Source organism: Xanthomonas sp. NCPPB 1068 (genome assembly GCF_041479385.2).
Taxonomy (GTDB): domain Bacteria; phylum Pseudomonadota; class Gammaproteobacteria; order Xanthomonadales; family Xanthomonadaceae; genus Xanthomonas; species Xanthomonas cannabis.
Genome location: NZ_CM192986.1, coordinates 4470218 through 4527888 on the forward strand (window position 1 = coordinate 4470218; position 57671 = coordinate 4527888).

49 protein-coding genes and 1 other RNA gene (1 of these 50 cut by a window edge) are annotated in these 57671 nt (G+C 65.4%); 16 read left to right on the forward strand and 34 right to left on the reverse strand.

Going from position 1 to position 57671, the window contains the following annotated elements; translation table 11 throughout:
- Positions 1-603, reverse strand: the 5' portion of a protein-coding gene (gene dusA / locus ACCQ12_RS19015) for a tRNA dihydrouridine(20/20a) synthase DusA (protein ID WP_372382460.1). Its footprint begins 402 nt before the window's first position; 603 of the gene's 1005 nt are visible here — the first part of the coding sequence; its start codon is at positions 601-603; its stop codon lies beyond the left edge, outside the window.
- A gap of 125 nt (positions 604-728) precedes the next feature.
- On the opposite strand from dusA, the gene ACCQ12_RS19020 reads away from it, so the two are divergent.
- Entirely contained in the window at positions 729-1034 is a 306-nt protein-coding gene (locus ACCQ12_RS19020) for an NIPSNAP family protein (protein ID WP_039406410.1), read from the forward strand.
- Positions 1035-1067: 33 nt separating this feature from the next.
- Here ACCQ12_RS19020 and ACCQ12_RS19025 read toward each other — a convergent pair whose 3' ends face one another.
- The 9 genes from ACCQ12_RS19025 to aroE all read right to left on the reverse strand — a co-directional run bounded on the left by ACCQ12_RS19025 (position 1068) and on the right by aroE (position 9536).
- Positions 1068-1292: a hypothetical protein gene (locus tag ACCQ12_RS19025; RefSeq protein ID WP_047692873.1), complete on the reverse strand. Its 225-nt coding sequence runs from the start codon at positions 1290-1292 to the stop codon at positions 1068-1070.
- 95 nt (positions 1293-1387) lie between these two features.
- A complete protein-coding gene (locus ACCQ12_RS19030; RefSeq protein WP_186005700.1) occupies positions 1388-1561 on the reverse strand; it encodes a hypothetical protein in 174 nt (57 codons plus the stop codon).
- 621 nt (positions 1562-2182) lie between these two features.
- Positions 2183-2758: an ankyrin repeat domain-containing protein gene (locus ACCQ12_RS19035; RefSeq protein WP_104581218.1), complete on the reverse strand. Its 576-nt coding sequence runs from the start codon at positions 2756-2758 to the stop codon at positions 2183-2185.
- A gap of 59 nt (positions 2759-2817) precedes the next feature.
- Positions 2818-4323, reverse strand: a complete 1506-nt coding sequence (gene katB / locus ACCQ12_RS19040) for a catalase KatB (protein WP_184390185.1) — start codon at positions 4321-4323, stop codon at positions 2818-2820.
- A gap of 587 nt (positions 4324-4910) precedes the next feature.
- Positions 4911-5501 (reverse strand): DUF6624 domain-containing protein, encoded by a 591-nt coding sequence (locus ACCQ12_RS19045; protein ID WP_104581219.1) that lies wholly within the window; start codon positions 5499-5501, stop codon positions 4911-4913.
- 255 nt (positions 5502-5756) lie between these two features.
- The gene (gene dinG, locus ACCQ12_RS19050; protein WP_372382461.1) at positions 5757-7889 is read right to left on the reverse strand and encodes an ATP-dependent DNA helicase DinG; all 2133 of its coding nucleotides are present in this window, start codon (positions 7887-7889) and stop codon (positions 5757-5759) included.
- Between the two features lie 198 nt (positions 7890-8087).
- Positions 8088-8324, reverse strand: a complete 237-nt coding sequence (locus tag ACCQ12_RS19055) for a hypothetical protein (RefSeq protein WP_039406336.1) — start codon at positions 8322-8324, stop codon at positions 8088-8090.
- The gene (locus ACCQ12_RS19060) at positions 8321-8674 is read right to left on the reverse strand and encodes a hypothetical protein (RefSeq protein ID WP_372382462.1); all 354 of its coding nucleotides are present in this window, start codon (positions 8672-8674) and stop codon (positions 8321-8323) included. The genes ACCQ12_RS19055 and ACCQ12_RS19060 overlap by 4 nt, the downstream gene beginning before the upstream one ends.
- A 10-nt stretch (positions 8675-8684) precedes the next feature.
- Positions 8685-9536: a shikimate dehydrogenase gene (gene aroE, locus ACCQ12_RS19065; RefSeq protein ID WP_039406341.1), complete on the reverse strand. Its 852-nt coding sequence runs from the start codon at positions 9534-9536 to the stop codon at positions 8685-8687.
- Positions 9537-9588: 52 nt separating this feature from the next.
- Here aroE and ACCQ12_RS19070 point away from each other — a divergent pair, with 52 nt between their 5' ends.
- Complete coding sequence (locus ACCQ12_RS19070) at positions 9589-10470, forward strand: TolB family protein (RefSeq protein ID WP_372382463.1); 882 nt, start codon at positions 9589-9591, stop codon at positions 10468-10470.
- A gap of 231 nt (positions 10471-10701) precedes the next feature.
- Here the strand turns inward: ACCQ12_RS19070 and ACCQ12_RS19075 are convergent, their stop codons facing one another.
- Complete coding sequence (locus tag ACCQ12_RS19075; protein WP_372382464.1) at positions 10702-13233, reverse strand: PepSY domain-containing protein; 2532 nt, start codon at positions 13231-13233, stop codon at positions 10702-10704.
- 144 nt (positions 13234-13377) lie between these two features.
- Here ACCQ12_RS19075 and ACCQ12_RS19080 point away from each other — a divergent pair, with 144 nt between their 5' ends.
- On the forward strand, positions 13378-13563 hold the full coding sequence (locus tag ACCQ12_RS19080; RefSeq protein ID WP_372382465.1) for a hypothetical protein: 186 nt from the start codon (positions 13378-13380) through the stop codon (positions 13561-13563).
- Between the two features lie 337 nt (positions 13564-13900).
- Here ACCQ12_RS19080 and hemB read toward each other — a convergent pair whose 3' ends face one another.
- Both hemB and ACCQ12_RS19090 read right to left on the reverse strand, forming a co-directional pair.
- The gene (gene hemB / locus ACCQ12_RS19085; RefSeq protein ID WP_166778441.1) at positions 13901-14896 is read right to left on the reverse strand and encodes a porphobilinogen synthase; all 996 of its coding nucleotides are present in this window, start codon (positions 14894-14896) and stop codon (positions 13901-13903) included.
- A gap of 89 nt (positions 14897-14985) precedes the next feature.
- The gene (locus tag ACCQ12_RS19090) at positions 14986-15228 is read right to left on the reverse strand and encodes a hypothetical protein (RefSeq protein WP_372383664.1); all 243 of its coding nucleotides are present in this window, start codon (positions 15226-15228) and stop codon (positions 14986-14988) included.
- A 250-nt stretch (positions 15229-15478) separates the two neighbouring features.
- Between ACCQ12_RS19090 and ACCQ12_RS19095 the strand changes: the two genes are divergently transcribed.
- Positions 15479-15934: a hypothetical protein gene (locus ACCQ12_RS19095; protein WP_166750739.1), complete on the forward strand. Its 456-nt coding sequence runs from the start codon at positions 15479-15481 to the stop codon at positions 15932-15934.
- A 99-nt stretch (positions 15935-16033) separates the two neighbouring features.
- Here the strand turns inward: ACCQ12_RS19095 and ACCQ12_RS19100 are convergent, their stop codons facing one another.
- The 4 genes from ACCQ12_RS19100 to ACCQ12_RS19115 form a co-directional block, all read right to left on the reverse strand.
- Entirely contained in the window at positions 16034-17824 is a 1791-nt protein-coding gene (locus ACCQ12_RS19100) for a DUF885 domain-containing protein (protein WP_372382466.1), read from the reverse strand.
- 928 nt (positions 17825-18752) lie between these two features.
- Positions 18753-20951 (reverse strand): S9 family peptidase, encoded by a 2199-nt coding sequence (locus ACCQ12_RS19105; RefSeq protein WP_372382467.1) that lies wholly within the window; start codon positions 20949-20951, stop codon positions 18753-18755.
- Between the two features lie 18 nt (positions 20952-20969).
- Positions 20970-21045, reverse strand: a non-coding RNA gene (locus ACCQ12_RS19110) — sX9 sRNA.
- 654 nt (positions 21046-21699) lie between these two features.
- Positions 21700-22389 carry a glutathione binding-like protein gene (locus tag ACCQ12_RS19115; RefSeq protein ID WP_372382468.1) on the reverse strand — a complete coding sequence of 230 codons (690 nt, stop codon included), beginning with the start codon at positions 22387-22389 and terminating at the stop codon, positions 21700-21702.
- A 438-nt stretch (positions 22390-22827) separates the two neighbouring features.
- Here ACCQ12_RS19115 and ACCQ12_RS19120 point away from each other — a divergent pair, with 438 nt between their 5' ends.
- The 5 genes from ACCQ12_RS19120 to ACCQ12_RS19140 all read left to right on the forward strand — a co-directional run bounded on the left by ACCQ12_RS19120 (position 22828) and on the right by ACCQ12_RS19140 (position 30437).
- On the forward strand, positions 22828-25842 hold the full coding sequence (locus ACCQ12_RS19120) for a TonB-dependent receptor (protein ID WP_166750742.1): 3015 nt from the start codon (positions 22828-22830) through the stop codon (positions 25840-25842).
- Positions 25843-25997: 155 nt separating this feature from the next.
- On the forward strand, positions 25998-26699 hold the full coding sequence (locus ACCQ12_RS19125) for a SapC family protein (RefSeq protein WP_039406367.1): 702 nt from the start codon (positions 25998-26000) through the stop codon (positions 26697-26699).
- Entirely contained in the window at positions 26689-27702 is a 1014-nt protein-coding gene (locus ACCQ12_RS19130) for a cupin-like domain-containing protein (RefSeq protein ID WP_372382469.1), read from the forward strand. The genes ACCQ12_RS19125 and ACCQ12_RS19130 overlap by 11 nt, the downstream gene beginning before the upstream one ends.
- Before the next feature lie 10 nt (positions 27703-27712).
- Positions 27713-29281, forward strand: a complete 1569-nt coding sequence (locus ACCQ12_RS19135; protein WP_372382470.1) for a tryptophan halogenase family protein — start codon at positions 27713-27715, stop codon at positions 29279-29281.
- Positions 29282-29420: 139 nt separating this feature from the next.
- Entirely contained in the window at positions 29421-30437 is a 1017-nt protein-coding gene (locus tag ACCQ12_RS19140) for an energy transducer TonB (RefSeq protein ID WP_104581233.1), read from the forward strand.
- 214 nt (positions 30438-30651) lie between these two features.
- Here ACCQ12_RS19140 and ACCQ12_RS19145 read toward each other — a convergent pair whose 3' ends face one another.
- The 5 genes from ACCQ12_RS19145 to ACCQ12_RS19165 all read right to left on the reverse strand — a co-directional run bounded on the left by ACCQ12_RS19145 (position 30652) and on the right by ACCQ12_RS19165 (position 35048).
- Entirely contained in the window at positions 30652-31845 is a 1194-nt protein-coding gene (locus ACCQ12_RS19145; RefSeq protein ID WP_104581234.1) for an ABC transporter permease, read from the reverse strand.
- Complete coding sequence (locus ACCQ12_RS19150; RefSeq protein WP_039406377.1) at positions 31842-32588, reverse strand: ABC transporter ATP-binding protein; 747 nt, start codon at positions 32586-32588, stop codon at positions 31842-31844. The genes ACCQ12_RS19145 and ACCQ12_RS19150 overlap by 4 nt, the downstream gene beginning before the upstream one ends.
- Positions 32589-32619: 31 nt before the next feature.
- Positions 32620-34197 carry an alpha/beta hydrolase gene (locus tag ACCQ12_RS19155; protein WP_372382471.1) on the reverse strand — a complete coding sequence of 526 codons (1578 nt, stop codon included), beginning with the start codon at positions 34195-34197 and terminating at the stop codon, positions 32620-32622.
- A gap of 66 nt (positions 34198-34263) precedes the next feature.
- Positions 34264-34464, reverse strand: a complete 201-nt coding sequence (locus ACCQ12_RS19160; protein ID WP_039406380.1) for a helix-turn-helix transcriptional regulator — start codon at positions 34462-34464, stop codon at positions 34264-34266.
- A complete protein-coding gene (locus ACCQ12_RS19165; protein ID WP_047697962.1) occupies positions 34461-35048 on the reverse strand; it encodes a hypothetical protein in 588 nt (195 codons plus the stop codon). Before ACCQ12_RS19165 ends, ACCQ12_RS19160 begins: the two co-directional genes overlap by 4 nt.
- A 321-nt stretch (positions 35049-35369) precedes the next feature.
- Here ACCQ12_RS19165 and ACCQ12_RS19170 point away from each other — a divergent pair, with 321 nt between their 5' ends.
- On the forward strand, positions 35370-36932 hold the full coding sequence (locus tag ACCQ12_RS19170; RefSeq protein ID WP_372382472.1) for a GH39 family glycosyl hydrolase: 1563 nt from the start codon (positions 35370-35372) through the stop codon (positions 36930-36932).
- A 259-nt stretch (positions 36933-37191) separates the two neighbouring features.
- On the opposite strand, the gene ACCQ12_RS19175 is transcribed toward ACCQ12_RS19170, so the two are convergent.
- Positions 37192-37464 carry a metal/formaldehyde-sensitive transcriptional repressor gene (locus ACCQ12_RS19175; protein ID WP_047697946.1) on the reverse strand — a complete coding sequence of 91 codons (273 nt, stop codon included), beginning with the start codon at positions 37462-37464 and terminating at the stop codon, positions 37192-37194.
- Positions 37465-37529: 65 nt separating this feature from the next.
- Between ACCQ12_RS19175 and dmeF the strand changes: the two genes are divergently transcribed.
- Entirely contained in the window at positions 37530-38534 is a 1005-nt protein-coding gene (gene dmeF, locus ACCQ12_RS19180) for a CDF family Co(II)/Ni(II) efflux transporter DmeF (protein WP_184441355.1), read from the forward strand.
- Between the two features lie 72 nt (positions 38535-38606).
- On the opposite strand, the gene ACCQ12_RS19185 is transcribed toward dmeF, so the two are convergent.
- The 3 genes from ACCQ12_RS19185 to ACCQ12_RS19195 all read right to left on the reverse strand — a co-directional run bounded on the left by ACCQ12_RS19185 (position 38607) and on the right by ACCQ12_RS19195 (position 42649).
- The gene (locus ACCQ12_RS19185) at positions 38607-40013 is read right to left on the reverse strand and encodes a hypothetical protein (protein ID WP_372383665.1); all 1407 of its coding nucleotides are present in this window, start codon (positions 40011-40013) and stop codon (positions 38607-38609) included.
- Positions 40014-40074: 61 nt separating this feature from the next.
- Positions 40075-42255: a TonB-dependent receptor gene (locus ACCQ12_RS19190; protein ID WP_372382473.1), complete on the reverse strand. Its 2181-nt coding sequence runs from the start codon at positions 42253-42255 to the stop codon at positions 40075-40077.
- A gap of 43 nt (positions 42256-42298) precedes the next feature.
- A complete protein-coding gene (locus tag ACCQ12_RS19195) occupies positions 42299-42649 on the reverse strand; it encodes a DUF3088 family protein (protein ID WP_372382474.1) in 351 nt (116 codons plus the stop codon).
- Between the two features lie 127 nt (positions 42650-42776).
- Here ACCQ12_RS19195 and ftrA point away from each other — a divergent pair, with 127 nt between their 5' ends.
- Positions 42777-43787: a transcriptional regulator FtrA gene (ftrA, locus tag ACCQ12_RS19200; protein WP_372382475.1), complete on the forward strand. Its 1011-nt coding sequence runs from the start codon at positions 42777-42779 to the stop codon at positions 43785-43787.
- Between the two features lie 67 nt (positions 43788-43854).
- On the opposite strand, the gene ACCQ12_RS19205 is transcribed toward ftrA, so the two are convergent.
- Positions 43855-44682: a ferredoxin--NADP reductase gene (locus tag ACCQ12_RS19205; RefSeq protein ID WP_372382476.1), complete on the reverse strand. Its 828-nt coding sequence runs from the start codon at positions 44680-44682 to the stop codon at positions 43855-43857.
- A 36-nt stretch (positions 44683-44718) separates the two neighbouring features.
- Between ACCQ12_RS19205 and ACCQ12_RS19210 the strand changes: the two genes are divergently transcribed.
- From ACCQ12_RS19210 to ACCQ12_RS19225, 4 genes are all read left to right on the forward strand, one after another.
- Positions 44719-45714 (forward strand): ABC transporter ATP-binding protein, encoded by a 996-nt coding sequence (locus tag ACCQ12_RS19210; protein ID WP_039406390.1) that lies wholly within the window; start codon positions 44719-44721, stop codon positions 45712-45714.
- The gene (locus ACCQ12_RS19215; RefSeq protein ID WP_172955879.1) at positions 45711-46523 is read left to right on the forward strand and encodes an ABC transporter permease; all 813 of its coding nucleotides are present in this window, start codon (positions 45711-45713) and stop codon (positions 46521-46523) included. Before ACCQ12_RS19210 ends, ACCQ12_RS19215 begins: the two co-directional genes overlap by 4 nt.
- A complete protein-coding gene (gene panE / locus ACCQ12_RS19220; RefSeq protein WP_372382477.1) occupies positions 46523-47467 on the forward strand; it encodes a 2-dehydropantoate 2-reductase in 945 nt (314 codons plus the stop codon). The genes ACCQ12_RS19215 and panE overlap by 1 nt, the downstream gene beginning before the upstream one ends.
- A gap of 713 nt (positions 47468-48180) precedes the next feature.
- Positions 48181-48696, forward strand: a complete 516-nt coding sequence (locus ACCQ12_RS19225; protein WP_047697941.1) for a hypothetical protein — start codon at positions 48181-48183, stop codon at positions 48694-48696.
- A 148-nt stretch (positions 48697-48844) separates the two neighbouring features.
- Here ACCQ12_RS19225 and ACCQ12_RS19230 read toward each other — a convergent pair whose 3' ends face one another.
- From ACCQ12_RS19230 to ACCQ12_RS19260, 7 genes are all read right to left on the reverse strand, one after another.
- Positions 48845-49252: an acyl-CoA thioesterase gene (locus ACCQ12_RS19230; protein ID WP_372382478.1), complete on the reverse strand. Its 408-nt coding sequence runs from the start codon at positions 49250-49252 to the stop codon at positions 48845-48847.
- A 363-nt stretch (positions 49253-49615) separates the two neighbouring features.
- On the reverse strand, positions 49616-49942 hold the full coding sequence (locus ACCQ12_RS19235; protein ID WP_372382479.1) for a thioredoxin family protein: 327 nt from the start codon (positions 49940-49942) through the stop codon (positions 49616-49618).
- Positions 49914-50396 (reverse strand): flavodoxin, encoded by a 483-nt coding sequence (locus ACCQ12_RS19240; RefSeq protein ID WP_372382480.1) that lies wholly within the window; start codon positions 50394-50396, stop codon positions 49914-49916. The genes ACCQ12_RS19235 and ACCQ12_RS19240 overlap by 29 nt, the downstream gene beginning before the upstream one ends.
- A gap of 13 nt (positions 50397-50409) precedes the next feature.
- Positions 50410-51246, reverse strand: a complete 837-nt coding sequence (locus ACCQ12_RS19245; protein WP_372382481.1) for an ImmA/IrrE family metallo-endopeptidase — start codon at positions 51244-51246, stop codon at positions 50410-50412.
- Between the two features lie 49 nt (positions 51247-51295).
- Positions 51296-52339 (reverse strand): ribonucleotide-diphosphate reductase subunit beta, encoded by a 1044-nt coding sequence (locus ACCQ12_RS19250; RefSeq protein ID WP_024712257.1) that lies wholly within the window; start codon positions 52337-52339, stop codon positions 51296-51298.
- Between the two features lie 174 nt (positions 52340-52513).
- Positions 52514-55012 (reverse strand): ribonucleoside-diphosphate reductase subunit alpha, encoded by a 2499-nt coding sequence (locus tag ACCQ12_RS19255; RefSeq protein WP_166752572.1) that lies wholly within the window; start codon positions 55010-55012, stop codon positions 52514-52516.
- A gap of 1535 nt (positions 55013-56547) precedes the next feature.
- Entirely contained in the window at positions 56548-57591 is a 1044-nt protein-coding gene (locus ACCQ12_RS19260; RefSeq protein ID WP_039415496.1) for a DUF475 domain-containing protein, read from the reverse strand.
- Positions 57592-57671: the final 80 nt, after the last annotated feature.

The window sequence follows — 57671 nt, forward strand, 5'->3', positions numbered from 1 at the left end:
CTTGAGCCGGTAGGCCCAGTCGTACCGCAGCGGCGGCACTTCGCGGTTTTCCTTTGGCGACAGGCCCTTGAGCCAGGCGTTGCGGGCATGCACCACCACCATCGCGGCGCCGGCGGCGACTACCTGGTCGACAAAGCTGGCAAACACCGCGTAGTCGTCTTCGTCGTCCACGCCCAAACGGCATTTGACGGTGATCGGCAGGTCGGTGGCGGCGCACATCGCCGCCACGCACTCCGCCACCAGCGCCGGCTCGCGCATCAGGCAGGCGCCAAAGCGCCCGGCCTGCACGCGATCGGACGGGCAGCCGCAATTGAGGTTGATTTCGTCATAGCCCCAGTCCTGGGCGATGGCCGCCGCCTGCGCCAGCAGGGCCGGCTCGCTGCCGCCTAGCTGCAGGGCCAGCGGGTGCTCCACCGGGTCGAAACCGATCAATCGCGTGCGATCGCCGTGGATCACCGCATTGGCGTGCACCATCTCGGTATACAGGCGTGCGGACGGCGCGAGCAGGCGGTGGAACACCCGGCAATGGCGGTCGGTCCAGTCCATCATCGGAGCGACGGACAGGCGCAGGGAGGCGGCGTAGCGATCGGCGGAAGCGGTCATCGACGGTTGGCCGCAGCGAGCAGCCATTGCAATACGAAGCAGGATCAGCAGCTTACACGGGCGCCGATGAATCTGCGGCAGTGCGGCATGGCATGCTGACGCTCCCCGCCTGCCGGACCCGCTCCATGATCACCTGTTCGCTGCGCTACGTGATCGACCCCTATCAACTGGCCGAATTCGAGCATTACGCGCGGCTGTGGATTCCGCTGGTGACGCGCTTTGGCGGCCAGCATCACGGCTACTTTCTTCCCTCGGAAGGGGCGAACAACATCGCGCTGGCGCTGTTTTCGTTTCCCTCGCTTGCCGAGTACGAGCGTTATCGCGAGGCATCGCTGCAGGATGCAGCATGTCTGTCGGCGTTCGCCTATGCCGAGCGAACGCGTTGCATCATCAGTTACGAACGCAGCTTCTTCCGTCCGGTGCTGGCATAGGCGCGGCGCGCACTACACAGGACACAGATGGAATTACGGGTTGCGGAAACCCACACGCTCTTCGGCGCTCAGCGGCTTGCCGAGGGCGTGGTACGAGGCCGCCAGCGTGATCAGGGCCGTGCCCATCACCGCATAGAAGCTCCATGAGGTCGCCAGAACGTGGATCTGGCCAAACACCAGGGCGACGACGGCGGTGGCGGTGCACAGCACCATGGCCAACAGCGACATCAGGAAAGGGAGGGAGGGATCGATCTTCATGGCGGGGGTTCCAAGCTGCGATGGCTGAAGCATCGGCGTTCCCGGCCCGTTCTTGAACTGTTTTCTGCGCTTTTTCCAAGCGAATCCCAAGCGGGTCAGCGCGCGCTCAGTTTTATGTCAAAGCCTTGGCGCACAAGGCTTTGCGCGTCGGAAATCTCCTGACGCCGCGCCGGTTCAACCACCACATTCGCCAGAGTTCCAACGCAGGTGTGGCGGAAAACCGACAGGGACAAAATCGCGATGCTGCGCCGCACAATCGCGATGCGCACCGACCGTTCGCGTGACGCGGCATGGGACGGCCATCCTGGTAGAGCGGAGCGTGCGGTCTGCCGATGCCCTGCCAGCGCCGCTGGTGCCCACGTGCCTGCCGGGCGCTGGGACGCTGCGGGCTGCGCTGTGCGGGGGCTCGGTGAATCCGTTGGATGCAATGCACGGCTCCAGCTCGCCGCGTCTTATTTCCCGCAAACGTCTCTTCAATACGGGCCACGTTGCCGTGCGTGCGGCGACCGCAGCAGTTGCATGCGCCCTGCCGCGCACCGGATCAGAGGCATGGCGATCGCGTCATGCGGGGCGTCCGTGATGCGCTCATTGCGCAGGTAGGCCCTGCCGGGAGCAAGACGGCTTACGGCGGTCCGCGGCGCGCCTGGCCACTGACCAGGCGGTCCAAGGATGTGCCGGTCGCTTCAGGTCGGAGCGTGGCCACCCGTTCGCGGATGCGAAGTGGCGCCGTGCATCGCTGCGCAGCAGAACCCTGCTCAAGGTTGCAGGCACCTGCTGCGCCCAGCCTGAGCGCAGCGCTAGTGGATCCATGCGCGCAGTGCGGCCGACGCCCCGGCGAGCGAGCCACTGACGAGGCACGCAGCGCGTGGTGGAACGCGCGATCGCTGCGCTCAGCGCGCCGGTGCCGTGGCGAACTCGCCGCGTTGCAGCTTGGTCACATCGTTGCCCTGGCCATCCTTGAGGCTGAGGTCGGCGCCCTTGGCGGCCAGGTCCTTGAGCACGTCGGTGCGCTGGAACAGTGCTGCGTACATCGCCGCCGTCTGGCCGGCGTTGTTGCGTTGGTCCGGCGCGCAATCGGCCTGCATCAGGCGCTTGGCGATGCCCAGTTCACCCTTGAAGATCGCGCCCATCAGCGCGGTGTTGCCACGCTTGTCCTGCGCGCAGGGGTCGGCACCAGCGCTGAGCAACTGTTCCACTGCCGGGCGTTGGCCGTGGTAGGCAGCAAGGATCAGGGCGGTATAGCCCTTTTCGTCGCGGGTGTTGAGGTCGTAATGCGAGCGGATGAACTCGGCCAGCATGTCCTGCCGGCCTTCGCGCGCGGCATCGAAGAAGTACTCGCGCAGCTGCAGCTTGACCTGTTCCGGATTGGCGGCCGCCGAGGTGGACGCGGCGGCAGGCGCCGACGGCGAGGCAGCGAGGGCCGGCGCGCACACCGCGCTCAGCAGAACCAACATCAGAGTGCGCATATCGCTCTCCTGAAAACGGGGACGGCACCGCGGCGTGGCCGCGATGCCGTCGGGGTGGATCAGTCCTGCAGGCTGGAGGCCAGCTGCTTGACGCGGGCCAGGTCGCCCTTGGCAACGCGGGCGACGCCGGTGCCGTACTCGGGGTCGGCCTTGTACAGGAACGACAGGATGATGTGCTTGCTCTCGGTGTCGGTGTTGGCCAGCGACTCGCCAAAGCTCTGCACCAGGTCCGCACGGTCCTTCTTGCTGTAGGAGCGATACAACTCGCCGGCCTGCTTGAAGTTCTGTTCGCGGGTGATCTTGGCCTGCTGGGTCGTACCCGACAGCGGCAACTCGCTGTAACGCGCGGCGGTCTCCTGCGGACGCGGCTCCAGACGGCTCGGCTCGTAGTTCACGCCGCTGGTGGTCTGACCGATATTGCCCTGGCCATCCTGGTTGCCGTTGTTGACCGCCACACGCGGACGGTTGACCGGCAGGCTCAGGCCATTGGCACCGATGCGGTACAGCTGGGTGTCGGCGTAGGAAAAGATACGGCCCTGCAGCAGACGATCTTCAGACGGCTCGATACCGGGCACCAGGTTGGCCGGCGCCATCGCCACCTGCTCGGTCTCCTGGAAGAAGTTGTCGACGTTCTTGTTCAACACCATCTGGCCGACCTTCTGCTCCGGCACGTCCGGCCAGATCTTGGTGGCATCGAGAGGGTCGAAATCGAACTTGGCCAGGTCTTCCGGCTTGAGCACCTGCACGTACAGGTCCCACTTGGGGTAATCGCCCTTCTTGATCGCACCGACCAGATCGTTGGTCAGGTGGCTGTAGTCCTTGGCCTGCACCGCAGCGACCTGCTTGGGATCGAGGTTCTTGATGCCCTGCAGCGTCTTCCAGTGGAACTTGACGTAATGCACTTCGCCCTGGGCGTTGACCAGCTTGTAGGCGTGCACACCATTGCCGTCCATGAAACGGTAGCCGGCCGGCGTCCCTTCATTGGAATACAGCAGGGTCAGGGTGCGGGTGCCTTCGGGCACGTGCGAGAAGAAATCGAAGCGACGCGAATCATCGTCCAGATTGGTGCGCGGATCCGGCTTGAACGCGTGGACCATGTCGGGGAACTTGATCGCATCGCGGATGAAGAAGGTGGGGAAGTTGTTGCCCACCAGGTCCCAGTTGCCTTCGCTGGTGTAGAACTTGGTGGCGAAGCCATGCGGGTCGCGCAGCGTTTCCGGCGAATGATTGCCGTGCACCACCGAGGAGAAGCGCACGAACACCGGCGTCTTTTCGCCGGCGCTGAACACCTTGGCCTTGGTCAGGTTGGACAGATCGGCGGTGGCGGTGAACTCACCTTTGACGCCGGTACCGCGCGCATGTACCACGCGCTCGGGGATGCGCTCGCGGTCGAAGCGCTGCAGCTTCTGGATCAGCTGCACGTCCTGCAACAGGGTCGGGCCGTTGGCACCGGCGGTCTGCGAGTTCTGGTTGTCGCCAACCTTGGCGCCGTTGTCGCGGGTCAGGACGGATTGGGCGAAGACCGGCGGTGCGATCAGCGTGGGGGCTAGCAGGGCTAGCACCATGAGGGATCCAGGGCGCATGGCGTCAGCTCGTGTTGAGGGAGCTGAATCATGGCCAGCAGACCGAAGCGTGAGAAGTCATTAGTTCTGATCGCTTCGATAGGCGAACATGATGATGACTGCGTTGCGTGATACACATCGCGTTAAAGGGTGACCGTCTGTTGCAGATCGTAGCAATATCTCGCTGAGGCGCCCTAAGCAGCAGCGTCACGCCAAATCTGCTCACACGGCAACAGCAACAAAAATAGTGCAACGCAAAAGAACAGACAATCCGTGGAGCGTTGTGGTGGCACGGCGTGCAAGTGCGTCCGCGCTATCTAACATCCAGTGGATCAGAACGCACCTGGTCTCGTTCAATCATCCTGTCGGAACGCTGCCGCACAGTACCCGCTCCGGCCGTCATGCTGCATGAGCCAAGCAGATACAGCATGCACTGCGCCGACCCTTAGTCTGGCCGATAGCGGGGGTCCACGCACTCACGCAAGGGGACAGGACACAGGCTGCCGATTCCGCACGAATGCAGGCGTACTCCCACTGCGCCACCCAGCGACCATGGCAGCGTATTCGGATCAGTGCCCCCCGGTGCCGCTCTACTCGTCAGGCAGACCCGCCTCTGTCCTGCGCTGCCGCAGCTGGGCAGGATTCTCCAACTCGAACAAGCTGCCGTCGGCCTTGCGTTGCGTACCGTAGCGCTGTGGTTTGCCCGACATGACGAGGTTCCGATCTACAAACAACGCAAGGTCGGCAGTGCTGTAGGACCCACGCTCTGATGCGGCCTGCATCTTCTGCAGGAAGGCATCGCGGAACTCGCGATCAGTGGAGTGTTGCGCAACCAAAAACCCCGCATGTGCGCCGTCCTGACCGACCGAGGCAATGTCGGGAAAGCCGAATTTGTCCATCAAGGCGGACAGCGCCACCTGGTTTTCCCGTTGCGACGCGACCAGACGCATTGCCACCTCCTTCGCCGCGCCCTGATTGGCCTGCAATTGCTGCGGCGTGACTGCGCCACGAATCTGTTCGCGGATCTTCTGATCGGCGTCGGCCAGGGCTAACAGCTGTTCACGGTAGGACGCATTCATGGACTGATGCCCTGATTGCAGCGCTTTGCTGTCTGTGGCAACACCCTGCCCCGGTAGTGCCACCTGCCACAACAGCAGCAACGCCATCACCACGGTCTTCATGAGCACGCAACCCCCGATGCTGGAACGCGTTCGATAACTGCCTCACCCTGGAGCACCACGGGTCTCTCGGATAAGCGTGGAAATTCGTGATACCTACTGGTCTGACCATAAACCAGAAAGGAACAAAATTTACTCGCGATCTCCATTCCGGAACACTTGTCGTCCAAGCAAAATGAGTGCTGTAAAGCGCACTGCGTCGCATAACGATATTCCGTCATATCGACCTATCCGCAGCAGAAAACCTGATTGGCTGGATTAGCCGATCACCCGCTTGAACGGCGGCAAGGCATCGATGATGCGTTTGCCGTAGCGACGGGTAAGCAGGCGCGAGTCGAGGATGATCACGCGGCCATGGTCGTTGGAGCTACGAATCAAGCGGCCGGCAAACTGCGTGAGCGTGCGTAAGGCATGCGGGATGGCGATCAGGTTGAAGGCGTTATGGCCGCGACTTTCCAGCCATTCGCTCAAGGTGGAGGTTTGCGGGTCGGTGGGCACGGCGAACGGCACCTGGGTGATGACCACGGTGGTGCAGGCTTCGCCGGGCAGATCCAACCCTTCGCCGAACGAGTTCAAGCCGAACAGCACCGAGCCCTCGCCTACCGCGATGCGGCGCAGGTGTTCGGTGATCAGCTGCGACTTGTTGCCCTCGCCCTGCACCAGCACGCGGTTGCGTTGCGCCAGCGGCATCAGGTCGGCGACCTTTTCCATCTTCCAGCGCGAGGTGAACAACACGATGCTGCCCTTGGCGGTCCAGTCCAGTTCGCGCACCAGATACTTGGCCACTTCCTTGGGATGGCCCTCGCGGTCGTCGGGCGTGACCGGGAAATTGGGCACGATCAACTCGGCCTGATGGGGCAGGTCGAACGGCGAGGCCAGTGAGGCCATTTCGGCGTGCTCGGGCAGGCCGTTGTCGATGGCGAAGGATTGGAAATCGCCGCCGCCGGTGAGCGTGGCCGAGGTCATCACCACCGAATCCACCTCGTTCCAGATCATCGTGCGCAGCACCTGCGCGGCCGACACCGGCGAGCAATGGCAGATCAGGTCGCCGTCGCGCGAGAGGGTGATCCAGCGCGCCATCGGTGGCTGGCCTTCCTTGTCTTCGCGTCGCCAGCCGCTCCACAGGTTGTGTTGCTGCTCGGCCATCTCCAGCGCCAGGCCCAGGTTGCGCTGCAGGCGCTCGCGCGCCGCATCGTCCTGCTTGCCCTTGGCCACCGCGCTGTGCGCAGCGTGCACCCAGTTGAACAGCGCGCGGGTGTCTTCGCCGAGTTCTTCGATGGCCGGGCCCCATTGCGGCGGCAGCTTGCCGTTGGCCGCACGCCACAACGGATCGCGCTCGCCAGGCTCGGGCTTCCACAGGCGCTCGACTTCGGCGTGGAAGGCCTTGAGCAGTTTGGAAACGCGCGCCGCCACCTCGATGGCCTCGTTGGGCAGCAGGTTGCCGATCCTGTCCTTGTCCACTGCGCGGTACGCGGCGGCGATGAGGATCTGCATGCGGCCGGTGCGCTTGGCCATCTCGTCCAGCGGCAGATTGGCTGCGCCCTGGTCGATGGCCACACCGGCGATGTGATGGCCTTCGTCGAGCACCAGCAGCATGTCCGACGGTGGCGCGATCAAGGGCTGGCCGTTTTCGGCATCGCCCAGCGACAAGGAGGACAGCAGCAAGGCGTGGTTGGTGACCACGATCTGCGCTTCGCGCACGTCGGTACGCGCCTTGAGCACCGGGCACTGCGCGGCATAACTGCAACGGCGCCCCGCGCAGCCGGAGGCCGGCGTGGTGATGCGCATGCGCAGCGGCACCGAGACCTGCTCGGGCGCGTCGTCCAGGTCGCCGTTCCAGGCGCGCGCGGCATAGGCCTTGGCCAGCCGCTTTGCCAGATCGGCATCGACCGGGCTGAGCGGGCGGTCGTAGAGCGCCTGCTCGTCTTCGAACATGGCGTTCTGGTTGGTATCGCCTTCCAGCTCGGCGGCGTTGCGGGTGCACAGGTAGCGGGTGCGGCCCTTGGCCAGCGCCACGGTGGCCTCCAGCCCGGTGGCCTTGAGGAAGGCCGGGATGTCGCGTTCCACCAGCTGCGACTGCAGCGCCACGGTGCCGGTGCTGATGACCAGCTTCTTCTTGGTGGCCAGCGCGATCGGCACGCCGGCGGTGAGATAACCCAGGCTCTTGCCCACGCCGGTGGGCGCCTCGGCGATGCCGATGCCGCCGGAGGTGGCCAGCGCCCGCGAGACCAGGCCGATCATCTGGCTCTGCGCACGCCGCGTGGCAAAGCCGGGTGTATTGGCCTGCAGCTTGGCGTAAGCGTCGCGGATGCCGGCCTTGATCGGGTCGGTCAGAACACGCTGGGTGGGAACGGGCGCGGACGGCGCAGCCGGTGGGGCAACTTCAGTCATCGCGCTATTTTCGCACGGACCGGCGCAACGCCTGCGACCGGCCGGTTGGGCAGCTGAACGTGTTTGTCCGGTGCACCAGGACAGCGGCGGCGTAGCCGGGCGGCGGCTGGGTGCGGGCAACGCAGCAAAGAACCAGTGCTGCGCCGTGCGAGCGAGATCAGCGGCCGGGCAGGCGACGGCCGAAGACCACGTGTCCGGTCAGCCGCGCGCCCTGCGGCGCGGCCAGGCGTAGCGCGCCCACACGCTACCGATCAGCAAGGTCACCACACCCATCACCAGCATGCCGACGCCCACGCCGGCCGGGCCGAAGCGTTCGTATAGCAGGCCGCCGCGGTTGACGGCGGCCAGTGCCTGCGGGTGCAGCAGTGTCCAACCGCCTTGCCCTGCGCAGAGCAGGCCAATCAGCACGAGCGCCAGCGGCTTGATCGGGATCATGCGCGCGGCCCGGCTGCCGGCGGCAGTTGTTGCAGGCTGCGCGCCAGGGTCCACACCAGCACCCCGACCCCCACGCCCTGCACGGCGGTCAGCACGAAGCGGCCGATGCCCATGACCAGGCTGATCTGGCGCACGTTGCCCTGCTGCAGCAGCAGCATCGGAATTGCCTGCAGGGCGACCTCGGCCAGCACGCAGCCCAGCAGCACCCACAGCGCGGCCAGTGCAGCGCTACGCAGGCGCCCGCGCTGCGCACGCCACAGCAGCACCAGGCCCAGCAACAGCGCGATCAGCATCGGTGCGCGCGACAGCAGGCTGGTGATCAGGCTGAGCAGGATCTCGGTGACGTTCATCGCCGCCGGCTCAGTCGGCGCTGACCAGCACCGCCTCGCGCGCGCGCAGCGCGGCGTAGACCGGGTCGGTCTGCGGGCGCACGCCATGCCACAGCGAGAAACTTTCCGCGGCCTGCTCCACCAGCATGCCCAGGCCATCGATGGCGTAGCGGCATTGCGCCGCGCGCGCCCAGGCCAGGAAGGCGATGGCGGTGGGGCCATAGTTGAGGTCAACCGCCGCGGTGAGGCTGTTGACCAGGCCCAGCGGCAGCGCGAACGCGCCGGCATCACGGTCGCGGCCCGCAGCAGTGGCGTTGACGATCAACTCGAAGTCGCCCAGATCCCGCAGGTCTTCGATGTAGCGCGACACCACGCGCCCAGGTTCGCCCAGCGCATCGCACAACGCGTCGGCACGCTCGGGCGAGCGGTTCACCACCACCATTTCAGTGATGCCGGCATCCAGCAGCGCCGGAGCCACACCGCGGGCGGCGCCACCGGCGCCCAGCAGCAGGACGCGGCGACCGCGCAGATCCAGGCCATGGCGATCGGTGAGATCGCGTACCAGGCCGACGCCGTCGGTGTTGTCGCCCTGCCACTGGCCATCGTTCCGCACCAGCGTATTGACCGCTCCGGCCAGGCGCGCGCGATCGCTCAGGCTGCCGGCCAGCGCGCATGCCGCTTCCTTCAGCGGCAGGGTGACGTTGGCGCCCTTGCCGCCTTCATCGGCAAAGCGCTCCAGCGCGGCGGTGAACTCTTCCGGCGGCGCGTCGATGGCGGTGTAGTCCAGCGCGATGCCGGTCTGCTTCCCGAAGTCGGCATGGATGGCCGGCGACAGCGAATGGGCGACGGGGTGGCCGAACACGGCATAACGGGATACGGGCATGAAACGCTCTCTGGTTGACTAGACTGTGCGCAAGATGAGGCAGGAACACCGCATGCACTATCGATGGACACTGCTCGCGCTGGCGGCGAGTTTACTCTGCGTCCCGTCTGCTTCGGGGCTTGCTGAATTCGGGATCGAAGGCATGGGCGTGGTGTCCACGGCGGCCAACGAGGCGCACGCCACGCTCAGCCCGGACGGGCAGCGCATCGTCTGGGCCAGCGACCGCGCCGGTGGCGCCGGCGGCTGGGACCTGTGGCAGGCACAGCTGCGCGGTGGGCGCTGGCAGGATGCGCAAGCGCTGCCGATCAACAGCGCCCAGGACGATACCTCGCCGCTGTTCAGTGCCGATGGACGCTGGCTGCTATTTGCCTCGGCGCGGCCTGGCGGCGCCGGCGGCAGCGATCTGTACCGGGTGCCGGTGGATGCGCAAGGCAAGCTCGGTGCGGTGCAATCGCTGGGTGCCGCGATCAACAGCCGCGGCGATGAGCATGCGCCCAGCCTGTCGCTGGATGGCACGCGCCTGCTGTTTGCCAGCGATGGCGACGGCGGCGCCGGTGGCCTGGATGTATTCGTGGCGCGCTGGGATGGGCACGCATTCTCCGCGCCGGCACCGCTGGGTGACATCAATACGCCGGCCGACGAGCTGGATGCGGCCTGGCTCGGCGACGGGCGTGGGCTGGTGTGGACGCGCGGGAAGAGTGCAGGCCCCAGCCAGCTCCTGCTGGCTGTCTGCAAGGACGGGCACTACGCTCACGGTCAGCCAGTGCCGCTGTCGTTCAATGGCCCGCAGGAGCGCACCTTTGGTGCAGTGGTGGACGCCGCCAAACCGGGCGAACTCCTGGTCACCGGCAGTGCCCGCGCGCCACGCGCAGGGCAACTGGATCTGTACCGGATGAAGGCGCCGTCGGTGGACGGCGATACCAGCTGCCGCTGAGCGCGCGCCACGGTGGCGCGCGTGGAGGCTTCATCGCCGGATCAACGCACGATCTTGTGCCGGCGCCGCGCAGGGTGGCTGAAACGTAGGACCACTCCCGGCGAGGCCGCATCATCGCGGCACACGATCTCGCACCGTCGTGCTGATCGCCGCATCGCACGATGCCGTGGCCCCATCCAGCCATCGTGCGCAGCGCGCTGCCTCACGCAGGCAGTCGGCAACCACCCTGGCTCAATACACATCGCGCCGGTAACGGCCGGCGGCGGTCAGTGATTCCACGCGTGCCTCGCCGAGGAGTTCGCGCAGCGTGGCGTCCACCGCACGCGCCATGCTGTCCAGGCTGCCGCAGACATGGATCACCGCACCGCGATCGATCCAGTGCCGTAGCGCCTCGCCGTTGTCGTGCAGCCGATGCTGCACATAGTGTTTTTGCGGCTGGTCGCGCGAGAACACCTGGTCCAGCTGCTGCAGATGCCCACTGGCCTGCCAGGCCTGCAGCTCATCGGCGAACAACTGGTCGTGCGCGGCCTGCCGCTCGCCGAACAACAGCCAGTGCCCATGCACGCCGGCCAGTTCGGCCTCGCGCAACAACGCGCGCAGCCCGGCGATGCCGGTGCCGTTGCCGATCAACACCATGGGTGCCGCCTCGACGCGATGGAAGCCCGGGTTGGTGCGCAGACGTGCACGCAGCGGCGTGCCGACGGGCGCGTGGCAGATCAGCCAGCCCGAGCCCAGGCCGGGGCTGCCGTCGCTGCGCGTGGTCAGCCGGACCACCGCGCTCGCCGCGCCATCGGCCGGCACGCTGGCCAGCGAATAGTCGCGGGTGGGCAAGCAGTCGCAGGCATCCAGCCAGGCCTGTGGATCCGGATGCTGCGCTGGCGGCGTGGCGGGCGCCTGCGGCAGCACACGCTCGGCGGCGGCCTGATGGAGCGGCAGCAACTGCGCATCGACATGCACCAGCGCCTCGGGCGGCAGGCGCCATGCGGCCAGGCAGGCCCGCACCTGCGCGTCGGCATGCGCGGGCTGCACTTCGAGAATGTCGCCGGCCTGCCAGTGCGCCTCGGGCGGTGGCTGCAGGTCGATGCGCCAGATCGGCGCGCCTTCGCTACCCGAATTGAGATGGGCGCGCGCCAGCAATGTCCAAGAACTCAGGCGTGGCCGCGCCAGGGTCGCGGCAGCCACCGGTGCGCCGGCAATCTGCTCCAGCTGCGCATGCCATTGCGCCAGCGCCTGCGGATCGGCGTTGTCCATTTCCACCGTTGCAAACAGCGCGCGTGCGCCCTGCGCGTCCAGCCACTGTTCGACACGCCGCGAGAACCCGCAAAACTGCGCGTACTGGCGGTCGCCCAGTGCCAGCACCGCGTAGGCCAGCTGCGGCAAGGCGATCTGCTGGCGCAGCAGCTCACGCTCGACCACGCGTGCTGCATCCGGCGGCTCGCCATCGCCGAAGGTGCTGATCACCAGCAGAGCGTGCCGCGTGCCCTGCAGGTGCTGCGCATCCACCTGTGCCAGCGGGCGCACCTGCACGGGCAGGCCGGCGGCCTGCAGATGCCCGGCCGCCTGCCAGGCCAGCCGCTCGGCAAAGCCGCTCTGGCTGGCGAACGCAATCAACCATGGTTCGACCTGCGACGCCGGCGGGGCGCTTTGCAGCATCACCCGGGCGGCGCGCAACGCGCGCTTCTTGCCGCGCCGGTCCAGATACAGCATCCAGCCGCTGACGAAGAACACCGACATGCCCAGGCTGGCCAGCATCACCACGATGCGCCCCGGCAAGCCGAAGAAACTGCCCGAATGCAGCGCAAACATGCTGACCATCAACTGCTGCCCGCGCGGCCTTGCCGCGTAGTCCTGCCGGCGCAGCACGGCACCGCTGGCGGCATCGAGGTCCAGGGCGTTCAAGGCGCGGTCGTGATCCGCCTGATCGGGCAGAAACCGCACATTCAAGGCCTGCCCGGCACGCGCTGGAATACGCAGATCCAGCGCGGCGTGATGCGTGGCCGGGATGCCATCCAGGGTGCGTTGCACGCGCGCAAAATCCACCGTTGCCGGACGCCGGTCGCGCCGGTCGTCGCGCGCCACGGGCTCGCCGCCGAGCACAGCCGCCATGCCGTCGCGGTACCAGGGGTAGGACCAGGTCAGGCCAGTCAACGCGATGAGCAGATACACCAGCAGGCACCAGGTGCCGAACACCGCGTGCAGGCTCCACAGAAAACTGCGGCCCTGCCGGCGCCACTCCACCACCCACCAGGTGCGCAGGCTCCACCACCGGCGTGGCCAGCGCAAATAGAGCCCCGAGGCGCAGAAAAACAGCAGGATCAGCGTGCAGGCGCCAGTCACTGCCTGGCCGCGTTTGCCAGCCGCCAGATGGCGGTGCAGATCCTCGAGGAAGGCAAACGTACTGCTCAGCCGCGGCGCCGCCACCCGCGCACCGGTATACGGGTCGAAATACACACGTGCACTGCCCTTGGCGGCGAGCCGCGCATTGGAGGGCCGCTCACCGGTGGGGTCGATCAGCATCCGGGTGACCGGCGGCGGCCCGGACGTGGTCGGTGCCAGATCCAGCCGCTGCAGCAGCACATCCACCGGCAACGCACGCTCGCCTGCCGCGTGCCGCTGGGCCAGCTGCACGAGGGGCGGATTGGCCAGCCGCACGAGTTCGTTCTCGAAGGACATCGAGGCGCCGGTCAGCCCCATCACCGACAGCACCAGACCGGCCGTGATGCCGAGCAACCAGTGCAGCTGGAACAGCAGCGTTTTGATCAAGACGGCAGAAGATCAGTGACGGCCCGGCATTGTAGATGAGAATGCGTCTCGCATGCGCCGCCGCATGGGTGACTCGGCGCCACGGCGGCGCATGTGGTCCAACCGTCATCAGCCGCACGTGGGACTGCTGGATGCGCTGGATCCATGACCGTGCAGCATGCGGCGTGCGACGCGGTGATCGATCGCAGTGGCCAAATCGGCAACACAGCGCGATCCGCATGGCGTTACCGGCGTGGCAGGAAGTGTCTGCACAGCGCCTGGAGCGATCTGGAACGGGTCGTGCTGCATCTGAACACGACGCACCGAATCGCCATGCTCCAGATGCAGTGATCGCAGTGAATCTCGTGGCACCTGGATGCTGTTTGAAACGGCATTGGCCACGCCGCAGTGCATCCCGGTGCGTGCGGGTTGGACACCGCAGGGAACCGACTCGGTCGCACCGCAAGACGTTCGGGACGTGCCGCTCATCGAATCATGATGCCGTTGCGGGTCGCGTTCACTCAACCCATCTGCGCGGCCGCTCGCCGCGGATGGGTGACTGGAACCCGAGCGCTTCAGCCTCTTCCTGCGCGGGGTTTACTCCCGCACTCGGCTCCACCCACGGCTCTGTCAGTCGCGCATTCAGCGCGTGCGGCTGCGTCGCTGTGGCGCAGCCGCGCCGTGCGGGTCAGCGTGCGTCTTCGCGCAACCAACGCGCCACTTGCGGGGCGAAATAGGTCAGCACCCCATCGGCACCGGCGCGCTTGAAGGCCATCAGCGCTTCCAGCACGCACTTGCGCTCGTCCAGCCAGCCGTTGGCCGCCGCCGCCTTGAGCATGGCGTATTCGCCGCTGACCTGATACGCGAAGGTCGGCACGCGGAATTCGTCCTTCACCCGGCGCACCACATCCAGATACGGCATGCCCGGCTTGACCATCACCATGTCCGCGCCCTCTTCCAGATCCAGCGCGATCTCGCGCAAGGCTTCGTCGCCGTTGGCGGGGTCCATCTGGTAGGTGGTCTTGTCGGCCTTGCCCAGATTGCCGGCGCTGCCCACCGCATCGCGGAACGGGCCATAGAACGCCGAGGCGTACTTGGCCGAATACGCCATGATGCGCACGTTGAGATGCGCATCGGCATCGAGCGCACGGCGGATCGCACCGATGCGGCCGTCCATCATGTCCGAAGGCGAAATGATGTCCACACCGGCCTGCGCATGCGACAGCGATTGCCTGACCAGCGCCTCCACGGTGATCTCGTTGAGCACATAGCCTTTGTGATCGATGATGCCGTCCTGCCCGTGCGTGGTGTACGGGTCCAGCGCCACGTCGGTCATGACGCCCAGCTCGGGGAAGCGCGACTTGAGCGCACGTACCGCGCGCTGCGCCAGGCCGTCCGGGTTCCAGGCTTCGGCCGCGTCCAGGCTCTTGCCGGCCGGGTCGATCACCGGAAACAGATCGATCACCGGGATGCCCAGTTCCAGGGCGTTCTCTGCCTCGCGCAGCAACTCGTCCAGCGACAGCCGCTCCACGCCCGGCATCGAGGCGATCGGCGCGCGGCCCGGCAACTCATGCACGAACACAGGCCAGATCAGGTCATCGGTGGTCAGCGTGTTTTCGCGCATCAACCGACGCGAAAACGCATCGTGGCGCATGCGGCGGGGGCGATAGTGCGGATGGGCCATGACAAGGCTCCTGGAGACAGCCCACAAGTCTACGCCCGCCGCCTTGCCGCAGACGCGCTGCGACGCACTGTCGCAGCGCTGCAACGAGCTTAGATCACCCCGCCGCCCAGGCTCAGGCGGATCACCCCGACCACGATCACCAGGCCGTTGAGCAGCAGGCCGGTCTTGGCCCGCCCACGGTTGCCTGGCGAGGTGAACAACAGCGCGATCGCCGCGATGATGGCGCCGACCGCCGCGAACGGAATCAGGAACCAGTTGCCCCACCCCAGCAGCGGGATGAAGGCCAGCACCATCCACAGCAGCGCCACAATGCCCCAGAGCAGGCTGATCAGTCCCACGTGCCACCTCGTCCGTCGAAGAAAGGCGCAGCTTAACGGTGCGCCTGCCAAGACGCCGTGGGCGGGTGGTCACCCTGACCAATGGCGGCTTGGCGGCAGCCTCACATGGGCGTGGCTAGGGTGCGTCAAACTCCGGTGCACTTCGCAACCACTCGCACCACGGCCGCCCGCGCCGTGTTGTTAGCCACTCTTCAGTTCGGCCACCGGATCATCGCTGTCACTGTCGTCAACAGGGGGCTATTGCATGAACAAGCACATCGTCATCGGCGCCACGCTGGCCCTGCTGCTGGCCGGCTGCGCCAGCAGTTCCAAGGTGATGCTGGGCCAGGCCCGCGCGCCGATCGACCCCGCGCAGGTGCAGGTGTATTCCAATGCCCCGGTCGGCTCGGTGGAGATCGCCCAGCTCGAATCCACCAGCGCCGCCGGCTTCGGCACCCAGGGCCAGACCGATGCCGCCGTGGAGCGCCTCAAGCGCGAAGCGGCCAAGCTCGGCGCCAACGGCGTGGTCATCGTCGGGGTGGGCTCGGAGCGCTCCGGCGGCGGCCTGTCGGTGGGCGGCGGCAGCTACGGCGGCCGCGTCGGTGGCGGGCTGGGTATCGGCATCCCGACCACCCAGAAGCGCGCGGCTGGCATGGCGATCTGGGTGCCTGCGGGGGCGCAGCAGCGCGCTGCGCCGGAGATGCCGCCTCCAACGCGCTGAGGCGACCCGCGGAATTCGAGAGTGTTTAATGCAACGGGGCGCGATGACTGGCTGAATCCAGCTCCATCGCGCCCCAGGTTTTTTACACAGCCCTACTGCTTAGCGCCTGCGTTGCTGCGCGGGAATGAACTGCGTCTCCACCGCCTTGGCCAGTTGGTCCGGCGGCAACAAGCCCTGGTCGAGCAGGAAATTGTTGAAGGCCAGGCGGTCGAACTTCTTGCCCAGTGCCAGTTCGGTGCGCATGCGCAGTTCGAGGATGCGGGTGTAGCCGTAGAAGTAACTGCCGGCCTGGCCGGGCGCGCGGACGGTGTAGCGGTCCAGTTCCTGCCGGGTCATGGCCGGTGAGAGGCCGACGTCGTCTTCCAGCACCTGGCGCGCGCGTTCGCGGTCGATCAGGCCCAGGTTGAGCATCGGGTCGAGCATGGCGCGGGCGGCGCGCAACAGGCGAAACTGCAGGGCGATCAGCTGGCCGTCGAGCGGTTCGTACGGCACCATTTCGGCTTCGGCATACAGCGCCCAGCCTTCGACGTTGACCGAGTTGAAGGCGAACAGGCTGCGCGCCAGCGAGATGCCGCGTTCGACCATGGCGGTGAACTGCAGCTCGTGGCCGGGGCGGCCTTCGTGGGCGCTGAGCGTCCAGGCCGCCGAGCCGAAGTTGAAGTCGTCGTACTGTTCCTTCTTGGCGCCATCGGCGGTCGGGTTGCCCAGCGGCAGCACGAACTGGCCCTGCTGGCCGGTATTGCCGATCAACGGCGCCGGCAGGAAGTGCGGGGCCGGTTGCGCCGCGCTTTCGGCGGCGCTGCCCAGGCGCATCTGCATCGGGCGGTTGGGCACATCGACGATGCGCTGCTGACGGATGATCGGGTCGATCTGATCGATCACACCGCGGTAGTGGGTCTCCAGCTGGTCGTCGGCGATCTTGTTGCCCTTGAGCGCGCGGATCACCTGCACATAATCGCCGCCCTGCACGCCCTTGGCCTTGGCCACCAGCGGCGCCAGCTGGCGCATGGCCGAGCGGGTCTCCATGAACTCCAGCTGCGCGCGCTGGATCAGCTGCTGCGGGGCGATGTCGATGCCGACCTGCTTGAGCTGAAACGCGTAGAGCGGTTCGGGCAGACGGGTGTCCTTGCGCGCCTTGGGCAGCACGGTGCTGCGCGTCCAGGCGGCGTAGTCCTTGAGCTGGGTGGACATGGCCTTGAGCGCTTCGTCGGCGCCGGCGATCTTGTACTTGGCGAACAGCTCGCCGATCCCGGCGACGTAGGTGTCCACATTGGCCAGCGCCTGCTCCACTTCACGCTGGGTGGGCTGCAGCAGTGCGGTGTTGCCCAGCTTTTCCTCGTAGCGCTGGCGCGCCAACGTGGTGGTCGGCGTGCTTCCCGGCACCAGGCCGACGTAGCGCTTGAGGCGATCCAGCGCCTTGGCGCGGCGCTCGGGCACGGTCTGGTCGGACAGCAGGCCATTGAGGCCACTGAAGACCGCCTCGGGGGCGTCGCTCCAAGGCAACAGATACCGCTCGTTGAGCTCGCTGCCTTCGATGTTCTGCGCGGCCGCGCCGATCATGATCTGCAGGTCCTGGCGCACGTTGGCATCGCGCTCGGTGGCCAGCTTGGCCTGCAGCGTGGCGCGCGCCTTTTGCATCGCATCGCGATAGCGCGCAGCGTTGTCCGGGCCCAGGTCGACGACCTGATCGTCGTAGCCAGGCACGCCGAAGAAGCTGGCGTATTCGGGCTGGAACGGCGCCTGAGCGTTGAGCAGGATCTGTGCATAGCCGTTGCTGGTCTGCACCCAGGCCGGGCTGGCGGGAGCTTTAGCAGTATTTGGGCTGGTCTGCGCCTGCAGCGGCAGACAAGTGCAGAGCGCCAGGGCGACGGCAATCACGAGAGGCTTCATCGGGAAGATTCCAACAGGGCGATGCGCGACCGTACGCGGAGAGCGCGGTGTCGACAACCTGCCGAAGGTCATCGTGCCGGCCGCCACAGCCTATTGCTGTGCGGCGGGCGAAGAATCGACGCGAAAAGGCGGACGAAGCGGTTCGTGAATTCGGGTTCGACGTAAGCTGGCCACTCACCAGTTTCCGCTCCGCCTCTGCTCGCCCGAGATTTCAGTCAACGTCGGGCGAGCTGCGCCAGCTCCAGCTTTGACTTACCATAGATGGAACGTACACTTCAAGAATCAGCACCCAAGGAATCGTCATGAAACGCTGGATAGGGATGTTTGCAGTTCTTCTATTCTCTCAGGCGGCTAGCGCAGCGGGACAAAGTGTTTATCAAGAGCTCGCATGCCGCAGCAATGATCCCTTTGTGTTTTGCACCCAGGGGTGCAAAGACGAGGACAAAAACTGGACACCGGTTGACCCGATCTCTGGCACCTGGGTCGCTGTTCCGGGCTATTGCCCATGGCCAACGAGTACGGGACCCTGTTGCGTGGGCAATGTCTGTTTCAACGTGTGGACACAGACCGCCGTCACCGCAGTGGGCCAGTACGTGAGTATTTGTCCGCATGCGAAGAAACAGGGCCAGTGGAAAGGAAAGCAACGACCTGAAAAGGTTCCGTTTGATCATTAAGCAGCGCACTCTGAGTACCGCTCGGCTTTAAAATGCGGCAATCGCGAGGCTTCTTGCGAGCGCTGCACTATCACATCCCTAAACCGTGCATTGACATGCGATCGCTTCGTCATACAAAAGCGGCCGGTTTAAAAAATACACACTGAGACGTCTGCTTTGTTATTAAAGCGAAGACTTAAAATCTCTGTATCAGGGAGTAGTCACTACTCCCTGTTTTCCTGAGCTATCGACAGTCTTCAACAAACGTATCCCACTTAGATGTCAGGGGTCGAAGTCGGCATCAAACAGCGCTGCAAAAACGCTTCGGCGGTCTTGTAACGATGCAGTGCAGTGGCACCTGAAACACTGTGCTTCGCACCGGGATAGGTCATCAGCTCGAACGCAGTGCCGCGTTGCTGCAACTCGCTCATCAGCGCGGTGGAGTTGGTGAACAACACGTTGTCGTCGGCCATGCCGTGGATCAGCAGCAGCCTGGCGCGCAGGCCGTCCAGATGGGTGGCGATGCGTGCGTCGCGATATCCGTCGGCATTACCGGCCGGCAAGTCCATGTAGCGCTCGGTGTAATGGGTGTCGTACAGGCCCCAGTCGGTGACCGGTGCGCCGGCCACGCCGCAGGCATACGCGTCGCTGTGCTTGGCCAGCAGCATCAAGGTCATGTAGCCGCCGTTGGACCAGCCCTGCACGCCGATCCGCCTGGCATCCACCCAGGGCTGGCGCTTGAGCCAGGCCACGCCTTGCAGCTGGTCGTCCACCTCCACGGTGCCCTGCCTGCCGTACAGCGCGCCACCGAAGTCGCGCCCGCGCCGTGGGGTGCCGCGGTTATCCAGCGAAAACACCACGTAACCGCGCTGGGCCAGGTATTGGTCGAACAAGGCATCGCCACGGCCGGGCCAGGCATCGAGCACGGTCTGCGCGGCCGGGCCGCCGTAGACATAGACGATGACCGGGTAGCGCTTGGCCGGATCGAAATGGTCTGGCTTGGTGAGGCGGTACTGCAAGGGCGTCTTGCCGTCGGCGGCAGTCAGCGTGCCGAACTCCACCGGGCGCTGCGCGTCGCGGTAGCGGGCATACGGATGCTGCGGATCGGCAAGATCATTGGTGAGCAAGGTGGCGATCTTTTCGCCATTGGCCCGGAACAGTTCGATCTGCGGCGGCGTGGTGGTGTTGGACCAGGTGTCGACATACACGCTGGCGTTGTTTGCAAAACTGGCCACGTGCGTGCCGCGGGTGCTGGAGCGCTTTTCGATCGCACCGCCGGCCAAGGGTACCGCGTAGATCTGGGTCTGGGTCGGCGACTCTTTGCTGGCGGAAAAGTACACCGTGCCGGCTTGCTCATCGACGGCCAGCAGTGCATCGACCACCCAGTCGCCGGACGTGAGCGGCGTCAGCGTGCGGCCGTCTTCGGAGGCAAGGTAGAGGTGCTCGTACCCGCTGCGTTCGGAGTTCCAGAGAAAGCGGCCGTCCTTGAGGAAACGCAGGTCGTTGGTCAGCGGTACCCAGGTGGGCGAGGTCTCGGTGATGAGCGTGCGCTGCGCGCCGCTGGCCAGCGTGGTTTCGATCAGCTCGAGGGTTTTCTGGTCGCGCGACTGGCGCTGGAAGGTCAGCCGCTGCGCATCGCGCCAGTCCACGCGTGCCAGGTAGATATCCGGATTCTTGCCCAGGTCGACCCAGCGCGGAGCCGCCTTGGCGCGCGGTGCGATCACGCCCAATTGCACCGCCACGTTCGGCTGGCCAGCCTGCGGATAACGCTGGCTGATGACTTCGGTGTGGTCGGCATACACTTCCGGGCGCTTTTGCACCGGCACCTGCGCTTCGTCGATACGCGCGAAGGCAATGGCCGAATCGTCCGGTGCCCACCAGTAGCCGGTATGGCGATCCATTTCTTCGTCGGCGACGAATTCGGCCACGCCATTGCCGATGGTCTCGCTGCCGTCGTGGGTGAGCTGCAATGGCTTGCCGCTGGCCAGGTCGATCACCCACAGATTGCGCTCGCGCACGAAGCTGACGAAGCCGCCCTTGGGCGAGAGCTTGGCATCGGTGGCGAAACCTTCGCCATGGGTGAGCTTGCGCACCGCGGCCGCACCGGTCTTGCGCAGGTCATACAGATACAGCTCGCCGCCGAGCGGGAACAGCAACGCCTGCGCATCCGGGGCCCATTGGTAATCGACGATGCCGGTCAATGCGGCGATGCGTTGGCGCTCGCGCCGGGCCTTTTCGGCATCGCTCAAGGTCTCGGTGCCGGGCAGCACGACCTTGGAATCGACCAGCAGGCGGGTCTGGCCGCTGGCGATGTCGTATTCCCACAGATCCAGCTGGTTGCGGTCACTGTCCTTGCCGCGCAGGAAGGTCACTCGCGAGCCGTCGGGCGCCACCTTGGGCTTCATCAGCGTCGGGCCGGACAGCGGCAACGGGCCGGTGATGGCCTCCAGGGTGAGCTTTTCGGCGTGGGCCATGGGGATGGTGATAAGAGCGGCTAACAAGACGTAACGGGCAGTCAACAGACGGGCGTGGACGGCGCGCAGGAACCGCAGTGTACGAGGAGTCCATGCCGATTCCGAGCAGCGGCCGCGTTGGTCTGATGGCGGCACAGTCGGCATGAGGGCAAGGTCGGCGGATGGGGCGCGCATTGAAGATCCTGTCTGAAGACTGCGCACAGGATGCGGGTGCGTGCGGTGTTTGAGAAGCGTGGCGGTCGTGCGCGTTCGTGGCGACGGGTCTCTACGCGGGATGGTCGGCGGTGTCGAGGCCGGGTCGCGAACAGGCCGGCGTATGTGCTTTCTGCTCGATGCCGAAGTGCGATGCGGGCGGGCTACCACGGGCCTGACGCGGCGCGGGTGACCGGTGGCTGCGACTGTGATGCGGAGCCGTACCCTCACCCCAACCCCTCTCCGGCGGGGAGAGGGGCTCTGGCTTGCTTCTCCCAGCGGGATGGAGAGAGGCGCTGGCTTGCTTCTCCCAACGGGAGAAAAGTGGCTTAGCTTCCTTCTCCCGCCGGGAGAAGGTGGCGCATAGCGCCGGATGAGGGTCGGGCGCAGCCCGGCCTTGCGCTTGGAACCGCTGTGTAGCGCGGTGTCTGACCGCGCTAGTGCGCGCGGCGATCCACTCCAGGACATCCCTATGCAAGGCAACCTCTGCGGCGCTCAGCCGCAGCAGCACGGCGCCTCAGCACCATGCTTGCGCGCTCTGCCTCAGCCCTACGCCTCAGCGCTTACCGAACAAATGCTTGCGCTCTTCCTCGCTGAGCGGCTTGCCGGCGTTGGGGTTCACCTGCTCTTTCAGCGCATAGGCGCGCTGGGTGGCCGGGCGCGCGGCGATGGCGTCATGCCAGCGCTTCAGGTGGGGGAACGCGGCGTAGTCGGGACGGATGTCCGCATAGACCTCCAGCCACGGGTAGCTGGCCATGTCGGCGATGCTGTAATCCTCGCCCGCCAGGAAGGCGTGCTCGGCCAGGCGCTTGTCCAGCACGCCGTGCAGGCGGCGTACCTCGGTGTTGTAGCGATCCACCGCGTAGGCAATCTTGTCCGGGGCATAGACGTTGAAGTGACCCATCTGGCCGGTCATCGGGCCCAACCCGCCCATCTGCCAGAACAGCCATTCCAGCGCGGCGATCCGCCCACGCACATCGCGTGGCAGGAAGCGGCTGGTCTTTTCGGCCAGGTACAGCAGGATCGCGCCGGACTCGAACACGCTCTGCGGCGCGCCGCCATCGGCCGGTGCATGGTCGACGATGGCCGGCATCTTGTTGTTGGGCGATATCTGCAGGAACGCCGGGGCGAACTGCTCGCCCTTGCCGATGTCGACCGGCTTGAGGGTGTAGTCCAGCCCGGCTTCTTCCAGGAACAGGGTGACTTTGTGGCCGTTGGGGGTGGGCCAGTAATACAGATCGATCATGGGTGCTCCGGTAGGTGAGGGGTGATGCGCGACCGGGACGCCGAATTCCTCGGCGTGCACGGCCGCGTGTCGGAGGTCGGCAACCGCGTTGTAGCCAGGGCAGTTCACCGGTGCACGCGTGCCGCCCTGTCGGTCGCAATGAGACGCCTTCGGAACGGAACAAGCGCATGAGGGGTGCACGCATTGGCCGTCCCAAAATGACCGATCCCAAGCGCTGGACCATGCCATCGAGGCCGGATGGTACGGCCCCCGCTGTTGTACGCGCGTGCACCGTCAGTGCCCGCGCTGGAACGATGTGTGACGCCATTGGCTTGCGACCGATGCTGCAGTGCAAATTGACTTCGTTAAGCCTGCGCTAACAAATGCTCGATTGTTCGATCGACCTTTGCCTGTCCCGCTCGGGGCCGGCCTTATCTTTTGTTTGGGGAAGCCATCACCGTGAGAGAGACACGCACCCTGCCGCGCACGCGGCGCCTGACGTCTGCCCTGCTGTTCGCATTGTCGACGCCGCTGGCCGCGCAGACCGCGCCGGCGCCGCAATCGGCATCCACCGTCCCTGGCTCCAGTCAGGCCGATCCCGCCACCCTCGATACCGTCCAGGTCAGCGGTATCCGTGGCAGCCTCACCTCGTCGATGAACGTCAAACGCGATGCGCAAGGCATCGTCGACGGCATCGTGGCCGAGGACATCGGCAAGTTCCCCGATACCAACCTGGCCGAGTCGCTGCAGCGCATCAGCGGTGTGTCGATCGACCGCTCGCTGGGCGAAGGCTCGCGCGTCACCGTGCGCGGCGTCGGCCCGGACTTCAACCTGGTGCTGTTGAACGGCCGGCAGATGCCGGGCGCCAGCATCGAGGAATCCAATGCCTCCAACTCGCGTGCGTTCGACTTCGCCAACCTGGCGTCCGAGTCGATCTCCGGCATCGAGGTGTTCAAGACCAGCCGTGCCAGCACGCCTACCGGCGGCATCGGCGCGACCATCAACATCAAGACGGCCCGCCCGCTGGACAACCCGGGCATGCATGCCAACGTGGGTCTGAAGGGCGTGCACGATGCATCCAACGAGAACCTGCCCGGGCGTTTGCAAGGCGATTCGCTGACGCCGGAAATCTCCGGCATCTTCAGCAACACCTCGGCGGACGGGCGCTTCGGCGTGTCGCTGAGCGGCAGCTACCAGGAACGCGACTTCGGCTACAGCCAGGTCGGCGTGCCCAACGGCTGGCGCTCGTTCCGTGGCGATTCCACCGCCTACGGCACCATTCCGCAGCCGGGCACGCCGGGCTCGGAAAACATCGTCAACCGTCCTGGCCCCAACGATATCTATTCGGTACCGCAGAACCTCAACTACCGCGTGGTCGGGGTCGAACGCCAGCGCACCAACGGCCAGCTGGTGCTGCAGTACAAGCCGCTGGACAACATCACCACCACGCTGGATTACACCTACTCGGAAAACAAGATCCAGCAGCAGCGCAACGAGATGTCGGTGTGGTTCAACTACGGCCCGTCTGCCAGCGCCTGGACCAATGGGCCGGTGGCCGGCCCGATCACCTATTCGGAAATCGTCGACCCGGCCACCAGCGATCTGGCCACCGCCGGCTCCAAGGCGGCCACGCGTAACCAGAACAAGTCGCTGGGCTTCAACGTGGATTGGGCGGTGAACGATCAGTTCAAGCTCAACTTCGACATCCACCGCTCCACCGCCGAAGCCGGCGCGGACAGCCCGTACGGGTCGAGCAACTCCCTGGGCGTGTCCGGTTTCTACCGCGGCACCTCGGTGGTGGATTTCAGCAAGGATTTCCCGGTGCTGCAGCAGCAGCTGGGCTTCGGGCTGACCGGGCTGGACCCGTCGCGCACGCTGGTCACCGGCTCGGCGTTCCGCAACAGCTACATGAAGTCGGAGATCGACCAGGCGCAGGTCAACGGCGACTTCACCTTCGAAAACTATTCGCAGTTGAAGTTCGGCATCGGCAGCACCGAGGTCAAGAACCGTTCGGCATTTTCCAACGTGCAGCGCGACACCTGGGGCGGCAACGGCACTGCGGCCGATTATCCGGACGACCTGTGGATTCCCAGTTCGTTCGCGCAGTATTTCGATGCGATCGATGGCAGCGGCAATCCGGCGCAGTTCAACCAGTTGTTCCTGTTCGACTTCGAACGTGCCCGCCAGGCCGCCGCGCAAGCCGCCGGCGACGACGCGCTGTACCGCATCTCGCCGGTGTTCACCACCGACCGCCGCGTCACCGAAAAGTCCAAGAACGCCTACCTGCAGTGGAACAACAGCTGGGACGATCTGCGCGTGCCGATCAGCCTGGCCGCCGGCGTGCGTTACGAAGAAACCAAGGTCGATGCGCAGGCACTGGTGCCGGTGGCAGTGGGCATCGACTGGGTCGCCAACAACGAGTTGCCGATCCGCCTGGCCGACTCGGCGTTTTCCGGCGCCAGCGGCAAGTACGAATACTGGCTGCCCAGCCTGGACCTGAGCTTCAAGCTCACCGAGGATCTGGTGCTGCGCGGCAGCTATGGCGAAACCATCGGCCGTCCCGGCTGGGGCGACATCCAGGGCGGGCAGACGCTCAACCAGATCGCACGCCTGGAAGGTGGCACCGGCCAGGAAGGCAACCCCGGCCTGAAGCCGCTGCTCTCGCACAACATCGACCTGTCGCTGGAGTGGTACTACAGCGACGCCAGCTACGCCTCGGTGGGCTTCTTCCGCAAGAACATCGACAACTACATCGGTGTGACCACGCGTAACGACACCTCGCTGGGCCTGAACACCCCGGTGGGCGGTGCGTACTGGAACGAGGCGCTGGGCAATGGCTGCGCCTCGGCCGACCTGACCTGCATCCGCAACTACATCTTCCGCAACCGCGGCGGTGCGCCGGGTGTGGTGCGTGGCGCGGACGATGCCAACGGCAATGCCACCGGCGTGATCAGCGGGCAGCCGGGCGACCCGGTGGCCAACTTCGCCATCACCGCGCCGGCCAACCAGCGCTCGGCCTCGCTGGACGGCTGGGAATTCAACCTGCAGCACATGTTCGGCGCCAGCGGCTTTGGCGTGTCGGCCAACTACACCATGGTCGACTCCGGGCTGACCTACAACAACGCCGTGATCGGCGAGCAGTTCGCGCTGGAAGGCCTGAGCGATTCGGCCAACGTGGTCGGCTTCTACGACAAGGACAAGTGGCAGGTGCGTGCGGCCTACAACTGGCGCGACGAATTCCTGGCCGCGCGTTTCGACGGCAGCGGCCAGCCCAATCCGGTCTATACCGAAGCCTACGGCCAGCTGGACCTGAGCATCGGCTACCAGTGGAACGAGAACCTGTCGCTGAGCCTGGAGGCGATCAACCTCACCGACGAGGTGCAGCGTCAGCACGGCCGGCACCCGAACCAGATCGTGTATGCCACCCAGACCGGCCCGCGCTACATGCTGGGCCTGCGCTACAAGTTCTGGTGATCTAGGCAATGCACCGCATGTCCCGGCAGCCTGGCTGCCGGGACGTGGGTACGACCTTCCTGCGTGCTGACCGGAGCTGCATGCTCCGGCACTTGCCGTGCGAAGGGGATTGTCCAAGCATGGGCCACGCGCCCCCGCGTGATATAGCGACCCCCATGACCAATGCCGTGTTGTTGAACAATCTCGATCACCGCGATCTGCGCGTGATCACCGCCCGTGGCGCCGCCTATGGCGACGACGTGATGTCGGCGGCCACCTTCCCCCAGGAATTCCGCCAGCTGCAGGGCCAGTACCCGATCGTGTTCCATCGCAACGAGAACGGCCGTTTTCAGCCGCTGGCGCTGCTGGGACTGCGGCTGGGCGAGAACCTGTTCCTGGACGGTGCGCGCTGGGACGCGCCCTACATTCCGCTGGCGATCCAGCGGCAACCGTTCCTGATCGGCCAGCAGCCGGAAGGGCCGATGGTGCACGTGGACCTGGACAGCCCGCGCGTCAGCACCGATGAAGGCGAGCTGCTGTTTCGCGAACATGGCGGCACCACCGATTTTCTGTATCACATCAGCCAATTGCTGCGCACGCTGCACGACGGGCTGGCAGCCAGCGATGCGTTTGTCGAACGCTTGCTGGGTTACGAGCTGCTGGAGCCGTTCGTGTTCGAAGCCACCCTGGACAACGGCCTGGAATGCCGACTGGCCGGCCTGCACACCGTGCATGAAGAACGCCTGCGCACGCTCGGCAATACCGCCTTGCTGGACCTGCACCGCCACGGCGATCTGGAACCGCTGTACATGGCGGTGGCCTCGATTGCGCAGTTCCGTCACCTGCTCGAACGCCTCAACCGCCGCCATGCCGGCTGAGCCGCGCGCCATCGAAGAACGGCATGGCCTGGATCCGCAGCAGCTGGACCCGGCCCTGCTGCGCTCGACCATGCCGCTGGTGCTGCGCGGGCTGGTGCGCGATTGGCCGCTGGCACGCGCCGGCGCCAGCTCTGCACAGGCGGCCGCCGCCTACCTGCGTGGATTCGATCGCGGCGAGGCAGTGGTGGCGCAGGTCGGCCCGCCGGAGATTGGCGGGCGCTTCTTCTACAACGCGGACATGACCGGCTTCAATTTCCGCCCCGAGCGCGTGCCGCTGGGCGTGGTGCTGGACACCCTGCTGCGCGGCCTGCACGACGCACAGCCGCCGGCGATCTACGTCGGCTCCACGACCCTGGACACCTACCTGCCCGGCCTGCGCGCGGCCAATCCGATCGCGCTGCCGCAGGCCGAGCCGCTGGCCAGCATCTGGATCGGCAACCGCACCCGTATCGCCGCCCACCAGGACCTGCCCGACAACCTGGCCTGCGTGGTGGCCGGGCGCCGCCGCTTCACGCTGTTTCCGCCGGACCAGCTGGCCAACCTGTATATCGGCCCGCTGGACCTGACCCCGGCCGGCCAGCCGGTCAGCCTGGTGGATATCGCCGCGCCCGACCTGCAGCGCTTTCCGCGCTATGCGCAGGCACTGCAGCACGCGTGCGTTGCCGAGCTGGAGCCGGGCGATGCGCTGTTCATTCCCAGCATGTGGTGGCATCACGTCCAGGCGCTGGAAGGCTTCAACGTGCTGGTCAATTTCTGGTGGCGGCAAAGCCCGGCCTACATGGACTCGCCGATGAACGCGCTGATGCTGTCGCTGCTCACCATTCGCGACCTGCCCGCCGAACAACGCGCCATCTGGCAGGACGTGTTTCGCCATTACGTGTTCGAACCCGATGAGCGCACCGCCGCGCACGTGCCGGACGTGGCGCGCGGCGTGCTGGCCCCGATGGACGACACCCGTGCGCGCAGCCTGCGCGCGCGCTTGCTGCAACGCTTGAACCGCTGAGGACTGACCCATGGCCCACACCACTTCCCCAGACCCGGCGCAGCGCCCGGTGCGTCGCGTCGTCATCGCCGGTGGCGGCACCGCCGGCTGGATGGCCGCCGCCGCGTTGTCCAAGCTGCTGGGCCGGCAGTTGCAGATCACCCTGGTGGAGTCGGACGAGATCGGCACGGTAGGCGTGGGCGAGGCCACCATCCCCAGCCTGGTCACCTTCCACCGGCTGCTGGAGATCGACGAGGCCGCGTTCATGGCCGCCACCCAGGCCACCTTCAAGCTCGGCATCGCCTTCGAACACTGGCGCGACGTGGACAGGCACTACATCCACTCCTTCGGCCATACCGGCACCGATCACTGGAGCGCGGGCTTTCATCATTTCTGGTTGAAGGGCCGCCAGCGTGGCGTGGCGCGCGACTTCGGCGACTACTGCCTGGAGTTGCGCGCCACCCAGGAAGGGCGGTTCGCGCATCTGCCCAACGGCGGCATGAACTACGCCTACCACCTGGATGCCGGTCTGTACGCACGCTTCCTGCGTCGCTTCAGCGAAGGCTTCGGGGTGCAGCGCATCGAAGGACGCATCGGCCAGGTCGAGACCGACCCGCATAGCGGTTTCCTCACCGCGCTGACACTGGACAACGGCAGCCGCGTGGAAGGCGACCTGTTCATCGATTGCACCGGCTTTGCGGCATTGCTGATCGGCAAGACCCTGGGCGTGGACAGCGACGATTGGTCGCGCTGGTTGTTTGCCGACAGCGCGCTGGCCGTGCAGACCGAATCGGTGGGCCCGCCGGTGACCTATACGCGGGCGCGGGCCGACCAGGCCGGGTGGATGTGGCGCATTCCGCTGCAGCACCGGGTGGGCAACGGCATCGTGTATTCCAGCCGCTACACCGACCAGGACGGTGCCCGGGCCGTGCTGGAGCGCCACCTGCAGGGTCGCGCGCTGACAGAGCCGCGCGCACTGCGCTTCACGCCCAACCAGCGCCAGCGCGTGTGGGAGAAGAACTGCGTGGCGCTGGGGCTGGCCAGCGGCTTCCTGGAGCCGATCGAGTCGACCAACATCCATCTGATCCAGCGCGGCATCGTCCGCTTGTTGCAGACCTTTCCGCAGGTCATCAACGCGGTGGACATCGCCGAATACAACCGCCAGGCCGCCGACGAAATTGCGCACATCCGCGATTTCGTGATCCTGCATTACCACGCCACCGAGCGCCGCGATACGCCGTTCTGGCGCGACTGCGCCGCGATGGACATCCCCGACTCGCTGCGTCACCGGGTGGAGCTGTTCCGCCAGAGCGGGCGCGTGTTCCACCAGGGCAACGAGTTGTTTGCAGAAAATTCCTGGGTGCAGGTGATGCTGGGCCAGGGCATCGTGCCGCAGCAGCATCACCCGGTGGCCGACCTGATGGGCGATGCGGAGCTGAGCCACTTTCTGGAGAGCATCCGCCAGCGCGTGGACGCGACCGTGGCCAGCCTGCCGCCGCATGCACAGTTCCTGCGTCACCACTGCCCGGCCGTCCCGCTGCCCGACCCTGCCGCACGCACACCGGCCGATGTAGCCGCCATGGCGGCCCCGGCGGGATGAATTTCGCCTCCTGGCGCTGCAACCCTTGGCTTCCAACGCCCCAGCAATGCTAGATTGCGGCACTGCCGTCCATTGCGGGAACAATGGCCGGCGCTCGCCGCAGCAACGTAATCTTTCGCACTCGGGGTAAGGGGGACGCATGTTGGATCTGACACAGGGCCGTATGGCACGCCGGATCGCGCCGGTCATTTTGCTGGTGGGCCTGGCCGCCTGCTCCAAGCAGGAAGACAAGGCCGCCACCACCGCACCAGCCACCGGCGCCACGCCGGCCGCACCGGCTGCGGCAGCAACGCCGGCCACCGCGGTCTCGCCGCAGGTGCAGTCGATGGCCGCCGACCAGTTGCGCGCATCGGCCACCAAGGCGCTGCAGGACAACCGCATGTACGCGCCGGCCGGCGACAACGCGGTGGAGTACTACCTGGCCTTGCGCGAAAAACAGCCGCAGGACGCCACCGTCAACAGCGCGCTGACCGACCTGCTGCCCTACACGCTGATCGCCGCCGAACAAGGCATCAGCCGCGAGGAATTCCCCGAGGCGCAGCGGCTGATCGCACTGATCGAAAAGGTCGACCCCAAGGCTCCGGCACTGCCGCGCCTGAAGAGCGGCCTGGACACGGCCATGAAGACCGCCGCCAACCGCTCCGAGCAGGATGCCGAGCAGGCCAAGAAGCTGGTCGAGGACAAGGCCAAGCAGGCCGCCGAGCAGAAGCGTCTGGCCGAACAGCAGACCCGCGAGGCCGCCGCTGCCCAGCAGATTGCCGCCCAGCAGGAAGCCGCCCGCCAGCAGACCGCCGACGCCGAGCGCCAGGCCGCTGCGCGCCGTCAGGCCGAGGCCCCGGCACCCGCACCGGCGGCGCCACGTCCGGCCCCGGCAGCCGCCGCGGCCGCCGCACCGGCCGCGCAGTCGCTGCGTCCGATCAGCACCCCGGCACCGCGCTACCCGCCCGAGGCCCTGCGCGCCGGCACCTCCGGCGAAGTGCTGGTGGAGATCACCGTCGGCACCGACGGCTCGATCACCGCCTCGCGCGTGCTGCGCGCCAACCCGCCGCGCGTGTTCGACCGCGAAGCGCTCAATGCGGTCAAGCGCTGGCGGTTCGAGCCGGTGGCCGCACCGGTGACCACCCGCCGCACGCTCTCGTTCAACCCGGGCGGTTGATGGCCGGATCGGCGATGACATAGGAAACGCAAAAGCCCGCAGCGATGCGGGCTTTTGCATTGTGGCGGTGATGCGTTGTGGAGGCTGGTGCGCCGACACGTTTAGATGGTTGTGCACCTAGGAGCAGCGGTGGTTGCAAGTGCTGCTGAACCTGCACGCGAGCCCGTACCCTCATCCGCCCTTCGGGCACCTTTTCCCGACGGGAGAAGGCACATCACCCAGAAATCGCCAACCGCTCCTGGTGATACCGGCGGACTGCTGCGTACCACAGCACTGCCGCCACCCCGAAACCGGCCAGCAGATACACCGCCCAGGTCTGCGCGTTGATGGTCTCGTGGCGGATCACCTTGAGCAGCATCTGGTTCTGCGCCAGAAACGGCACCGCAAACTGCCATAGCTGGGTCTTCAACGGATACGCCATCAACGCATAACCCGGCAGCATCGGCAGCAGCAACAGCCAGGTCATGTGAGCCTGCGCTTCCTTCATGCTCTTGGCGGCCGCCGCCAGATACGTCAGCAACGAGGTGCCCACAAACAACATCGGCACCAGGATGAAGAGCATCTGCAACATCGGCACGAAGCCGACGTTGAGCTGGCGTCCCAGATTGGACGAGGACAATTGCGCACTGAGCTTGAAGGCCAGCAACGTGAGCAACAGCGACACCATGCCGATCACGCAGGCCGCCGCGATCTTGCCGCTGACGATCGCGCTGCGTGGCGCGGGCGTGGCCAGCAACGGCTCGAGCGACTGGCGCTCGCGCTCGCCGGCCGTGGCATCCAGGATCAACGAGGCGCCGCCCAGAAACGAGGTGATCACCAGCAAGACCGGCAGCAGCATCGCCATGACCTGACCACGCTTGGCTTCGGCGGTCGCCAGGTCCTGTGCGGCCACTTCCAGCGGACGGCCCACCTGCGCATCGATACCGCGCGCCAGCAACCGCAGTGCACCCACCTGCTGGCTATAACCACTCAATGCCGCCTGCAGGCGCATGCTCGGCACGTCGGCTTCGCGGCGCGTGCTGTCCTTGATGACCTCCACCAACGCCGGACGGCCTTCGCGCCAGTCCTCGGCGTAGCTGTCGCTGATGCGCAGGGCGACGTCCACATCCTGGTTGCGGATGGCGGCAGTCAGGTCTGCAGGTGCATCCACCGCGTTGAGCCCCTGCGCGGCGAGAAACCGCACCAGGTTGGGGGCGTGTTCGCGACCGAGCGTGGGGATGTCCAGCGGCTTGTCGATCTGGGTGCGCACACGGCTTTCGCTCAAGGCGCCCATGCCGAGAATCAGGATGGGATACAGCAGGGGCGAGAGCAGCAATGCCAGTGCCAGGGTGCGGCGGTCGCGCGAGATGTCGCGCAGTTCCTTGCGCAGCACCGTCCACAGCGTGGCCATCAGGGTGGTCTTGCTCATGCGTGCAGTCCTTCTTCCGAGCCGATCGCCTTGACGAAGGCATCTTCCAGGTTGCTTTCACCGGTGGCAGCGCGCAGTTCGTCGGCGCTGCCGCAGGCCACTACCGTGCCCTTGGCGATGATGACGATGCGATCGCACAGCGCCGCCACCTCCTGCATGATGTGACTGGAGAAGATCACGCAGCGCCCCTCCGCGCGCAATTGCTGCAGGAAGCCGCGCATGGCGCGGGTGGTCATCACGTCCAGGCCGTTGGTGGGTTCGTCCAGGATCACGTTGCGCGGGTCGTGCACCAGCGCGCGTGCAATGGCGGTCTTGGTGCGTTGGCCCTGACTGAAGCCTTCGGTCTGGCGGTCGAGAATGTCGTCCATGTCCAGCGCGGCGGACAACACCTGCGTACGCTGCGCGATCTGCGTGCGCGACAGGCCATGCAACTCGCCGAAGTAGGCGATGTTTTCGCGGGCGCTCAGCCGTTTGTACACGCCGCGCGCATCCGGCAGCACACCCAGCGCACGGCGCACCGCAACCGGGTCGTGCGCGGCGTCCACGCCATCGACGGTGACGCGGCCCTGGTCCGGCGACATCAGCGTGTAGAGCATGCGCAAGGTGGTGGTCTTGCCGGCACCGTTGGGTCCGAGCAAACCGGTGATCTGCCCATCGGCGGCGCTGAAGCTGACCCCGTCCACCGCGCTCACCAGCCCGGTCTTGGTCTTGAAGGATTTATGCAGGTTCTCGACGACGATCATGCGTGCGCCTCCGTGGCGTGGTCGATGCGGCTCATGGTTCCCATCCGTTGAACGAGGTGAACGCAGGCACGGTGGTGAGGCTGGCCACGCAGGTCGTATCCAGCGCCTTGGCGTCGGTGGTCTGCAGGAACTGGCTCAGCACCTTGGGCATGCACCCCAACCGGAACACACCGTGCCCCTGCCCTGGCGCGATCACATGGCGGCCATTGGGCAGGCCTTGCAGCACGCGCTGGGCGTAGCGCGGCGGCGTGACCGGATCGAGCTCGCCGGACAGCAGCAGCACCGGCAGCGTCGATTCGAACGGCTTGAAGGCCCCGGCCGGCGCCGGCTTCGATGGCCACACCTTGCACGGCGCGAAGAACATCTCTGCCACGTCGTTGCCCAGCAGGGTGGCGTCCTGGTCACGCGGCGCACGATAGCGGCCGGCATCTTCGCTGCACAACACCGACCATTGCATCGGGCGATTCATCTGGTCGGACATGTCCGACGCACTCATCTGCGCCAGCGCCATCAGCGAGGCGTAACGGCCTGCCGCCGCCTCGTCCAGCACCAACGGTAGCAACGAGGCGGTTTCCGGTGCGTACGAAAACCCGAACGCCAGCCCCACCACCGTATCGGCGGTCACCTGCTCGTGGCGTAGCGCGCCAGTGCGCGGGTCGCGATAGTCCACCGCCACCGGCGCCTGGCGCAGGCGCTCGACCACCTGCCGCAGCTGGGTGCGCGTGTCGACCGTAAAACGTTTCGCACAGGCCGGCGTGGAGGCGCATTGCCTGGCCTGTAGCGCAATCGCATCGTCGAAGGTGCGTGCAAACTCGCCGCCGATCACCAGATCGTTGGGCGCCACACCATCGAGCACCACGCTGCGGGTGTGCTGCGGGTAGCGCATCGCATACTGCTGCGCCACGCGCGTGCCATACGAACCCCCAACCAGGTTGAGCTGCTGCACGCCCAGGGCGGCGCGCACCGCATCCAGGTCGGCAATGGCCTCGGTGGTGGTGAAGTAGCGCGGATCGGCATCGTTGCGCAGGCCGGCCGCGCACTGCCGCGCGTAGTCGGTGAGCTGGGTCACGCTGGCTGCGGCACCGCCTGGCATCTCCAACGGTGTGCCGGCGGCCGTGCGACATTGCAGCGGATGGGAGCCACCGGTACCGCGCTGATCGACCAGAAAGAGGTCGCGCTGCTTGCGCACCTCACGCAGGCCCATGTCCACGATCGCCGCCACCTGCGTGGCCGACTGCCCGGGCCCGCCGGCAATGAAGAACACCGGGTCCGGCGCGCTGCCGGCGCCAGCATCGCTTTCCAGCCAGGCGATGTTCAAGGCGATGCTGCGCCCGCTCGGCGCGGCCGGATTTTCCGGCACGCGCAGGCTTGCGCACTGCGCTTCGATATTGCCGGCGGCGCTGCCGGAGCTCAGCGTGCACGGTGCGAACTGCAGGCTGCCATACCGATTGCCCGCCGCATTGCCTGTCTGCGTGCTTGCAGCGTGAGGCTGCGCGGTGCCCGGCGCCACTGCACCGGTCTTCCCGTCGGCAGGCGCGTGTGCGCGCTGACAGCCGCTCGCGAGCATCGCGATCAGCGCTGCCGCCACCACTGTGGATTGCTTGACCATACTCGCCCTATCTCCTGGTAGTCCCTGTCCCCTGACGTTGCATGCGCTCATGCGTGACCGCAGCAACTACTGCCCGTCTTCGTAAAGAAAAACGTGCTCGATCGATTCCCCGAACAACCGTGCAATCCGAAAGGCCAACGGCAGGCTGGGATCGTACTTGCCGGTTTCCAGCGCATTGATCGTTTGCCGCGACACGCCCAACCGCTCGCCCAGCTCCCCTTGTGACCAGCCATTGGCCTCGCGCAATTCGCGTACGCGGCTAATCATGCAAACCGACGCGCATGGATGCCCTTGGTGATGCCGTAGACCGCGCATAACAGCGGGAACACCCACAGCATCGCCGCGCTCGCGGGCACGTCGATCAGCCGGGCGGCCTGCAAAAACCCGGCGGTCATGTACGCACCGCTGACCAGGCCGGCGGCCATGGCGATCGCTTCCAGCTCGATACGACGTTGCATCTCATCCGAATCACGCACGTAACGCGCCACCGCGCGGATCACCAGCATGACCAGCACCGCCGGCAGCAAGGCGATCAGCACCCGCGCCCAGTCCGGATTCACCTGTGCAAGCAGATAGCGCCAGAACAGCATCACCACCACGTACAACGCCATCGGCACGCCGAATTCGCGGCGATAGCGGCGCGCCAACACCGGGCGGGTGCTGTCGCGCATATCGCCGCGTGCCAGCCACAGCGGCAAGGACAGCAGGATGCACGATCCACCGATGCCGGCGCTGAGCCCGGCAAGGTAACTGCTCAACGGCAACACCTGCCACAGACCAAGCAGCCCAACGCCGAGCAGGGCCAGTCCCAGGCAGAACACGAGCAGCGCAGTGCGTTTGCAGCGTGTCATGCGCATGGCCTCTGCACCATCGTCGCCGGCCACGGCAGGCCATCGCACGCGCGCATGCCAGCAGCCGTCCGAGCCAGTGCCGGCAACGCGTGGTGTCGCAAACATTCCATGTGCGCGTGCTGCCGCTGCATCCGGTCCACCCTGTCAAGTACGCTTGACAGGCACGATGCGCCTGCCGGATTCGCCTGTCAAGCACCCTTTACACCCTAAACCGGGCGCATCCGTCACGCGGCCGCTGCTCGCGGGAACGTGTTGGGCGCAACTGCAGTGCAACGCCCCACCTGCGTTAGGCTGCATGCCCAACCTTCAACGGAAGCGACGATGCGGTTACCTGTTTTGTTGGTGGCGATCCTGGGCTGCGTGGCGACCTCTGCACTGGCGCAGGGCACCGCGCCGCGCACGATCCAGCTGGATCTGGCCACGGCCGGCGCGCCGATGGATCGCTTCTATGACCTGTCGGTCGGCTCGGATTTCCCCGGCACCCTGATCCGCCCCGACACCCAGGCGCATCTGGTGCCGGCGGTGCAGGAGCTGGGCTTTCGCTACATCCGCTTCCACGATGTCTTCCACGACGCGCTCGGCACGGTGAAAGAGATCGACGGCAAGCTCGTCTACGACTGGACCAAGCTGGACCAGCTCTACGACGCGCTGCTGGCCAAACGCATCCGCCCGTTCGTCGAACTGGGCTTCACCCCGAGCGCGATGAAGACCTCCGAGCAGACGTTGTTCTACTGGAAGGGCAATACCTCGCATCCGGACCCCGCCAAGTGGACGCAGTTGATCGATGCATATGTGCACCACATCCGTGCGCGCTACGGTGCCGATGAAGTGCGCCAGTGGTACTTCGAGGTGTGGAACGAACCCAACCTCAAGGATTTCTGGGAAAACGCCGATCAGCAGGCCTATTTCGACCTGTATGCCAACACCGCGCGCACCATCAAGGCGATCGACCCGCAGCTGCGCGTCGGCGGCCCGTCCACCGCCGGTGCGGACTGGGTGCCGGAGCTGTTGGCCTTCGTGGCAAAAAACAAGCTGCCAATCGATTTCGTGACCACGCATACCTACGGCGTGGACGGCGGCTTTCTGGATGAAGACGGCAAGCAGGACGTCAAACTGTCTGCATCCCCGGATGCCATCGTTGGCGATGTGCGCCGCGTCCACGCACAGATCAAGGCATCGCCGTATCCCGACTTGCCGCTGTACTTCACCGAGTGGAGCAGCAGCTATACGCCGCGCGATTACGTGCACGACAGCTACATCAACGCGCCCTACATCCTGACCAAGCTCAAGCAGGTCAAGGGCCTGGTGCAGGGCATGAGCTACTGGACCTATACCGATCTGTTCGAAGAACCCGGCCCGCCGCCCACGCCGTTTCATGGTGGGTTTGGGCTGATGAATCGTGAAGGCATCCGCAAGCCGGCCTGGTTCGCCTACAAGTACTTGAATGCACTCAAGGGCCGCGAGATTCCGCTCGCCGATGCACATGCATTGGCCGCGGTGGACGGCAAGCGTCTCGCTGCGCTGGTGTGGGATTGGCAGCAGCCGGTGCAGGCGGTGAGCAATACGCCGTTTTATACCAAGCAGGTGCCAGCCACCGACAGCGCACCGCTGCGCCTGCGCGTGACGCATGTGCCTGCCGGAAACTACACCTTGCAGGTGCGCAAGACCGGCTACCGGCGCAACGACCCGCTATCGCTGTACATCGACATGGGCCTGCCCAAGGAGTTGGCGCCGCGTCAGTTGACGCAGCTGCAACAGGCCACGCGCGATGTGCCCGAACAGGATCGTCGCGTGCGTGTGGGCGCCGATGGCGTGGTCGAGATCAGCGTGCCGATGCGCAGCAACGATGTGGTGCTGCTGACACTGGAGCCAACGGCGCGCTGAGCGCGCATGGCACTGGGCCGCGCACTGCAATCGGCCATGTGCGCGGTCTGCGTCCTCGTCATGCCAACTTGATGCAGGCACTCCAGCGCGCGACGCGCCTGTCCGCATCGCGCGCAGCGTCCTTGGTGGCGTGATGCGTGCGCTGCGGTTTGGCGTGCGCGTTGCCGCACGCCGTTGCATGCGTGAGGCGGCCCGCGCATGCCACACCGGGCGCAGACCACGCGCGCCTGCGTAAGCCCGCTCGTTGCGGTGGTCGCGCTTATTTGAGATAGGTCTTGAGGATGGCGGTAATGTCATCCACCGCCAGCTCGCGCTCGTCCAATGCCTCCGGCGCGGCAACGTGATGCTTCAGATGCGCGCTGAGCAGCTCGACCATCAAGCCCTGCGCCGCGCCGCGGAACGCAGCCACCTGGGTCAGCAACGCGGTGCACTCCACGTCTTGCGCCAAGGCTTTTTCCAGCCCTTCCACCTGCCCGCGGATCCTGCGCACGCGCGCAAGCAGTTTGGATTTGTCCTGATTCAGATGTGCCATCGAACTATACCCCCCAGGGGTATTTGGGATACCCTGTGGGGGTACCTTAGCCAGAGCCACCGCCGATGTCGATCACGCACCCCGCGCCGCATTGCGCACAGTCGCACACCTTTGCCAGCGCCAACCCGCTCGCCGAGCGCAGCACCCGCAAGGCGGTGATCCTGACCGTGATCATGATGGTGGTGGAGATCGTGGGCGGTTGGACGCTCAACTCCATGGCCCTGCTCGCCGACGGCTGGCATATGAGTTCGCACGCGCTGGCGCTGGGGCTGGCATTGTTCGCCTATCGCTTCGCACGGCAGCATGCCGGCGATGTGCGTTTCAGTTTCGGCACCTGGAAGGTCGAGGTACTGGGCGGTTACACCAGCGCGATCCTGTTGCTGGGCGTGGCCGGACTGATGGCGTTCCAGTCGGTGGAACGGCTGTTGACGCCCAAGCCCATCCAGTATCAGGAAGCCACCGTCATTGCGGTGATCGGCCTGCTGGTGAACCTGATCTGCGCATGGTGGCTGCGCGATTCGCATGGGCATGGCCACACGCATGGTCATGAGCACGGCCATGCGCACACGCACGGACATCATGGTCATGGTCATGGTCATGGTCATGGTCATCACCACGATGCGCACAGCGATCTCAATCTGCGTGCCGCATATCTGCACGTGGTGGCCGACGCCGCGACCTCGGTGCTTGCGATTGTGGCGCTGGTGGCCGGCATGCACTGGGGCGTGACCTGGCTGGATCCCATCATGGGCATTGTGGGCGCGGTGCTGGTCACTATCTGGGCGTGGGGGCTGCTGCGCAGCACCGGCAGCGTATTGCTGGATGCGGAGATGGACGCACCGGTAGTGGCAGAAGTGAAGCAGGTCATCGCCGAACTTGGGCATGCGATCGACATCGCCGATTTGCATGTCTGGCGCGTCGGCAGCGAGCGATATGCCTGCGTCGTCAGCCTGGTCACCGCGGCCGATATCGACGCGCAGCTGGTGCGCAATGCACTGCAGATCCACGAAGAACTGGTGCATGTCACGGTGGAGCTGCAGCGCCCGCCGGCGCTCCCTGCTGCAGCTTAACCGTGCAGCGCTGCGGTTGGTCGCGCGCGGGTTTGACGCGCGATCATGAGTCGATCGTCGACACCGCACACGTCACGGCGCGGCAGGCCCGATCGTGCGCAAGCTCAGCAGCAGGCGCCGCGCGCCAAGCACCACACCGGTGAGCGAAAACGCCGGGCCGAGCAGCAGCGGCACGATCTGCACGCCGCGCCGGATCAGCGGGTGCGACTGCAGCAACGGGAAGTTGGTGGTGTGCATGGCCAGATACAGCCAGGCATAGGTGCGGCGGCTGGCATCCAGCGCCAACAACGGCGCACCGCTGGCAGGGTCGAAATACAGCGCGGTGCGCGTAGGCGATGCCACCGTCAAACGCACCGCATCGGCCGCGATCGCGTCGGCCTGGCGATACAAGGCCTCGCCGCTGTCCGGCGCGGCCGGCACCGGCTCGAGTGTCCACACGCGCGCAGCCGCTTGCCGGATCACTGTTGGCGACAGCCGGGCGCCGGTGATGCGACCGGCAACCCCATCGCTCACGGCGGTGCCTGCAGGCCCGCGTGCAACGGCGATCGGCCGGCTGCCGACTGCCGTGAAGTCGATCTGTGTGGCACCCGACAGACAGCGCAGTGCAGCGGCATCGACATTGGCAAAAGCAACGTGCAATGGCGCTCCGGAATAACGCGCAACCTGGGCCGGCTCGGGAATGCCCCTGGAGAACAGCCTGCCGTGATCCATCGACAGCCAACCGCTGAAGATCCAGCCCAGCACGAACACCGCGGCAACCAGGCCCAGCCCGTGATGCCAACGCATCCAGCCGCGGAAGCCGGACCACGCCGGCTTGGGGCTGCGCATGCGTTGCCAGGTGCGGTACACACCGAGCAGCGTGCCCGCGCTGGCACTGCACAGCGCCGCCAACGCCAGCCACCACACGGTGCGGTCCCACGCGGTGAAACTGCGCCGGAGCTGGGTGAAATACAGCCAGTGCGGAATCGAGCCGACCCAGTTCCACGCGCGTTCGTTTGCGCGCGTGCGCTGCACCACCTCACCGGTGCGCGCCGACACGTACAGCACCGTGCCCAGCTCATCGTCCAGCGCAGCGCGGTACAACGGCCGCCACGGATCGAACTTCTGATGGACCACCCATTGATCGTAGGTCAGCGGGCCATCCAGCTGCCGCACCCGCGCATGCCCGAAAGCGGCGGCGATTGCGCCCGCCGTCTCGGCGCTCAGCATGCCGCGCGCGCGGCCATCGATGCCATCGACCGTGCTCGTGGTGGTCGCGTTACCGACCACGTAACCGGGGCGCCCGCCGATGGACACCAGACGCAGCGTGGTGGCATCGCGCAGCTGGCGCAGGGCCTGCGCAGGCGTCACCGCCAGCCTGCTCAGATCGATCGGTTCGGCCGCGCTCCAGCGCTGCGGTGGGTTCAACGCCGGAAATGGCACGAACACCAGCACCAGCCCACTGGCGAACCAGACCACAAACAGCAGGCAGAACGCCACACCGGTCCAACGATGCAACCAGGCGACCCAGAACATCTTCGGCCTGGGCCGTGCCACCCGGTTAGAACCGTGCATGCAGGCTCAGCTCCACGGTTCTGGGCAAGCCCAGGATGACCTGGCCCGGATAGAACACGTCCGCCCATTGCACGTAATGCGTGTTGAACAGATTGTCCGCGTGCAGCGACAACGACACCTCGGAATTCACATCGTAGGTGGCGTACGCACTGGTCAGGGTGTACGACTCCAGGCGTAGCGTGTTGGCGAGGTTTCCATAGCGTGTTCCGACATGGCGCACCGAGGCGCCCAACTCCAATGGCAAACCGGCGACGTTTCTCACGCTGGTCCAGGCATTGAACAGCGACTTGGGGACATTGGTCGGGCGGTTACCGGAGGCATCCAGGCCGCTGTTGCTGTCGATGAATTGCGCGTACTCGGCATCGACGTAGGCGTAGTTGGCATTCGCACTCCACTGTGAGGTCAGCTGCGCATCGATGCTGAGTTCGAACCCGCGCGAGGTCTGCCTGCCGATGTTGCTGAGCGCGTCCTGCGCCGTCAGCGCCAGGATGTTGTTGCGTTTGATGTCGTACACCGCCAGCGTGCCGCTCAGGCGTTGATCGGCCGTTGCCGCCTTGACGCCCACTTCCGCCTGCCGCGATGTGCTCAATGCAAAATCCTGTCCCGCATTGACGATGAAGATATTGGAGCCGGCCGGGTCGGTGGCTGTGGTGTAGGACGCATACGGTGTGATGCTGGGGGTGAGCGCATAGACCAGGCCGACGCGGCCGTTGGCCGGGCGATAGGTGCGCGAGAAACTCGATGCGGCCTGAAACCCGCCATCTGGACCGTAATTCTTGCGGTCCAGATCCAGATATTCGTAGCGCCCGCCGAGGACCAGTTTGGTCTTGTCGGTCACATCCAGCGCGTCTTCGAAAAACAGCGCAGCATTGGTCCAGGTGGTGGGGCTTCGTCGCCGAATGCGTTCGCCGAATGCACCGCTTGGGCCGCGCGTGGCCACCGCCACGCTGTCGCCATCGGGGAAGCCGCGGTTCCTGACGAAATCCAGACGGCTGTAATCCAGCCCCACCACCAGGCGATTGTTCAACCCGGCAATGCGCTGGTCGAAGGTGGCGCTGGTCTGATTCCCCCACAGCGTCTGATCGTGATACACGAAGAAGCGATCGCGATCGATGCGCGCGGTCTGCGCGTTGTAGGGGTAGCTTTCCGAGTTGATCCAGCGCCGATCTGCATGAAAGTAATAGGCCATGTTCTGCACGGTGATGGCGTCGGAGATCTTCCACTTCAGGTACGCCTGCGGCCACACCTGACGCGAATCGATGCTGGCATCGGCCACGTTGTAGTTGTTGCGGCGTGTGGCGGCATCCACCACCTCGCCATTGGGCGTGCGCAGGATGCCGTTGATGGGGTTGCGCGCGACATCGGCCAGCAACAGCGGCGTGCCGAAGTAGGTCGACGGCTGGTCCTTTGCGTAATCCAGCGAAAATTGCGCGCTGATGTCTTGGCGCGGATGCCAGAGCAGCGACACGGTGGCATTGAGCGCGCTGGAATCGGCGCCGTGCACATAGCCATCGGAAGATACCCGGCTGACATCGGCGCGATACGCCCAGTCGTCGTTGATGCCGCCACCGGTGCCGATGCCGAACACCCGGCCGCCGTAGCTGGAAGCGCCCAGCAGCACTTCGTATTGCGCCGGCCCGAAGGTCGGCGCCTTGTTGGTCACATTGACCGCGCCACCCACCGCACCCTGGCCGTAGATGACCGACGCCGGGCCTTTCAACACTTCGACCGATTGCAGATTGAAGGTGTTCTGCGGCCGGTTGGTCATGTTCGACGGGCCCAGATACAGGCCATTGTGCAGGATGGTGATCTGCCCGTCGGTGAAGCCGCGCATCGAGAACGTCGCCGGATTTCCCGGCGAACCGCCGGTGTTGATGCCCGGCAGGCTCTCGGCAGCCTTTTCCACGCTGCGCAGTCCGCGTGCGTCGATCGCGGCCGCGTTGATCGCATCCAGCGTCCCGGGCGTCTCACGTGCGGACAGATTGAGCCGGCTGCCGGTCGGGGTGAATTGCTCCAGCGAGCGCAGGCGCCCGCTCACCACCACCTGGTCCAGCGTGGTCGCCTCGGTGGCTTGCCCCGTCTGTGCCTGCTGCGCGCGTGCGGCTCCGATGCAGCCCAGTGCGGCGGCGATCGACAAGGACAGCAGCGTGGCTTGCGTGCACGTCATGTGCGTTCTCCAGGAAGGCAGGTGGAAGACCGACGCGCGCGTCTCAACGCTGCCGCGCAACCGCGAAGCGGTGCGAGAGGTAGGCGCGAATGGCGGCCTCGTCGTCGATCACGCGGTAGTGCCCAACCGGTTTGCTGCCGGCCGCCGCGGTATCGGGGGCGGCGAGCACCAGCACCGGCAACGACTGGTGCTGCTCGCCCAACAGATCGACCAGCACCTGCCTGGGCCGCGGGAACGCCAGCCGCCGGATCTCCAGCCCCTCGGCAATGGCCGGCGCCAGGCTGAGCAACCCTTCGATGGCAATGCAGTCACCGCAGTAGAAAGGGCCATCGCCATCGACCGCAAATTCGGTGTCGGCCAGGAACAAGGTGTCGCGGACCAACGGATTGCTCACCGATCGCTCTCCAGGAAAAGGTGCAAACCGGCCAATGGCTCAGCTCGCATGACAAGGACCAGGCGTCATGTTGCGCAGCAGCAGGCGATGGGTGAAAGTGGCGTAAACGCCATCTAGCGGTCATTTCATGCCAACTTCCAGACACCGCGCACGTCGCGATGAGTTGCCGCCACTGGTGGTGGTGGTGGCCTACGACCAGCTGGGCCTGTTCGAATTCGGCATCACGACCGAAATCTTCGGATTGCCGCGCCCGGAAGTGGGCCCGGGCTGGTACCGGTTCGCCATCGCCGCAGCCGAACCCGGCCCGCTGCGTGCGCTTGGCGGGCTTCGCCTGGAGGTGGATGGCGGGCTGGATCTTCTCGATGCTGCGCACACCATCATCGTTCCCAGCTGGAGGGATACCAGTGCGTCGGCACCGGCTGCGCTGATCAAGGCGCTGCAACGTGCGCACAAGCGAAAGACGCGGATCGTGTCGATCTGCGCCGGTGCCTTCGTGCTTGCCCAGGCCGGCCTGTTGCAGGGGCGCAGGGCCACCACGCATTGGCGCAACGCCGCGGCGCTGGCGACCCATTACCCGCAGATCACCGTGGAGCCGGGCGTGCTCTACGTGGATGAGGGCGACATCCTCACCTCGGCCGGCAGCGCCGCCGGCATCGATCTGTGCCTGCATATCGTGCGCGCCGACTTCGGGCCGGCAGTGGCCAACCAGGTCGCCAAACGGCTGGTGATGCCGGTGCACCGCGACGGCGGGCAAGCCCAGTTCATCGACCGCCCGGTACCGCCGGTCCATGAAAGCACCCGGCTCGGGCCGCTGCTCGAGCGCATCGCACAGGACCTCACCGCCAACCACTGCGTGGACGCATTGGCCAGCGCAGCCGGCATGAGCCGCCGCACCTTTCTCCGCCGGTTTCAGGCCACCACCGGCATGTCGCCGGGTAAGTGGATCGTCAACGAGCGCCTCAACCGGGCGCGCGAGATGCTGGAAACCTCCGGCGCCGACATCGAGCAGATCGCAACGCGTTGCGGCTTCGGGTCCACCGAAACGCTACGGCATCATTTCCGGCGCGCGCTTGCGTTATCGCCAACGCAATACCGGCGTGTGTTCGCCGGGCATCGCGATGCTGGCGAGGGGTCTTGAGCGCATTGCGTCATCGAGCGGGCTGGGCGCAGCGTCGGCAGCATGATGCCGACGCTCGTGCGGGCTCTCAGACCTTGGGCGGCGTGGAGCTGACGTACTTTTCGCGACGGATCTGCGCATTCGGCAGGCCGGCGGTCTTGAGGGCCTCGGCGCAGCTGTCCACCATGTCCGGGTTGCCGCACAGGTAGGCAATATCGGTCTGCGCATCAGGGGCGACTTCGGCCAGATGCTGCTGCACATAGCCATGCCGCACATCGGCATGCGGCTGGGCGGGCAACTCGCGCGAGAAGCACGGCACGTAGCGGAACTGCGGATGCGCATCGGCGAACGCACGGAAATCGTCGCCGTACAGCAGCTCGGCCGGCGTGCGCGCGCCCTGCAGCAGCACCACCTGCACGCCGCGGGTGGCCATCGCCTCGGCCAATAACGGCAGCATCGAACGGTACGGGGTGACGCCGGTGCCGGTGGCGATCAGCACATAGCGCTGGTTGTGGTCGCCCGGCTGCAGGCAGAAACGCCCATACGGGCCGCTGGCCTGCAGCTGGTCGCCGATCTGCAGGCCTTCGAACAGGGCCGTGGCCGAACCGCCCGGCACGAAGCTCACCGCGATATCCACTGCCTCGCCCGGCCCCAGCGCATGGTCGTGGATGGTCGCCAGCGAATAGCTGCGCTTGGTTGCGGTGCCGTCGACGTTGTCGAAGTGGATCTGGATGAACTGCCCGGGCTGGAAATCCAGCGGCTGCCCGTCGTCACGCAGAAACTGGCAGTGGGCCACGGTGGGCGCAATCATGCGCCGGTCGACAAGCTTGAGGGGGAATTGAACGGGCACGAACGTATTTGGGACAGTCTGTGATCGGGGCGATCCCCCGCGGGCTTCTATAATAACGGGCTGCAACTCGCTGCGCCGTCACCCTGGCGCGAAGGACCCGGCTTGAATTCCCCATCTTCCAATGCGCCCGCCCTGCGCGTGTGCGATCTGCGCAAGACCTACGACAACGGCACCCAGGCGCTCAAGGGCGTGTCGCTGGACGTGGCACCGGGCGATTTCTTCGCCCTGCTCGGCCCCAACGGCGCCGGTAAATCCACCCTGATCGGCATCATCAGCTCGCTGGTGAACCTGTCCGGCGGGCAGGTGGAAGTGTTCGGCACCGACCTGGTCGCCCATCGCAGCGAAGCGATGCGGCTGATCGGCCTGGTGCCGCAGGAAATCAACTTCAACCTGTTCGAAAAGCCCTTCGACATCCTGGTCAATTACGCCGGTTTCTACGGCATGCCGCGCAGCGAGGCCGAGGCGCTGGCCGAAGTGGAACTGCGCCGCGCGCACCTGTGGGAAAAGGCCCAGGTGATGAGCCGCACGCTGTCCGGCGGCATGAAGCGCCGGCTGATGATCGCCCGCGCCATGATGACCCAACCGCGCCTGCTGATCCTGGACGAGCCCACGGCCGGTGTGGACATCGAGATCCGCCGCGACATGTGGCGCGTGCTCAAGGACATCAACGCCGCCGGCACCACGATCATCCTGACCACGCATTACCTGGAAGAAGCCGAGCACCTGTGCCGCAACCTGGCCATCATCAACCACGGCCAGATCGTCACCCAGGGGCCGATGCGCGAACTGCTGGCCAAGCTCGACGTGGAAGGCTTCCTGTTCGATATCGACGGTGACCTGCCCGCACAGCTGCCGGCGATCGAAGGCACCACGCTCACCGCCATCGACGGCCATACGCTGGATCTGGACATGCCGCGCGCGATGGACCTCAACCGCGTGTTCGCCGCGCTGGGCGATGCCGGCATCCGGGTGCGCTCGATGCGCACCAAGAGCAACCGGCTGGAAGAATTGTTCGTTCGCCTGACCGGGCCCGGCGAGACCCTCGCCGCCCCGGCCCCTGCCGCAGCGGCGCCCTCGCGCCCGGCAGGTCACCCATGAGTCCCTCGGAGCCGTCGATGTCCGCCACGCCTGCCACACCCCGCCAACGCAACTGGATTGCGCTGGGCACCATCGTGCGCCGCGAAGTGCAGCGCATCCTGCGCATCTGGGGCCAGACCCTGGTGCCGCCGGCCATCACCATGACGCTGTACTTCTTGATCTTCGGCGGGCTGATTGGCTCGCGCGTCGGCGACATGGGCGGCTACAGCTACATGCAGTTCATCGTGCCGGGTCTGGTAATGATGAGCGTGATCCAGAACAGCTACGGCAACATTTCTTCCAGCTTCTTCGGCGCCAAGTTCGGCCGTCATGTGGAAGAACTGCTGGTCAGCCCGATGCCCAACTGGGTGATCCTGTGGGGCTACGTGTCCGGCGCGGTGTTGCGCGGCGTGATGGTCGGGGCGATCGTGCTGATCATTGCGATGTTCTTCACCCCGGTGCGCATCCCGCATCCATTCGTCACGCTGACCACGGTGCTGCTGGGCGCGACCATCTTTTCGCTGGCCGGCTTCGTCAACGCGGTCTATGCCAAGAAGTTCGACGACGTGGCGATCGTGCCCACCTTCATCCTGACCCCGCTGACCTACCTGGGCGGCGTGTTCTATTCGGTCAAATTGCTGCCCGGCTGGGCCGAAGCGGCCACCCACGCCAACCCGATCTTCTACATGGTCAACGCCTTCCGCTACGGCCTGCTCGGCAGCTCGGACGTACCGATCTGGGTCGCCTACGCGCTGATGCTGGGCTTTGTGGCGGTGCTCAGCGCGCTGGCGCTGTGGCTGCTGCGCCGCGGTGTGGGGTTGCGGAGCTGATGGCCATGCGCATCCTCATCCTGGGCGCCGGCGGCACCGGCGGTTATTTCGGCGGGCGCTTGGCGCAGGGCGGTGTCGATGTCACCTTCCTGGTGCGCGATGCGCGAGCGGCGCAGCTGCAGGCTGAAGGCCTGGGCATCCGCAGCTCGCTGGGCGATGCCGATCTGCCGGTGGCGCATGTCACCGCGCAGGGCTTGCCGGCCCTGGTGGCGCAGCGGCCGTTCGATCTGGTGATCCTCAGCTGCAAGGCCTATGACCTGGACAGCGCGATCGAGGCGATTGCGCCGGCGGTGGGCGAGCACACCACGGTATTGCCCATCCTCAACGGCCTGCGCCACTACGCGGCCCTGGACGAACGTTTCGGCGCGGCGCGGGTGCTGGGCGGGCTGTGCTTCATCAGCGCCACCAAGGGCGAGCATGGCGAGATCCTGCACCTGGGCAAACCGGCGTCGCTGACCTTCGGCGAGCGCGATGGCGGCGCGGAGTCGGCGCGCGTGCAGGCGTTTGCGGCCGCGTGCACGCAGGCGGGTATCGACCATGTGGCCAGCGCGCAGATTGCGCAGGAGCAGTGGATCAAATACAGCTTCCTCACCGCGCTGGCGGCGGCCACCTGCCTGATGCGCGCGCCGGTCGGGGCGATCGTCGCCACCGACGATGGACGCGCCTTGATCAACGGCCTGTACAACGAATGCCTGTGGGCCGCCGATGCGGCCGGGCAGTCGATTCCGGAAGCTGCGCGCGCCAAGGCGCTGCAGACCCTGTTGCAGGTCGATTCGCCCTTGAAGGCCTCGATGCTGCGCGACCTGGAAGCCGGCCAGGACGTGGAAGCGGCGCAGATCGTCGGCGACATGCTCAAGCGCGTGCGCGAAACCGGGCGCAATGCGCCGCTGCTGATGGCCGCCAATGTGCATCTGCAGGCGTATCAGGTGTTGCGGCATGGTTGATGGTTGAAGGCCGGTGACTGCGCAGGGCCTGTGAGCTGTCTCCCCCATCCGTCCTTCGGGCACCTTCCCCCGCAGGCGGGAGAAGGGAAAGGTCATCAGCGCTGCAGCAGTGGACGCATGGCTTGCCCCCCTGTGCCCAGCCAGCCCCTCCCTTCTCCCGCCTGCGGGAGAAGGTGGCGCGAAGCGCCGGATGAGGGCACTCCGGATGAAGACCGGCCAATTGGGCGCAGCCTTCGTGCCGGTGCACGCGCGGCCTGTCATGAAACTGCTCAGCCACCTGTACTGGCCACGTCGCAATCCTGTCGGTCATCGTTCGGCGACATGCTCAGGCGCGTGCGCGAAACCGGTCGCAACGTACCGCCGGATGGCCGCCAATGTGCATCTGCAGCCGTATCAGGTGGTCCGGCATGGTGGATGGTTGAAGGCCGGTGACTGTGCAGGGCCTGCGAGCTGCCTCCCCCATCCGCCCTTCGGGCACCTTCCCCCGCAGGCGGGAGAAGGGAAAGGTCATCAGTGCTGCAGCAGTGGACGTATCACTTGACCCCCGCACCTAGCCCTGCACCTAGCCCCTCCCTTCTCCCGCGCGCGGGAGAAGGTGGCGCGAAGCGCCGGATGAGGGCACTCCGGATGAAGCCGGCCAATTGGGCGCAGCCTTCGCGCGGCCGCGACGTCAGGCCCACGATGCTCTGCATCCCTTCCCTGTCGCGCCTGCCATGAAACTGCTCAGCCACCTGTTCCGTGCCGGTCACTTCGTGATCCTGGCGTTCTTTGTGCTGTGCGCGGCGGGCCTGGTGACCATGGCCGGGCTGGAGTTGTGGCATGGCTTTACCCCCGGCGGCGACATGGTGGTGCGCGACCGCTTCAATGTCGTGCTGGAAGCGGTCGGCCTGCTGACGGTGGCGCTGGTGACGCTGGAACTGGGGCAGACCATCTTCGAAGAAGAGATCCTGCGCGACGTCAAGGTCAGCGGGCCCACGCGCGTACGGCGTTACCTGTCGCGTTTCTTCGTGGTGATCGTGATCGCGCTGGCAATCGAGACGCTGGTGTCCATCTTCGAGCTGATGCACGCCGACCCGTCCAAGCTGCCGTATGCCGCGGCGGTTGGCTCATGCGCGGCCTTGCTGCTGATCGCCTGGGGCGTGTTCGTCAAACTCAATCGCAGCGCCGAAGAACTGGAACCGGAGGCGATGGAAGAGACCAAGCGCGAGGACCGCGAGGTACAGGAGTAAGCACAGCGGACTGATCGAGCAGGCGGTCGCCAGAAGAGGCACGCACGTTGCGTGCAAACGCAGCGGACGTGCGGCACTCATCGGTTCCGGCATTGCCGGCGCTTCTCAGGAGGCCGCGCAGCCGTCTAGTCGGCCGCTCGTCGCCCGGTCATTCGGCGGCCGAAGGCAGCGGCGGTACCGACGTCGGCTTGCCGTCGGCATCCAGCGCAATCATCACGAAGTGCCCGCGCGTACACAGCTCGCGTGCGCCGCTGAGCAGGTCTTCGGCAATCAGTTCCACTTCCACCTTGATCGAGCTGCGCCCCACCGACACTACGCGCGCAATGGTTTCCACCATCTGGCCCTGGCGGATCGGCAACTTGAAATCCACCTGGTCCGAGCGCGCGGTCACCACAGCGCGCCGCGCATAGCGCGAGGCCGCCAGGAATGCGGCCTTGTCCATCCACGCCAGTGCCTGGCCACCGAACAGCGTGCCCATGTGGTTGGTGTGGTTGGGGAACACGATCTCGGCCATGCGGACTTCGATCGGTGGAGGCGTCTGCGGGCTGTCTGACATGCGGGTTTCCAAAGAGGGGGATGTGCGGCCACTGCGTGCCAAAGCGATTGCAACAGCCGGGCGCGCGCCGGAGATGCCTTCAAGCCGCAGCGGCGTCCGCCGGAACGTAGCGCCGCTGCTGTATCGCTGTCCGTTGTGCCTAAGCAGACGCGCGTTTTGGGAATGCTGCCGGCTTAACTGCATCGGCCTATGGCTCATGCACGCGCACTGCGTTGCGCGCGATATGTTTTTTATCGGGAAGGCGGTCGCGGCCGGGGCCGCTCCTACGAGAGCGCTGAGTTCGTGTCGTCACTCGCTTCGCGATACGACGACGTGTATTGAGATTTTTGATGAGGCGCATCGAAGATGGTCTGCATCGACGACTCAGAGGCTGCTCTTGACCGCCGTTTCCACCTGCGCTGGTGACTGGAAGCCGGCCAGCCGCACCACCTCGGCGCCGTCCTTGAACAACGCCAGGGTCGGCGTCTGCCGCAAGCCCAGGCCGCGGAAGAACTCTTCGCCAATCACTTCCAGCTTCACCTTGAGGAGTGCGACGCCCGCGGCGTCTTCGCTCGCGGCGAACTTGGTCAGCGACATGTCGAGCATCTTGCAGCCCGGGCAATTGTCTTTGTAATAGTCGACCAGCAAGCGCGGATGCGCGGCCAGGGCGGCGGCGTAGTCGTCAGGCGTGGAGGCGTGGAGAGTTTGCATGGGGGAATGTCTCAGTACAGGCAAGAATATGGTCGGTCCAGCGTTGAATCTTGGTGGCGTCGCGTTCGCCGTGGGGCATCTGTTCGATTTCCAGTCGCGGGTAGCGCGTACCGAAGAATGCCGCGATGCGCCGGGCCGCACCGCAGTAGTTCTCCTCGCCCCACTGCGTCTCACCGGTGCCAAACACTGCCAGGCGTTCCGGCTTGCCGACTGCGTTGACGAGCTCTTCGATAAAGCGCTTCATCTCCGGCGGCGTACGCCCGGCGTTGATGCTCCAGCTGCCGAGGATGTAAAGATCGTGCTCGGCACCGTTTGGGCATGCCTGTGCTAGCGTCTGGATATCCGCATCGATCCAGGTTACCGCGTGCCCTAGTTCCTCGCAGCGCGCGCGGATCGCACGCGCGACATCGCGCGTGTTGCCGCTGAGCGAGGTGTGGGCGAGGAGGATGCGCATCTCGGTGAAGCAATTACTCAATAACGAGTTTCAATTCTTCAAGACGAATGGCCATTGCTTCGATGCTGACTCCAAAAGACTCTGACAACGATACGAAGTGGGAGCCGTTGTAATAAATCGAACTTGCAAGCCTCCTAGAGACGTGACGTAGAGTCGGAAGAATCTCGACCACTTCGAAAATAGGCTTACTGAGTAGAGCAAATGCAGTCTGCTCATTTAGGGTAAAAGCACCAAGAAACCGAGATTTAAATTCTTCAGTTAGAAGTTTCTCTGGCAGCAAGAAGTAAGTCGCGAACTTGTCTGCCTCGAGCTCGGTTCGACTACGCGCTTGTCGAACTCCGTTTAACGGTTGATCCCGATGCAAACCAGTTTGATCAGGATGAAGAATTGCGTGGCCGATCTCATGCGCTGCAGTGAAACGCATGACTCTCGGGTCAGCATCCGTTGCAATTTGGATGGATCGATTCGATTGATCGATCAGGCCTGCAACCGAGACTCGGCGGCGGCCACTAGTCATCCAGCCAAGACTGGAATGAAGGGTGAGTTGGAAACCCAGCAACTCCGCGGCAAGTTGCGGGTCTAAGACGCCAATTGGGTGCACGTTCTTACTCAATCCAAGATCTATCCGCTTCTTCCAAATCGCGCGTTGCAACTCTTTAGCCCGTGTCTCAATCGACTCAAAACTGTGGCTTTTCTTTGCAGAGAACGCCTCCCCTTCCGATCTCGAAAAGCGATAACGATTCCGATCATTACCCGACTGCCACAACTCTTCAATTTCTTCCATGTGCGCGTACGGATTCTGCAGCCGCATGCGACTAGATGAGATGCGTGGATCCAATCGCTTGCTCATGGTGCCTCCGTATTAAATGGAAGTATTGAGAGGTGTTGATACTTCCGCGTCAGAGATCGTCGAAGCCGTTATCCGAGTTGGTCTTCTTGTAGCTGGCATTCCGCATCTCGAAGAAGTCGGTCTTGGTTTCGGTGAAGTTGTCGGCGTAGGCCTTGATCCACGGCATCACGTTGTCGTTGGCGCCTTCGTACAGCTTCTCGATGCCGAGCATGCCGGCCATCTTGTTGGCGCGGTACTTCACGTAGCGGATCATCTCGTCGACGTCGATACCGTCGATGCCGTCCAGCACTTCGGCGGTCCACACCGTTTCAAGGTCGATCGCGTGTTCGAAGGCCTTGTGCACGTAGTCGGTGAGCTCGTCGCCCTGCAGCGCCTGGTTCTCGCCGATGATGGCGCGAATCAACTCGCTGATGAACTTGGAATGCGCCAGCTCATCGCGGTTGATGAAGCTGATGATCTTGCCGGTGCCGGTCATGCGGTTCTGGCGGACCAGATTGTAGAAATACGCAAAGCCGGAATAGAAGTTGATACCTTCCAGGATCGAAGACTGGATCAGCGAACGGATCAGCGTTTCGGCCGTCTTCTCGCGCATGAAGTCTTCGTAGGCGCCCATGATCGGCGCGTTGCGCTTGATGATGGTCGGGTGCGTACGCGCAATTTCGAACACGCGGTTCTGGTCGGCCAGGCCGGTGATCGAGGCCAACACGTAGCTGTAGCTCTCGTTATGGATCACTTCCTGCTGGCCGATGATCGCGGCATTGGCATGCGCGGCCGGGTCGGTGATGTATTCGGCCACGTTGTAGATGAAACGCGTCTGTGGCGAATCCAGCGTGGCCAGCAAACCGATGATCGAATCGTAGGCATTCTTTTCGCGCGCCGACAGCTCGTTGTACTGGCGCGCATCGCCCTTCATGTCCACCTCGTCCGGGATCCAGAAGTTGGTCGACAGTTCCTTGTACGCCCGATAGAAGGACGGGTACGGAATATCGTTCCAGTTGAGGATGCCCGAGGTCTGACCGTTGATGATGCTGGTCGAACGGTTCGGGTGACGCGGCTCAAGAATTTTGATGCGTTCAAGCGGTGTTGCGGACATGGGTCTCTACTCGTGTTTCAGGCGTCGCGCGCGTGCAGCGGGGACGACAGCAGCAATCATTCTGGAGGAAAGCCCCCTGAGTCAGGGGGCGCGCCGAAGGCGCGGGGTGTGGAAGCTGGTGAAGCAGGGTCCACGGTTCGCAAGGCGAACCGTGGAAGCGAAGCGCGAATGCGCTTAGCTACTGCACCACTCGCACTCGCTGATGTCGATATCGTTGGAGCGCACGTAATACGTGGTCTTCAAGCCTTCGCGCCAGGCGGTCATGTGCAGATCCAGCAGCGTGCTCGCACGGATGGTGCTGGGCACGTAGAAGTTGAAGCTGATCGACTGGTCCACGTGGCGCTGGCGGCGCGCGTTCTGGCGCACGCTGGCGAACTGGTCGACCTTGTAGGCGCCCTTTTCGTAGTACGGCCAGGTCTCCAGCGACAGGCCGGGCGCGGCGACCGGGCGACGGAAATCCTTCTTTTCTTCGTAGTAGAACGCGCTGTAGATCGGGTCGATCGACGCAGTGGAACCGGCAATCTGCGCGGTGCTCATGTTCGGTGCAACCGCCAGCATCCAGGCATTGCGCACGCCATTGACCGACACCTGCGCCGACAGCTCCAACCACTGCGGGCTGTTGTAGTCGCGCGCGCGGAAGTACTCGCCGTTATGCCAGTCGCTGCCGCGGAACACGCTGTAGGTGCCCTTTTCCTTGGCCAGCTCCATGCTCGCCTGGATGGTCAGGTAGTTGATGCGCTCGTACAGCTCGTCGCTGTAGTCCTCGGCTTCCTTGGCATTCCAGTGGATGGACTTCTGTGCCAGCAGGTGATGCCAACCGAAGGTGCCCAGGCCAATGGCGCGGTACTTCTGGTTGGTGATGGTGGCCTGCGGCACCGGCAGCTGGTTCAGATCGATCACGTTGTCGAGCATGCGCACCTGGATCGGGATCAAGCGCTCCAGCACGTCGGCGCCCAGCAGATCGGCCTGGTCGGCCTGCACGGTGATCGCGCGGCCCAGGTTGATCGAGGACAGGTTGCACACGACGAAGTCGCCCGCCTTCTTGGTGGTGACGATCTGATTGCCGCTGATGATCTCCTGCATCATCCGCGTCGGACTCATGTTCTGCAGGATCTCGGTGCACAGGTTGGACGAATAGACCATGCCCTCGTGCTTGTTCGGGTTCTTGCGATTGACTTCATCGCGGTAGAACATGAACGGGTTGCCGGTTTCCAGCTGGCTGACCATGATGCGCTTGAAGATGTCGATCGCCTTGACGGTCTTGCGCGTGATGCGCTCGTCGGCAACCACTTCCTCGTACTTGCGACGGAAGCTGCTGTTGGCGTCGCCCTTCTTCTCGTCATAGAAGTCCTGCAGGTACCAGCCCTTGATCCGCTTCACTTCGTGCGGGTCGAACAGGTACCAGTCGCCGCGGCGCTCGACCGCTTCCATGAACAGGTCGGGGATGCACACCGAGGTGAACACGTCGTGCGCGCGCAGACGCTGGTCGCCGTTGTTCAGGCGCAGGTCCAGGAACGCTTCGATGTCGCGGTGGAAGATGTCCAGATAGACCGCGATGGCGCCCTTGCGCTGGCCCAGCTGATCCACCGACACGGCGGTGTTGTTGAGCTGCTTGATCCACGGCACCACGCCGCCGGACGAATTGGACACGCCGCGGATCGCCGAACCCGACGAACGCACATAGCCCAGGTACGCGCCCACGCCGCCGCCGTGCTTGGACACGCGCGCCACGTCGGTGTTGGAGTCGTAGATGCCCTGCAGGCTGTCGTCGACGGTGTCGATGAAGCAGCTCGACAGCTGGCCGCCGACCTTGCCGGCATTGGCCAGGGTCGGCGTTGCCACCGTCATGTACAGGTTGGACAGCGCCCAGTAGGCCTCGCCCACCAGCTGCATGCGGCGCTCGCGGCTGCCCTTGCCGGTGCCGATCTCGTCCTGCATCAGGTACAGCGCAATGGTCAGCCAGCGCTCCTGCGGCAGCTCGAACACGCCGCGCGAGTTGTCGGTGGCCAGGTAACGGGTGGCCAGCAGGTACAGGCCGTTATAGGCGAACAGCTTGTCGCGCTCGGGCTCGATCATCTTGCCGGCTTCGATCAGCTCGTCCTTGGAATAGCGGCGCAGGATGTCGTTGGAATAGACATTGCGGTCGGCCAGGCTTTCCTGCAGACCCACGAACGAGCCGTACTTCTGGCTGGCGTCGTAAAACCGGTTGCGGCTGGCGCGCTTGTACAGGCGGCGCAGGTACAGACGCGCAGCGAAGTGCTCCCACTCCGGAGTGGTCAGATCGACGCGGGCTTCGGCCTCGCGGATCAGGTGGTCGACCAGGTCGTCGGCGTTGACGCTGTCCTTGCGCTCGACGAAGCCGAACACCGAGCGCTTGTAGTCGGCCACGTCCAGCTGCGGGAACTCGGCATGGATCTGGTCGATGGCGCGCTCCAGGCGCTCCGGCTCGAACGGAATCTTGCGATTGCCCGCTTCCTTGGTGATCCAGGTGGAGACGTTTTGTTCTTCGATGGTCTGTGCGTGCATTGCAATGGCTTGGCGGGGAGGCGGCACGATGTCCGACGGGTCGGTCAATTCCGGCGCGCCACAGGCAGGCGCGGCGACACTGGCGGAGACGCTGGTGGGTGTTGCGGTACCGGCGGCGATCGCGGAAAGGGTGTCGTTGGTGGTCATGCGTCCTCCATGCGTAGGCACACGAACCCGCTCGGGGAGCGAGTTGCGGCCGGATCCGGACTCCCTGGACAGCGATGACGGTGCAGGGCGAGCGGCACGCAAGACAGGCGTCTGCGGCGGCATCGACATCACCAGCCATCTCCTCACCGGAGATTCCACGGCCGCCACCGCGCGGTGTGCTGTCGCGTGGTGGTCGGTGGCGAAACAGCAGCGGCGCCACAAGACCACATCACCAAACCCAGGCCGAGGCCCGGATGGCTGTAGTCATGAGTGCGACCGCGGCGGGGAGGCCCTCGACCGCGGCCCCGCCGCGATACGTGCTCCCACTGGTCCGGCCGCCTTGTGCGACCAACCACCGACTCCCCCAAGATAGTGGGGTACCCGGGAGGGGTCAACACCAAATGTGGGAAAAACCCGCAAACCCTTGTAGCGCAAAGAACTGTCTGACGAACGGTCGTCCCGGGCCGGCGAACCTGTCCAAGTGGACTGCGCAGTCAAGGCCCAAACCGGCTTTCTGCTGACTGGTCGGGTTCGGCTGGGACGACCGCCGCACGTCTCGATGCTGCAGCCGGTCACAGTGGGCCGCCACTGCCATGAAGGGGACTGCAGCAACGGCGCAGATGATCCGCTCTCCGCCTGATCTGCCGGTATTGAGCAATCAGATCAAGGCGCCCGCACGGTACGTCTCGCGGTCACTTGGCTGTCTTCACGCCTGGTCGAGGGCGCGGCGCCCTCACCGCTCGCGGGACACGCCGTTAACCCGTCCATGGGGGCTCGGTGGCGACATCCATGCCGCCAACGGTCCCGCAATTGGTAAAGACACCGCACCAGACAGTTGGTCGGTGGTCGCGTGAACGCTGTTTGTAGCGCGTTGCGCATCTGGTGTTGAGCCGGCGCGTCATGATCGAACAAGGCGCATCAATCGCGGCTCCTTACCGTGCGCACCGACCATCTTGACTGGTCCTTGCCCGCCCACCGTCGCGGGACCTTGAGCGGCATGGATGCCGCGCCAGAGCCTCCAGGGACGGATTCACGGCGTGTCCCGCGATGGTGGGCGGGCAAGGGCCCCGCAGCAAACACAAAGACGTCGAGGGCGCGGTGCCCTCACCGCTTGCGGGACACGCCGTTAACCCGTCCATGGGGCTCGTTGGCGGCATCCATGCCGCCAACGGTCCCGCAAGCGGTGAGGGACGCCGCACCAGACAGTTGGCTGGTGGTTTTGTTGAAGAGCGAAGTCAGCGCACTAGACAGTTTGCTGGCTGCTTTATTTAAATCTATGCAAACCGACCATCTTAACTGGTCCTTGCCCGCCCACCGTCGCGGGACCCTTGGCGGCATGGATGCCGCCAAGGAGCTACATGGATGTACTTGCGGCGTGTCCTGCGATGGTGGGCGGGCAAGGGCCCTGCAGCAAAGGCGCAGATGATCCGCTCTCCGACTGATCTGCCAGGATTGAGCAATCAGGTAGCGACGCCCGCATCGTGCCTATCGCGAGCGCTTGGCGATCTTCAAGTCCGGTCGAGGGCGTGGCGGCCTCAGATCTCGGTCGGGCCGATGTGGTGACGCTTGCGGTAGCGGATAGAGGACCACACCGAGGCGGCGATGAAGGCCACGCCGATCAGGCCGGTGAGCACTTCCGGCACGTGGTAGACGGTGCCCACCAGCATGATGATCGCCAGTACGCCGATGGCGTAGTGCGCGCCGTGCTCCAGGAACACGAATTCGTCCAGGGTGCCCTTGTGCACCAGGTAGACCGTCATCGAGCGCACGAACATCGCGCCGATCGCCAGGCCCAGCATGATGATCACCACGTCGCGGGTGATCGCGAACGCGCCGATCACACCGTCGAACGAGAACGAGGCATCCAGCACTTCCAGATACAAGAACGCGGCAATGCCCGAGCGCTTGGCCGGGCCCATGCTGCCGTCTTCGCTTTCTTCGGCTTCGAACAAGGCGTCCACGCTGCCGACCAGCAGATACAGCAGGATGCCGCCCAGCCCGGCGAACAGCACGCTCTGGAAGATGGCATCGGGCAGGAACAGCTTGGTGCACAGCAGGACCGTCACCGCCACGATCACCGACATCGCATCGGCCTTGCCCAGCTTGCCGACCAGCCGCTCCACCGGGCCCAGCCAATGCAGCTTGCGCTCCTGGTCGAACAGGAAGTTCAGGAACACCAGCAGCAGGAACATGCCGCCGAAGGCGGCAATGGACGGGTAGTTGTCGGTCAGCACCTGGCTGTAGCGGTCCGGCTCCTTCAGCGCCATCTGCATCACCGGCACCAGGCCCATGCCGGTGGCCACCGACACGATCACGATCGGGAACACCAGGCGCATGCCGAACACCGCGATCAGGATGCCGACGGTGAGGAACAACTTCTGCCAGAACGCGTTCATGTGCTTGAGCACACCGGCGTTGACCACCGCGTTGTCGAACGACAGCGACACCTCCAGCACGCTCAGCACCAGGCATAGCCATAGCGCCTGCCAGATGCCCATCGCGGAGGTATGACCCCACCAGGCAGCCAGGCCCAGGCAGATCGCTGTGACCAAGAACGACATTCTGAAATCGCGAAACATTGACACTCCCAGGCGGGCCGAGACGACAGCCGGAGCAACGGGCCAGGGCAAGGCCCGGCAGATCCGGCGTGCGGTGGAGG

Coding starts and splice junctions, on each gene's coding strand:
- ACCQ12_RS19095 (WP_166750739.1), top strand. CDS start 15,479: ATGAACAAGCACATCGTCATCGGCGCCACGCTGGCCCTGCTGCTGGCC.
- ftrA (WP_372382475.1), top strand. CDS start 42,777: ATGCCAACTTCCAGACACCGCGCACGTCGCGATGAGTTGCCGCCACTG.
- ACCQ12_RS19260 (WP_039415496.1), bottom strand. CDS start 57,591: ATGTTTCGCGATTTCAGAATGTCGTTCTTGGTCACAGCGATCTGCCTG.
- ACCQ12_RS19245 (WP_372382481.1), bottom strand. CDS start 51,246: ATGAGCAAGCGATTGGATCCACGCATCTCATCTAGTCGCATGCGGCTG.
- hemB (WP_166778441.1), bottom strand. CDS start 14,896: ATGGCCCATCCGCACTATCGCCCCCGCCGCATGCGCCACGATGCGTTT.
- ACCQ12_RS19135 (WP_372382470.1), top strand. CDS start 27,713: ATGGCCCACACCACTTCCCCAGACCCGGCGCAGCGCCCGGTGCGTCGC.
- panE (WP_372382477.1), top strand. CDS start 46,523: ATGGCCATGCGCATCCTCATCCTGGGCGCCGGCGGCACCGGCGGTTAT.
- ACCQ12_RS19060 (WP_372382462.1), bottom strand. CDS start 8,674: ATGAACGTCACCGAGATCCTGCTCAGCCTGATCACCAGCCTGCTGTCG.
- ACCQ12_RS19190 (WP_372382473.1), bottom strand. CDS start 42,255: ATGACGTGCACGCAAGCCACGCTGCTGTCCTTGTCGATCGCCGCCGCA.
- ACCQ12_RS19140 (WP_104581233.1), top strand. CDS start 29,421: ATGTTGGATCTGACACAGGGCCGTATGGCACGCCGGATCGCGCCGGTC.
- ACCQ12_RS19160 (WP_039406380.1), bottom strand. CDS start 34,464: ATGATTAGCCGCGTACGCGAATTGCGCGAGGCCAATGGCTGGTCACAA.
- ACCQ12_RS19125 (WP_039406367.1), top strand. CDS start 25,998: ATGACCAATGCCGTGTTGTTGAACAATCTCGATCACCGCGATCTGCGC.
- dinG (WP_372382461.1), bottom strand. CDS start 7,889: ATGACTGAAGTTGCCCCACCGGCTGCGCCGTCCGCGCCCGTTCCCACC.
- ACCQ12_RS19105 (WP_372382467.1), bottom strand. CDS start 20,951: ATGGCCCACGCCGAAAAGCTCACCCTGGAGGCCATCACCGGCCCGTTG.
- ACCQ12_RS19035 (WP_104581218.1), bottom strand. CDS start 2,758: ATGCGCACTCTGATGTTGGTTCTGCTGAGCGCGGTGTGCGCGCCGGCC.
- ACCQ12_RS19175 (WP_047697946.1), bottom strand. CDS start 37,464: ATGGCACATCTGAATCAGGACAAATCCAAACTGCTTGCGCGCGTGCGC.
- ACCQ12_RS19080 (WP_372382465.1), top strand. CDS start 13,378: ATGACCGTGCAGCATGCGGCGTGCGACGCGGTGATCGATCGCAGTGGC.
- ACCQ12_RS19070 (WP_372382463.1), top strand. CDS start 9,589: ATGCACTATCGATGGACACTGCTCGCGCTGGCGGCGAGTTTACTCTGC.
- ACCQ12_RS19025 (WP_047692873.1), bottom strand. CDS start 1,292: ATGAAGATCGATCCCTCCCTCCCTTTCCTGATGTCGCTGTTGGCCATG.
- ACCQ12_RS19250 (WP_024712257.1), bottom strand. CDS start 52,339: ATGTCCGCAACACCGCTTGAACGCATCAAAATTCTTGAGCCGCGTCAC.
- ACCQ12_RS19225 (WP_047697941.1), top strand. CDS start 48,181: ATGAAACTGCTCAGCCACCTGTTCCGTGCCGGTCACTTCGTGATCCTG.
- ACCQ12_RS19230 (WP_372382478.1), bottom strand. CDS start 49,252: ATGTCAGACAGCCCGCAGACGCCTCCACCGATCGAAGTCCGCATGGCC.
- ACCQ12_RS19165 (WP_047697962.1), bottom strand. CDS start 35,048: ATGACACGCTGCAAACGCACTGCGCTGCTCGTGTTCTGCCTGGGACTG.
- ACCQ12_RS19130 (WP_372382469.1), top strand. CDS start 26,689: ATGCCGGCTGAGCCGCGCGCCATCGAAGAACGGCATGGCCTGGATCCG.
- ACCQ12_RS19155 (WP_372382471.1), bottom strand. CDS start 34,197: ATGGTCAAGCAATCCACAGTGGTGGCGGCAGCGCTGATCGCGATGCTC.
- ACCQ12_RS19240 (WP_372382480.1), bottom strand. CDS start 50,396: ATGCGCATCCTCCTCGCCCACACCTCGCTCAGCGGCAACACGCGCGAT.
- ACCQ12_RS19215 (WP_172955879.1), top strand. CDS start 45,711: ATGAGTCCCTCGGAGCCGTCGATGTCCGCCACGCCTGCCACACCCCGC.
- ACCQ12_RS19255 (WP_166752572.1), bottom strand. CDS start 55,012: ATGACCACCAACGACACCCTTTCCGCGATCGCCGCCGGTACCGCAACA.
- dmeF (WP_184441355.1), top strand. CDS start 37,530: ATGTCGATCACGCACCCCGCGCCGCATTGCGCACAGTCGCACACCTTT.
- katB (WP_184390185.1), bottom strand. CDS start 4,323: ATGGTGCTAGCCCTGCTAGCCCCCACGCTGATCGCACCGCCGGTCTTC.
- ACCQ12_RS19170 (WP_372382472.1), top strand. CDS start 35,370: ATGCGGTTACCTGTTTTGTTGGTGGCGATCCTGGGCTGCGTGGCGACC.
- ACCQ12_RS19055 (WP_039406336.1), bottom strand. CDS start 8,324: ATGATCCCGATCAAGCCGCTGGCGCTCGTGCTGATTGGCCTGCTCTGC.
- ACCQ12_RS19235 (WP_372382479.1), bottom strand. CDS start 49,942: ATGCAAACTCTCCACGCCTCCACGCCTGACGACTACGCCGCCGCCCTG.
- aroE (WP_039406341.1), bottom strand. CDS start 9,536: ATGCCCGTATCCCGTTATGCCGTGTTCGGCCACCCCGTCGCCCATTCG.
- ACCQ12_RS19150 (WP_039406377.1), bottom strand. CDS start 32,588: ATGATCGTCGTCGAGAACCTGCATAAATCCTTCAAGACCAAGACCGGG.
- ACCQ12_RS19145 (WP_104581234.1), bottom strand. CDS start 31,845: ATGAGCAAGACCACCCTGATGGCCACGCTGTGGACGGTGCTGCGCAAG.
- ACCQ12_RS19100 (WP_372382466.1), bottom strand. CDS start 17,824: ATGAAGCCTCTCGTGATTGCCGTCGCCCTGGCGCTCTGCACTTGTCTG.
- ACCQ12_RS19115 (WP_372382468.1), bottom strand. CDS start 22,389: ATGATCGATCTGTATTACTGGCCCACCCCCAACGGCCACAAAGTCACC.
- ACCQ12_RS19020 (WP_039406410.1), top strand. CDS start 729: ATGATCACCTGTTCGCTGCGCTACGTGATCGACCCCTATCAACTGGCC.
- ACCQ12_RS19045 (WP_104581219.1), bottom strand. CDS start 5,501: ATGAAGACCGTGGTGATGGCGTTGCTGCTGTTGTGGCAGGTGGCACTA.